This window comes from Methylopila jiangsuensis, from assembly GCF_027922305.1.
GTDB lineage: Bacteria > Pseudomonadota > Alphaproteobacteria > Rhizobiales > Methylopilaceae > Methylopila > Methylopila jiangsuensis.
The window spans coordinates 280,081-337,142 of the sequence record NZ_BSFK01000007.1; the positions used below are offsets into that span (position 1 = coordinate 280,081).

Annotated in this window: 48 protein-coding genes, 1 tRNA gene and 2 pseudogenes (1 of these 51 running past the window's edge); 27 read left to right on the plus strand and 24 right to left on the minus strand. The window is 68.4% G+C overall.

Going from position 1 to position 57,062, the window contains the following annotated elements:
• Nucleotides 1–30: 30 nt before the first annotated feature.
• The 9 genes from PKE85_RS08425 to PKE85_RS08465 all read right to left on the minus strand — a co-directional run bounded on the left by PKE85_RS08425 (nt 31) and on the right by PKE85_RS08465 (nt 13,012).
• Nucleotides 31–2,364, minus strand: coding sequence for a DEAD/DEAH box helicase family protein (locus PKE85_RS08425; RefSeq protein ID WP_003167767.1), 2,334 nt, complete (start codon nt 2,362–2,364; stop codon nt 31–33).
• Entirely contained in the window at nt 2,364–4,364 is a 2,001-nt protein-coding gene (locus tag PKE85_RS08430; protein ID WP_197413585.1) for a site-specific DNA-methyltransferase, read from the minus strand. The genes PKE85_RS08425 and PKE85_RS08430 overlap by 1 nt, the downstream gene beginning before the upstream one ends.
• A 111-nt stretch (nt 4,365–4,475) precedes the next feature.
• Entirely contained in the window at nt 4,476–4,871 is a 396-nt protein-coding gene (locus tag PKE85_RS08435) for an XRE family transcriptional regulator (RefSeq protein WP_003167770.1), read from the minus strand.
• A complete protein-coding gene (locus PKE85_RS08440; protein WP_003167771.1) occupies nt 4,861–5,241 on the minus strand; it encodes a type II toxin-antitoxin system RelE/ParE family toxin in 381 nt (126 codons plus the stop codon). The genes PKE85_RS08435 and PKE85_RS08440 overlap by 11 nt, the downstream gene beginning before the upstream one ends.
• Before the next feature lie 12 nt (nt 5,242–5,253).
• Nucleotides 5,254–5,556 carry a helix-turn-helix domain-containing protein gene (locus tag PKE85_RS08445; RefSeq protein WP_003167772.1) on the minus strand — a complete coding sequence of 101 codons (303 nt, stop codon included), beginning with the start codon at nt 5,554–5,556 and terminating at the stop codon, nt 5,254–5,256.
• A complete protein-coding gene (locus PKE85_RS08450; RefSeq protein ID WP_003167773.1) occupies nt 5,549–6,964 on the minus strand; it encodes a tyrosine-type recombinase/integrase in 1,416 nt (471 codons plus the stop codon). The genes PKE85_RS08445 and PKE85_RS08450 overlap by 8 nt, the downstream gene beginning before the upstream one ends.
• A 305-nt stretch (nt 6,965–7,269) precedes the next feature.
• Nucleotides 7,270–9,447 carry a PAS domain-containing sensor histidine kinase gene (locus tag PKE85_RS08455; RefSeq protein WP_271204297.1) on the minus strand — a complete coding sequence of 726 codons (2,178 nt, stop codon included), beginning with the start codon at nt 9,445–9,447 and terminating at the stop codon, nt 7,270–7,272.
• Between the two features lie 377 nt (nt 9,448–9,824).
• Complete coding sequence (gene pepN, locus PKE85_RS08460) at nt 9,825–12,458, minus strand: aminopeptidase N (RefSeq protein ID WP_271204298.1); 2,634 nt, start codon at nt 12,456–12,458, stop codon at nt 9,825–9,827.
• Between the two features lie 89 nt (nt 12,459–12,547).
• Nucleotides 12,548–13,012 carry a hypothetical protein gene (locus PKE85_RS08465; RefSeq protein WP_271204299.1) on the minus strand — a complete coding sequence of 155 codons (465 nt, stop codon included), beginning with the start codon at nt 13,010–13,012 and terminating at the stop codon, nt 12,548–12,550.
• Nucleotides 13,013–13,215: 203 nt separating this feature from the next.
• Between PKE85_RS08465 and PKE85_RS08470 the strand changes: the two genes are divergently transcribed.
• The 8 genes from PKE85_RS08470 to PKE85_RS08505 all read left to right on the plus strand — a co-directional run bounded on the left by PKE85_RS08470 (nt 13,216) and on the right by PKE85_RS08505 (nt 20,423).
• Nucleotides 13,216–14,418: a pyridoxal phosphate-dependent aminotransferase gene (locus PKE85_RS08470; protein ID WP_271204300.1), complete on the plus strand. Its 1,203-nt coding sequence runs from the start codon at nt 13,216–13,218 to the stop codon at nt 14,416–14,418.
• 173 nt (nt 14,419–14,591) lie between these two features.
• Nucleotides 14,592–15,110 carry a DUF992 domain-containing protein gene (locus PKE85_RS08475; protein ID WP_271204301.1) on the plus strand — a complete coding sequence of 173 codons (519 nt, stop codon included), beginning with the start codon at nt 14,592–14,594 and terminating at the stop codon, nt 15,108–15,110.
• A 247-nt stretch (nt 15,111–15,357) separates the two neighbouring features.
• Entirely contained in the window at nt 15,358–16,347 is a 990-nt protein-coding gene (msrP, locus tag PKE85_RS08480) for a protein-methionine-sulfoxide reductase catalytic subunit MsrP (RefSeq protein ID WP_271204302.1), read from the plus strand.
• Between the two features lie 93 nt (nt 16,348–16,440).
• Nucleotides 16,441–17,442 (plus strand): mitochondrial fission ELM1 family protein, encoded by a 1,002-nt coding sequence (locus PKE85_RS08485; protein ID WP_309299071.1) that lies wholly within the window; start codon nt 16,441–16,443, stop codon nt 17,440–17,442.
• Nucleotides 17,439–18,410: a thioredoxin-disulfide reductase gene (gene trxB, locus PKE85_RS08490; RefSeq protein WP_271204304.1), complete on the plus strand. Its 972-nt coding sequence runs from the start codon at nt 17,439–17,441 to the stop codon at nt 18,408–18,410. Before PKE85_RS08485 ends, trxB begins: the two co-directional genes overlap by 4 nt.
• A gap of 87 nt (nt 18,411–18,497) precedes the next feature.
• Nucleotides 18,498–19,388, plus strand: a complete 891-nt coding sequence (locus tag PKE85_RS08495) for a LysR family transcriptional regulator (protein ID WP_271204305.1) — start codon at nt 18,498–18,500, stop codon at nt 19,386–19,388.
• Nucleotides 19,389–19,677: 289 nt separating this feature from the next.
• A complete protein-coding gene (locus tag PKE85_RS08500; protein ID WP_271204306.1) occupies nt 19,678–20,154 on the plus strand; it encodes an Lrp/AsnC family transcriptional regulator in 477 nt (158 codons plus the stop codon).
• 92 nt (nt 20,155–20,246) lie between these two features.
• Entirely contained in the window at nt 20,247–20,423 is a 177-nt protein-coding gene (locus PKE85_RS08505; protein ID WP_271204307.1) for a hypothetical protein, read from the plus strand.
• A gap of 6 nt (nt 20,424–20,429) precedes the next feature.
• Here PKE85_RS08505 and ribD read toward each other — a convergent pair whose 3' ends face one another.
• From ribD to glyA, 3 genes are read right to left on the minus strand one after another with little or no spacing between them, the layout of a single operon-like run.
• Nucleotides 20,430–21,515 (minus strand): bifunctional diaminohydroxyphosphoribosylaminopyrimidine deaminase/5-amino-6-(5-phosphoribosylamino)uracil reductase RibD, encoded by a 1,086-nt coding sequence (gene ribD / locus PKE85_RS08510; protein ID WP_271204347.1) that lies wholly within the window; start codon nt 21,513–21,515, stop codon nt 20,430–20,432.
• A 37-nt stretch (nt 21,516–21,552) separates the two neighbouring features.
• Nucleotides 21,553–22,029, minus strand: a complete 477-nt coding sequence (nrdR, locus tag PKE85_RS08515) for a transcriptional regulator NrdR (RefSeq protein ID WP_271204308.1) — start codon at nt 22,027–22,029, stop codon at nt 21,553–21,555.
• A gap of 25 nt (nt 22,030–22,054) precedes the next feature.
• A complete protein-coding gene (gene glyA / locus PKE85_RS08520; protein WP_271204309.1) occupies nt 22,055–23,362 on the minus strand; it encodes a serine hydroxymethyltransferase in 1,308 nt (435 codons plus the stop codon).
• Between the two features lie 272 nt (nt 23,363–23,634).
• Between glyA and PKE85_RS08525 the strand changes: the two genes are divergently transcribed.
• Nucleotides 23,635–24,345 carry a sulfate transporter family protein gene (locus PKE85_RS08525; RefSeq protein WP_271204310.1) on the plus strand — a complete coding sequence of 237 codons (711 nt, stop codon included), beginning with the start codon at nt 23,635–23,637 and terminating at the stop codon, nt 24,343–24,345.
• 104 nt (nt 24,346–24,449) lie between these two features.
• Nucleotides 24,450–26,723, plus strand: a complete 2,274-nt coding sequence (locus PKE85_RS08530) for a transglycosylase domain-containing protein (RefSeq protein WP_271204311.1) — start codon at nt 24,450–24,452, stop codon at nt 26,721–26,723.
• Between the two features lie 460 nt (nt 26,724–27,183).
• Here the strand turns inward: PKE85_RS08530 and PKE85_RS08535 are convergent, their stop codons facing one another.
• Nucleotides 27,184–27,981, minus strand: a complete 798-nt coding sequence (locus PKE85_RS08535; RefSeq protein ID WP_271204312.1) for an SDR family NAD(P)-dependent oxidoreductase — start codon at nt 27,979–27,981, stop codon at nt 27,184–27,186.
• 187 nt (nt 27,982–28,168) lie between these two features.
• Between PKE85_RS08535 and carB the strand changes: the two genes are divergently transcribed.
• From carB to PKE85_RS08580, 9 genes are all read left to right on the plus strand, one after another.
• Entirely contained in the window at nt 28,169–31,495 is a 3,327-nt protein-coding gene (gene carB / locus PKE85_RS08540; RefSeq protein ID WP_271204313.1) for a carbamoyl-phosphate synthase large subunit, read from the plus strand.
• A 139-nt stretch (nt 31,496–31,634) separates the two neighbouring features.
• Nucleotides 31,635–32,108 (plus strand): transcription elongation factor GreA, encoded by a 474-nt coding sequence (greA, locus tag PKE85_RS08545; protein ID WP_271204314.1) that lies wholly within the window; start codon nt 31,635–31,637, stop codon nt 32,106–32,108.
• Between the two features lie 87 nt (nt 32,109–32,195).
• Nucleotides 32,196–33,089 (plus strand): hypothetical protein, encoded by an 894-nt coding sequence (locus PKE85_RS08550; RefSeq protein WP_271204315.1) that lies wholly within the window; start codon nt 32,196–32,198, stop codon nt 33,087–33,089.
• A 216-nt stretch (nt 33,090–33,305) separates the two neighbouring features.
• Complete coding sequence (mnmA, locus tag PKE85_RS08555; protein WP_271204316.1) at nt 33,306–34,478, plus strand: tRNA 2-thiouridine(34) synthase MnmA; 1,173 nt, start codon at nt 33,306–33,308, stop codon at nt 34,476–34,478.
• Entirely contained in the window at nt 34,475–35,116 is a 642-nt protein-coding gene (locus PKE85_RS08560; RefSeq protein ID WP_271204317.1) for a class I SAM-dependent methyltransferase, read from the plus strand. The genes mnmA and PKE85_RS08560 overlap by 4 nt, the downstream gene beginning before the upstream one ends.
• Nucleotides 35,117–35,426: 310 nt before the next feature.
• Nucleotides 35,427–35,855: a hypothetical protein gene (locus tag PKE85_RS08565; RefSeq protein WP_271204318.1), complete on the plus strand. Its 429-nt coding sequence runs from the start codon at nt 35,427–35,429 to the stop codon at nt 35,853–35,855.
• Nucleotides 35,852–36,535 (plus strand): ribonuclease T2 family protein, encoded by a 684-nt coding sequence (locus PKE85_RS08570; RefSeq protein ID WP_271204319.1) that lies wholly within the window; start codon nt 35,852–35,854, stop codon nt 36,533–36,535. Before PKE85_RS08565 ends, PKE85_RS08570 begins: the two co-directional genes overlap by 4 nt.
• 18 nt (nt 36,536–36,553) lie before the next feature.
• Nucleotides 36,554–36,970: a cupin domain-containing protein gene (locus PKE85_RS08575; RefSeq protein WP_271204320.1), complete on the plus strand. Its 417-nt coding sequence runs from the start codon at nt 36,554–36,556 to the stop codon at nt 36,968–36,970.
• Nucleotides 36,971–37,342: 372 nt separating this feature from the next.
• Nucleotides 37,343–38,008, plus strand: coding sequence for a DUF6456 domain-containing protein (locus PKE85_RS08580; RefSeq protein WP_271204321.1), 666 nt, complete (start codon nt 37,343–37,345; stop codon nt 38,006–38,008).
• A gap of 9 nt (nt 38,009–38,017) precedes the next feature.
• Here the strand turns inward: PKE85_RS08580 and PKE85_RS08585 are convergent, their stop codons facing one another.
• Together PKE85_RS08585 and PKE85_RS08590 are read right to left on the minus strand one after the other, a co-directional pair.
• Nucleotides 38,018–38,440, minus strand: a complete 423-nt coding sequence (locus PKE85_RS08585; protein ID WP_271204322.1) for a SufE family protein — start codon at nt 38,438–38,440, stop codon at nt 38,018–38,020.
• Between the two features lie 79 nt (nt 38,441–38,519).
• On the minus strand, nt 38,520–38,897 hold the full coding sequence (locus tag PKE85_RS08590) for a DUF5330 domain-containing protein (protein ID WP_271204323.1): 378 nt from the start codon (nt 38,895–38,897) through the stop codon (nt 38,520–38,522).
• Nucleotides 38,898–39,144: 247 nt separating this feature from the next.
• On the opposite strand from PKE85_RS08590, the gene PKE85_RS08595 reads away from it, so the two are divergent.
• The 3 genes from PKE85_RS08595 to PKE85_RS08605 are packed head-to-tail and all read left to right on the plus strand — an operon-like array spanning nt 39,145 to nt 42,059.
• Nucleotides 39,145–41,001 carry a sensor histidine kinase gene (locus PKE85_RS08595; protein WP_271204324.1) on the plus strand — a complete coding sequence of 619 codons (1,857 nt, stop codon included), beginning with the start codon at nt 39,145–39,147 and terminating at the stop codon, nt 40,999–41,001.
• A complete protein-coding gene (locus PKE85_RS08600) occupies nt 40,994–41,716 on the plus strand; it encodes a peptidoglycan-binding domain-containing protein (protein WP_271204325.1) in 723 nt (240 codons plus the stop codon). The genes PKE85_RS08595 and PKE85_RS08600 overlap by 8 nt, the downstream gene beginning before the upstream one ends.
• 13 nt (nt 41,717–41,729) lie before the next feature.
• Nucleotides 41,730–42,059 carry a DUF1491 family protein gene (locus PKE85_RS08605; RefSeq protein WP_271204326.1) on the plus strand — a complete coding sequence of 110 codons (330 nt, stop codon included), beginning with the start codon at nt 41,730–41,732 and terminating at the stop codon, nt 42,057–42,059.
• Between the two features lie 16 nt (nt 42,060–42,075).
• On the opposite strand, the gene PKE85_RS08610 is transcribed toward PKE85_RS08605, so the two are convergent.
• Entirely contained in the window at nt 42,076–43,209 is a 1,134-nt protein-coding gene (locus tag PKE85_RS08610) for a DUF2336 domain-containing protein (protein WP_271204327.1), read from the minus strand.
• A 334-nt stretch (nt 43,210–43,543) separates the two neighbouring features.
• Between PKE85_RS08610 and PKE85_RS08615 the strand changes: the two genes are divergently transcribed.
• The 3 genes and pseudogenes from PKE85_RS08615 to PKE85_RS08625 all read left to right on the plus strand — a co-directional run.
• Complete coding sequence (locus PKE85_RS08615) at nt 43,544–43,735, plus strand: hypothetical protein (RefSeq protein ID WP_271204328.1); 192 nt, start codon at nt 43,544–43,546, stop codon at nt 43,733–43,735.
• On the plus strand, nt 43,732–44,490 hold the full coding sequence (locus tag PKE85_RS08620; RefSeq protein WP_271204329.1) for a hypothetical protein: 759 nt from the start codon (nt 43,732–43,734) through the stop codon (nt 44,488–44,490). The genes PKE85_RS08615 and PKE85_RS08620 overlap by 4 nt, the downstream gene beginning before the upstream one ends.
• A 118-nt stretch (nt 44,491–44,608) precedes the next feature.
• Nucleotides 44,609–45,195: pseudogene (locus PKE85_RS08625) on the plus strand (integrase core domain-containing protein); the annotation flags it as partial.
• A gap of 38 nt (nt 45,196–45,233) precedes the next feature.
• On the opposite strand, the pseudogene PKE85_RS08630 reads toward PKE85_RS08625, so the two are convergent.
• Nucleotides 45,234–45,747: pseudogene (locus PKE85_RS08630) on the minus strand (IS5 family transposase); the annotation flags it as partial.
• Nucleotides 45,748–46,006: 259 nt separating this feature from the next.
• On the opposite strand from PKE85_RS08630, the gene PKE85_RS08635 reads away from it, so the two are divergent.
• Nucleotides 46,007–46,096 (plus strand) — tRNA-Ser (locus PKE85_RS08635).
• A gap of 272 nt (nt 46,097–46,368) precedes the next feature.
• Here the strand turns inward: PKE85_RS08635 and PKE85_RS08640 are convergent.
• The 5 genes from PKE85_RS08640 to PKE85_RS08660 are packed head-to-tail and all read right to left on the minus strand — an operon-like array spanning nt 46,369 to nt 49,223.
• A complete protein-coding gene (locus tag PKE85_RS08640) occupies nt 46,369–46,728 on the minus strand; it encodes a hypothetical protein (protein ID WP_271204330.1) in 360 nt (119 codons plus the stop codon).
• Nucleotides 46,729–46,784: 56 nt separating this feature from the next.
• Entirely contained in the window at nt 46,785–47,156 is a 372-nt protein-coding gene (locus PKE85_RS08645; protein ID WP_271204331.1) for a hypothetical protein, read from the minus strand.
• An 18-nt stretch (nt 47,157–47,174) separates the two neighbouring features.
• The gene (locus tag PKE85_RS08650) at nt 47,175–48,101 is read right to left on the minus strand and encodes a recombinase family protein (RefSeq protein ID WP_271204332.1); all 927 of its coding nucleotides are present in this window, start codon (nt 48,099–48,101) and stop codon (nt 47,175–47,177) included.
• Between the two features lies 1 nt (nt 48,102).
• Entirely contained in the window at nt 48,103–48,681 is a 579-nt protein-coding gene (locus tag PKE85_RS08655) for a DUF2924 domain-containing protein (RefSeq protein WP_271204333.1), read from the minus strand.
• A 2-nt stretch (nt 48,682–48,683) separates the two neighbouring features.
• The gene (locus PKE85_RS08660) at nt 48,684–49,223 is read right to left on the minus strand and encodes a DUF3489 domain-containing protein (RefSeq protein ID WP_271204334.1); all 540 of its coding nucleotides are present in this window, start codon (nt 49,221–49,223) and stop codon (nt 48,684–48,686) included.
• Between the two features lie 629 nt (nt 49,224–49,852).
• On the opposite strand from PKE85_RS08660, the gene PKE85_RS08665 reads away from it, so the two are divergent.
• Complete coding sequence (locus PKE85_RS08665) at nt 49,853–55,903, plus strand: tetratricopeptide repeat protein (protein ID WP_271204335.1); 6,051 nt, start codon at nt 49,853–49,855, stop codon at nt 55,901–55,903.
• 508 nt (nt 55,904–56,411) lie between these two features.
• On the opposite strand, the gene PKE85_RS08670 is transcribed toward PKE85_RS08665, so the two are convergent.
• Nucleotides 56,412–56,930, minus strand: coding sequence for an SEL1-like repeat protein (locus PKE85_RS08670; RefSeq protein WP_271204336.1), 519 nt, complete (start codon nt 56,928–56,930; stop codon nt 56,412–56,414).
• On the minus strand, nt 56,885–57,062 hold the 3' portion of the coding sequence (locus PKE85_RS08675; protein ID WP_271204337.1) for an RHS repeat domain-containing protein. The gene runs 671 nt beyond the window's last position; the window shows 178 of its 849 coding nt (coding positions 672–849); its start codon lies off the right edge, out of view; its stop codon occupies nt 56,885–56,887. Before PKE85_RS08675 ends, PKE85_RS08670 begins: the two co-directional genes overlap by 46 nt.

The following is a 57,062-nucleotide window of genomic DNA, read 5'->3' on the forward strand; positions in this document are numbered from 1 at the left end:
GGAAGCAAGAGACAATGTCCTGCTGCGGCTTCAAAAGGTGAGTGCCTTCTTGACCGCGGCACGCTCGTCTTCCGCATGTTGAGCGTGCAGCTTGCCAGCTTTCCAGCTCCACACCGTAAAGCCTATCCCGCTCAGCTTGGTGATTTGGCCGGAAGGAGACACTTGGGCTTCTCCTTCCGACACTAGGCGAAGTACGACTTTGGCTGGTTCGCCCAAAGTGTCTATTTCAAACAGCTTGCCTAGCGTCGCATCCGTGAGGAGGTGATCGCCCTTCGTGTCAATGGCGACCACGGTTTTGTCGACCCACACCAAGAAGTCGGGCCAGTACGTTGAGGCCGACGCGAGATCTAACAGTGGCAAATAAAAGCCGCTGTTACGCGGATTGCGTGCCCACACTCGCTGCGACTTATCAAGCGCGCGCGCGAAGCGAAGTTCGAGGGGATTTAAGCCAGAATAGCGGCGATGCAGGGATTTGGAGAATTCTACGGCATCTGCTTCGTCAACAAGGACTGGTCCCACCGAGTACGGGGCGTCAAAGTCATTCTGAAAAATGCGTGAGTTCGATATGTAGCAATCGACAACATCTCTCGCGATTGACCGAATATGGTCGGCTGCCGGGCTTGTGAGCTCGACAAGAGCGTCGAACTTTGGAAGCTCGATATCGACGAGATTGATCGGTCCACCGGCTCTCCTAAGGGCACCGGAATAAAGGCGCTGAAGCTCGCGCCGAAAAATCGCACGCGCCGTCACGCGATTGCTGTGTTCGACTTCGACCCAGTCATAGGTGGCTTCATTGCCGGTCCCGATCTCTTGCAGAACCAGCATGCGACTACCTTGGCCGATGGTGTTCTCACCACCAGATGAAAAGTTCATCATTTTCGAGATAATCGCCGCGATAGGATCCTTTGCATTTGCCGACAGAATGCCAACAGTCGGCACTGTGCGCGGCGGCTCCGGCATGAGCTTTTCAAGGATGCGACCTCGCCCATCCTTCTTTATGCTTAGGCTGATGGCGGGATGCTCATTGAGCAGTTGCGTTCGAACATCATCCAATATCTCGTCAAAAACGCCCCGCTCATCGGAGCGAATGTAGAAATGCGCGGTATTGAGAATGGGGTTCTGATAGTGCTCGGCTCCGGGTTGGCGCAGGACGCGACCGATCACCTGAGTGATCTGCCGTGCTGAGGCCATCTCCTTGTCAATATAAGCGAAGCCGCATGTGGGATCATCCCAACCTTCTTGCAGGCCGAGGTTGAAGATGACGTGCTCGAAGTTGCCTTCTAGGAAGGTGGTATAGTCGTTGTCTCCGCCAGAAAGCAGACGAAGTGACGGCGGCGGTGGAAAGCCTGGCCCAAACTTCAGTTGGCTGTAGATAACGATCTTAGACGGATCAATCCCGGCATTTTCTACGAGGTGGCGCCAAATAAGGATCGGTCGAGCCTGACGATCTGCGAAGGGGCGCTTGACGTCCTCGCTTATAGGGACGCCGTCGACCGTATTTGTGCTGCAGACGTAGATTGCCTTCGGCCTGAAGGGGACGGGAAGGGAGGCGGACGCCTCTTGAGCATCTCCCATGTCAGCCAGCATTGCGTCGATAGCCGTTTCCATCGGAGTGACGTAACCGCCAATCGCGATGCGCTCCTTAACCAACCCGGCATCAACAACGGCGCGGCTTGAAACGGCGGTAGTAAAGCGCTGCTCATTCCAGCCGCGATCATTGCGAAGGCGGGCAATCGTATTTTCAAGCTGGCCAGGTAGCGCCATAGTCGCGCTTGCTGAGATCAGCGCGTCCGGCGAAAGCTCGAGGAGCCGTCTAGTTTGGAGATCCGAGAGGTTGTGACCTTCGTCGTAGACTACAATTAGCGGACGGCGCAGCCCGCCGTGTGTCCGTCGCTTCGCTATGAGGGACCAGAGCGATTCAGAGGCCAAGTCGAGTTGTGCCTGGTAAACGCGCCGGTCTCCTCCCTGACTGTCTTCAACCGCAAATTTGCCGACCGTCGCCACCAACAGAAGCGGCACTGAGTCATCTTCGAGGTCGCTCGGAGCCACCTGTAGAAGCGGCTTCACGTTGAACCCCGGCAGATTGTCAGCGTACTTCCCCGAGGAAAGGTTTGCGTACGCCTGTGAAACGACGATCCGGCCTTTAGATATCCAGAGAACGACGGGCTGGATCGGAAGCCGATCGCGAATCTGCGCGATGGCCTCAGCCAAGATCAGGGTCTTTCCGCTACCGGTGATCGACACCAACGTCTGAAGGAATGGAACCGTCGTTTGACGATCTACCATCAAAGGATTTGCGGCGTACTCGGCAAACCGTTCGGCTATCTGGCTAGACGCCTCTTGCTGAAAACTGAAGGCGTCCATCACATTTCCTGCTCAGACGAGTTGTACTCATCATTCTCATCCAAACCGAGGTGCGCGAGGATGCGGTCCGGTATCTTCCAGAAGCGCACGTTAGGTGACTGAAATGTCTCGTACCTTGCATAAACGTGGTACGGAGGCTTCACACCCGCTCGCTTCCCCTCCGTCACGACGGTCTTGTAGGTATTGAGGTCGAGAGAGCCGACCGGACCCCCGTTGTCCCAAATCAAAAAATAGCCCTCACCCGCATCGTCGGTCCCGATGAGGTACTGGTAGCCCGCACCATCAAAGAAGCTCAAGCTCGGAGCGCTTCTGCGCTGCGTTTCCCAGTGGGACGTAAGCACAATGTCGATCAACTCGCTTCGCTGCATCGATAGAACCGTACGCGCGTCGATCGTCTTCGTTAGCAGCCTATATTCGAAGCCGCCGCCGAGCGGTTCTGCTCGGCTTCCATCTGGCCGTTCGCCGGTTATGGCATTGTGCAAGCGCTTCCATGTAAGAGTGCGAGCGTACTTATCGCCGTTTTCGGGGGCACCTTGCTCAATCAAGATGAACCGTCGGTCCGCTTCCTGCTCCTGGTTGAGCTCTAGCACTGCATGTGCCGTCGAACCGGAGCCGGCGTACGGGTCCATTACGAGACCGGCGGGCGGACACCAGATCTGAATGATCTTCTTTAGCAAGCGCAGTGGCTTGACTGTATCGAAGCCGTGATCCTTCCCAACCACAGCGTCGAGTTCACGTTTTGCCAGGTCTGTATGGCCGGACTCGCCGTGGGCCCAAGCCACTGACCCGATCTCGAAGGGGTCATCGTACTGCTCTTCGTCCCAGAAGGTCGTGGGGACTTTGCCCTCCTTGATCCGATGAAGATGATTCTTTAGCCGAGGCCGGCCGTATCCGGGCCGGCGAGCCTTATCGTCGCGGAAGTATAGCTGGGGCCAATTCCCCGCTTCTCGGCGCCGTTGGGCTTGAATCGCCGCCTTCTTAACGACTGGGTCCTTGGCGGGGTCATAGTTTTCAAGCCGCGTCCCCGCACCCTTCAGGACGAGTGCCTTTCCTCGGCCATCCCCGAGGTCTTTTTCGACGTATTCGCTACCCCACTCAGCAAGCAGCTTACGCGCCTCCGCCTTTGTGAAGTTGACCCAATGTGCGCGTGCCTCGGGCAATTGCCCATCGAATCTGTATTCGCCGTTGGGATAGTGAAGATATCCGGTGACCGGAGACTGAATTGCGTAGGCGGTCTTGTCACGATGCTGCCGCGCCGTCGGATCGCTGGGAATCCAATCGCCGTCAGGGTCATCGTCCAGATTGCGGACCACCCCACGATCCAAGTCGATGCGGCCAGTTTTTGCCCGTGTGCGATCTTTGGCATAAACGAGGACGTACTCGGTAGTCTTCGAGATCGTCTTAGCGTCGTTCTTGGGAGAGTACGCCTTCTGCCAATTAATAATTCCGAGCCTATTCTCCTCACCAAACACTTCATCCAGCATCATTCCGAGATGATATAGCTCGTTGTCGTCTATGCAGATCGCAAGAACGCCCGATGGCTTCAGCATCGCCTTCATCACCTGAAGGCGAGGCATCATTGCCTTGATCCACTTGGTATGGCGCGACCCATCTTCGCGGCCAACAAGCGTACCGAGTTCAGGATCGTTAGGATCACTATCCCAGCGATCATTGTACCGGAAATATTGTCCGGTATTATAGGGTGGGTCCGTGAGAATAAGGTCGACCTCGCCGCGATACTTATACAATGTCACCATTGCTTGAAGGTTTTCGCCTTCAATCAAAAGGTTTTTCGCTTGGTCGATCGCAGGCCCGACATGCAACCGCGGCTCGCGCCGCGTGACTCGAGGACGCACTCGGCGGTAAATTTCCAGAGCTGTGCGCTTTCCATGGAAGCTCAACGCGACGCCATGTGAAAGGAGTCCGCGCACGATTCTTTCAAGGTCATCTCTGTCCAGCTTGGCTAGTTCGCTGCCAAGAGCGTCATTCTCAATGTCCACCCATCACTCCAATCACGCATCGAGACACCACCCGACGCCAGCTGTGTTCTTATTTCGTTCTCGACTATCCGGCGACGTTTGATCCGGTTTAGCGCCTGGTCGGAGGCAGCGCTAACGCGATGTCATGCGGGCCCCAGGATGTCGTTTTCGAGGCCGGGATCGTGCCGATGGAGCCGAGCGCAGGGGCGATAGCCCGATGTCACCTAATGTTTGCAGGTTGATTATCGGGCGAGAAGGGAGCCTCACTGTCAGTTCAAGCTTGCCTCCGACAGCTTCCACGTAACTGCGAAGCGTCGAGAGGTACATGTCGGTTTGCTTTTCGAGCTGAGAGACGGACGGCTGCCTTATGTTCAGCGCCGACGCGATGTCCGCTTGAGCCTTGCCTGTAATACGACGGAGTTCGCGCAGGCCATCAACCTCCTGCTTCAACTCGTGATAACGAGCTTCAATCGCTTCCTGCTCGTCAGCCGGCAACGCTGCCACGATTTCAGTCAAGCTACGGCCCATTTCGTTTGCTTTCCTTAGCGGACTTCAGGCTTTCCAGATGCTCGGAAAACCGTAGATCCGCCTTTGCGATCAGCGTCCTGTAGAAGCGCTTCTGACTGACGCCAGATTTGTCGCCCGCTACAAGGACGATGGCCTTTCGCTTGGGATCGAAGGCGAAGGCCGCACGCCATTCGCCATCGCCGCCCTCGAACCGCAGCTCCTTCATATTGGGGTGTTTCGATCCCTTGAGCGTGTCGGCGTGAGGCCGGCCAAGCTGCGGACCGTAGTCGGCCAACAGCCTGGCGGCGGCGATCAACGCGACGCGGACGTCACGCTCAAGAGTCAGAACCTCCGCCTCGAAGGCTGGGTGGAATTCGACCTCCCATTCCATATAGGTTGGAACCTATATTCGGTCAATGGGGAGGATACGCGGGGCGGCAGGCGAAGCCGTCGTCGCGCGCCGGCAGCTCTCGGCCCACGCGTCGAGATCGTCGACCGCATAGCGCACCCATTTCCCGAACTTGTGAAAGACGGGACCGCCGCCCAGCGAACGATAGCATTCGAGGGTGTGAGCCTCGATCGCCAGGTAGCGCGCGGCGGCCTCCGTATCGACAAACCGAATCGGGCCGGCATCGTCGACGAACTTCGCGCGCCTGAGGATATCAGGCGTAGGCCACCGGCGTTGAGACTGTGACTTCTCAGCCATGGGTCGCCTCCTTCGCCTCGGCGCGCTTGGTGCCGGGAGGAACGCCGCGGTTCTCGCCGCTGCGGTGGCGATACGGTCGATAGTTTCCGACGCGTGTGCGCGAGGTATAGGCCCCATCGTCGAAGCCAAGCGGCTTGCCGTCCGGCCCGGTCGGCGCCAGCTCGATCTGAGTTGGTGGTGCGATGGTCGGCTGCTCGGGCGGCACGACAATTGGCGCTGGAGCCGGGGCAGGCTTGCCACCCACCACCGACAGGCGCCGCTGAGCCACCGCCTCGGCCGCTGCCCGTACCGGGTCATCCTCGGTATGGACGTACTTCATGAACATCGTGACGGTCTTGTGCGCCGTCAGCGCCATCCCGACCTTCACCGGGACGCCGGAATTGGCGATGTCCGTGGCCGAGCGGTGGCGAATGCCGTGGGTGCCGATATGCGGCAGCCCGGCGCGCTGCAGGATGCGACGCCAGCCCTGATAATAGGTGTGCTTCGACATCGGCAGGTTGGGGTCGAAGACCGACGGGCAGACAAACGCCGACTCTTCCAGCCGGGGCGCGGTTTCGAAGAGCCGGATCGCCTCGGCGCTCATCGGCTTGGACATGCCCCCGGTCTTGCTGTCGGGCCAGACGACGCGGTGATTGTCGAAATCGATCCACTCCCATTCGAGATTGAGGATCTCGGACATGCGCGCCGCGAATTCGAACTGGAGCCGGATCGCGAGAAGGATGAAGGGATGCTCAAGACCCTCCGCCTCAGCGCGCGCGAGGTAGGCGAAGAGCTTCTTCATCTCGCCGTCGGTGATCAGCCGGGTCTTTCCCCGTTCCGGGAACTTCGGCACGTGGCGGCATGGGTTCGACCCATCCGGGCGCATGCCCCAGACCTCGGCCATGTTGAACATCTTCCGCACGGCCGCGAGAACGCGGTTGGCGTTGGTCGGCTTCTTCGACATCTTCTTCATCAGGTTCGAGATGTCGGCGCGCGTGACGTCAGGCACCTTCAGTTGGCCGAGCACCGGGATGATGTAGCGCTTGCCGTAGCCGCGGTTCGAATGGACGGTGGACGGCTTGTTGCGGGTCTCCGAGTAGTCGGTGATGAAGCGGTCGAAGAGTTCCTTGACCGTGGGCGCCTGGCGGGCGGTCGCCCGTTCGGCGCTTGGATCGACACCGCGGCGGACTTCGGCCAGCCAGTCCTGGGCGATCCCCCGAGCCTGCTCGACGGTAATCTCACCGTAGCGGCCGATAGCGGGCTTTCGGCGCTGCCCATTGTGGGCAACATAGGCGACCATGAAAATCTTGCGGCCAGTCGGGGTGACCTTGACAAGGAACCCAGGTATCGTCGTATCGCGGAGTTCGTAATCGCGCTCCTTCGGGGTTGCGGCGTCGACAGCGGTCTTTGTGAGCTTGATTTTGGGCATTCCTAACCTCCGTTGAGGTCGGATTTCAGGTGCAGAATAGGTGCACCTAGAAAGCCAACCGTAGCGTACGTCCGGCTAGGTATGTGTGCTCTGAGAACCGAAAAAAGCTAGTGCTGACAATCGGTTATCGGGAAAACGGATACTGCCGGATACACAAAGGATAGGGCATATCCGGTCTCTCAAAATCCGCCATCCTCACAGATATGTCGGTTCGAGTCCGACCGCCCGCACCATCTCCTTATCCCTGATCCGACGTCGTCCGAAGCGGCCGTTCCCGTTCGGGGAGCCGTTCCGGCGAAGCGGCGTCAGAGCAGCTCGTCTTCCGGCATGGGCTGGTCGGCCCGCAGCGGCAGGCGCACCAGGACCACGGTGCCGGCGCCCACGGTGGAGCGGATGCGCATGGCGCCGCCGTGGAGTTCGGTCAGCGAGCGGGAGATGGCGAGGCCGAGGCCCGAGCCCTTGTGGCTCTTGGAGAACTGGCTCTCCACCTGCTCGAACGGGCGGCCGAGCTTGGGCAGCGCCTCCTTGGGGATGCCGATGCCGGTGTCCTCGATGTAGAGGTTCATGGCGCCGCCGACGGCGCGGGTGCGCACGGTGATGCGGCCGCCCGCGGGCGTGAACTTGACCGCGTTCGAGAGCAGGTTGAGCAGGATCTGCTTCAGCGCCCGGCGGTCCACCTCCACGGTCACGCCGGTGGCGGCCTCGGCGCGCAGCGCGATCGACTTCTCCTCGGCGCGGGGCGTGATGACGCGCATGGCGTCCAGCACCACCTTGTCGATGTCGATGGTCTGGCGGGTGATGCCGAAGCGCCCGGCCTCGATCTTCGACATGTCCAGCACGTCGTTGATGACGTCGAGCAGGTGCTGGCCGCTCTCGCGGATGTCGCGGCAGTATTCGTAGTATTTCTCGGAGCCGAGATCGCCGAACATGCCGGACTCCATGATCTCCGAGAAGCCGATGATGGCGTTGAGCGGCGTGCGCAGCTCGTGGGAGATGTTGGCCAGGAAGTCGGACTTGGCCTTGGAGGCGCTTTCGGCCTCGCTCTTCTGCTCGGCGTATTTCTCGGCGAGGTCGGCGAGCTGCTGGGCCTGCACCTCCAGCGTCTGGCGGGATTTGCGCAGGTCGGCGACGTTGGCGATCAGGGCGCGCTCGCTCTCCATCAGCCGCTCCTCCTGCCGCTTGAGCGAGGTGATGTCGGTGCCGACCGAGACGAAGCCGCCGTCCTTGGTGCGGCGCTCGTTGATGTGCAGCCAGCGCCCGTCCTCGATCTGGGCGTCGTAGGTGCGGGCGCCTTCCTCCACGCGGCCTTCGGGCTTCACTGGCGTCACGATCACCGGCTGGCGTCCGACCGCGATGATGTCGTCGCGCCGGGCGCCGGGGAACACGGAGCCCTCGTTCAGCTCGTAGAGGTGCTGGAACTTGGAGTTGCACATCACCAGGCGGTTGTCGCTGTCCCACAGCACGAACGCCTCGGAGATGGTCTCGATGGCGTCGCGCAGGCGCATGTCGGCGGTGGCGGTGCGCTCCGCCAGCGTGCGCTGCTCGGTGACGTCGACGCAGATGCCGATCAGCCGCGGGCCGTCGTCGCCGGCGTTGCGCACCAGTTCGCCGCGGGCGCGCAGCCACATCCATTCGCCGCGGGCGTCGCGGATGCGGAACATGCGGTCGATGGTGGTGGTGGCCCCGCGGGCGATCTCGTCGGCGAGGGCGTAGAAGTCGCTGTCCTCGGGATGGATCAGCGCGTTGAACTCGCCGAAGGAGATCAGCGCGTCGCGGGCCGGATAGCCCATCAGCTCGAACAGCGAGCGCGACCAGAAGATGCGGCCCCTGGCCACGTCCCAGTCGAACAGGCCGCAGCGGCCGCGGGCGAGCGCGGTGTCCACCCGCTGGCGCATGTCGTCATTGGCGCCGGCGGCGCTGCGGGCGCGGGCGGCCTGCCAGTGGAAGGCGAGGCCCAGCAGCGCCAGCGCAAAGCCGGAGGCGGCGAACAGGGTGATGCTGGAGCGGGCGCCGGCGCGCCAGCCTTCCAGCGCGGAATCGACGCTCTGCACCAGCGCCACCTGCGCGGCGCGGCCCGGCGCCAGGCCGCGCACCGTGGCGAGCGCGGTCTCGCCGCTGGGCAGCGTCAGCGTCATCACGCCGGCGCGCTCGCCGAAGGTGGTCAGCGGCTGGGTGGCGCCGAGCAGGGTCACCAGGTCGTCGGGCAGGGCGCCTTCCGGCGCGCCCAGCGCCGCGATCACCCGCCCGGCCTCGTCGGTGACGTAGACCCGCCGGCCGCGCTCGTTGATCTGGCGGGGCAGGGCGGCGGTCAGCGCCTCGGTCATGGCCGGTCCGGCGCGTCCCGAAAGACGAGGCATGTCGTGGGCGGCGACGGCGGCGAGAAGTTCCAGCTCGTCGGAGGCGGAGCGCAGCGCGGCGGAGCGCACCTCGATCGCCTGAAGCGCGGCGCCGGCCCCCACCAGCAGCAGAAACATGCCGATCATGGCCGGCACGATTCGCCGCAGAACAGGCTCTATCTGATCAGCCTGCGCGGCGTCGACCCTGAAGACTTGCAAAAATCTTGTAACGCCAAGACTACGCACAGGCGTTTCTGCCACGTCGGCGCGCGCCATCGCAGAGTCCTTCCGGTCGAATTGTAGTGAAGTCGACCGGAGATGAGCCGCACAGACCGAATCGACTTCGCTATTAGAATCAATGCGGAGCGTGTCTGTCCAGCGCGAATTAACCGACGATTAATTACTTTGCCTGGCGCGGCGGGAAACGTGAGTCCGCAGAGTCACTTGGGCCGGGATCACATCTGCACAAGCGGTGGAAGGCGCCGCCGCGACGGGGCGGCGGCGTCTCCGTACGGCGATCCGCGTCAGCCGAGCGCGCGGCGGGCGATGTCGCCCACGTCCGGCGACAGGCCGGGAGCCGCGGCGACGCCGCGCAGCGCGTCCTCGGCCCTGGCGCGGCGGCCGGGCTCCAGCGCCCGCCAGGTCTTGAACGCGCCGAGGATGCGTGCGGCGACCTGGGGGTTGATGCGGTCGAGGACCAGCGCCGTCTCGGCTACGAAGGCGTAGCCGGCGCCGTCCGCGCGGTTGAACTGGGTCGGGTTGCCGCCGAAGGCGCCGACCAGCGAGCGCACCCGGTTGGGGTTGCGGATGTCGAAGCGCGGCCCCGCCATCAGCGCCTTCACCCGGTCGAGCGTGGCGGGCAGGGGCGTCGCGGCCTGGATCAGCAGCCACTTGTCCATCAGCAGGGGATCGTCGCCGTAATCCGCCTCGAAGGCGGCGAGGGCTGCGGCGCGGGCGTCGCTTTCGTGCAGCGACAGGATCTGCAGCGCCATGATCCGGTCGGTCATGTTGGTGGCGCCGTCGTAGAGCGCCTTGGCGCGGGCGACGCCCTCGGCCGCGCCGTCGGCGGCCAGCAGGTCGAGCGCCGCGATCTTCAGCGCGCGCCGGCCGGCGGAGGCGGCGTCGGGGGAATAGGCGCCGGTCTCGGAGAGGCGCTCGTAGGCCGCGGCCGCCGCGTCGCCGAGGCGGGCGGCGAGATCGCGCTTCAGCGCCCGGCGGGCGGCGTGGATGGCGTCCGGGTCCACCTCGTCGCCGATCTCGCGGGCGACGTCGCCCTCGCTCGGCAGCCCCGCCACCTGGGCGGCGTAGGCGTGGTCGGTCTCGTCCGGGGCGAAGGCGCGGCCGATGGCGTCGGCGATGCGCGGCTCCTCCGGCTGGGGACGGCTGGCGCGCAGCGCTGCGACCCGCGCCACGAGGTTGCGCAGCGCCACCGTCTGGCCCGCCTGCCAGCGGTTGAACGGATCGGCGTCGTGGGCCGCGAGGAACAGATAGTCGTCGTCCGTGAGGTCGGCGGCGACCTTCACCGGCGCTGAGAAGTTGCGGAACAGCGAGGCCACCGGCCGCGCGGCCACGTTCTCGAACGTCACCCGGGTCACGGGCTCGGTCAGCTCGATCACGGGGCTCGCGGCCGCGCCGCCGACGGTGAGCGGCAGGTCGGCGCCGTCCGGCCCGACCAGGCCCACCACCATGGGAATGACGGCGGGCTGCTTCACCGGCTGGCCGGGGGTGGGCGGCACGGTCTGCGCCGCCTCGATGGCGAAGGTCTTCGCGGCCGCGTCATAGGCGGTGCGGATCTCCACCGTCGGCGTGCCCGCCTGCCGGTACCACAGCATGAACCGCCCGAGGTCGCGGCCCGAGACCTCGGCGAAGCAGGCCACGAACTGCTCGATGGTGCAGGCTTCGCCGTCGTGGCGGTCGAAATAGAGGTCCATGCCGGCCTTGAAGGCGTCCGGCCCGATCAGGACCTTCAGCATGCGGATGACCTCGGCGCCCTTCTCGTAGACGGTGGGCGTGTAGAAGTTGTTGATCTCGGCGTAGGCCTCCGGCCGCACCGGGTGGGCGAGCGGGCCGGAATCCTCCGCGAACTGGGAGGCGCGCAGGTTGCGCGCGTCCATGATGCGCTTCACGGGGCGCGAGCGGGTGTCGGAGGTGAACTCCTGATCCCGGAAGACGGTGAGGCCTTCCTTCAGGCAGAGCTGGAACCAGTCGCGGCAGGTGATCCGGTTGCCGGTCCAGTTGTGGAAGTATTCGTGGGCGATGATCGCTTCGATGTTGGCGTAGTCGCCGTCGGTGGCGGTTTCAGGCGACGCCAGCACGTATTTGTCGTTGAAGACGTTGAGGCCCTTGTTCTCCATCGCCCCCATGTTGAAGTGGGAGACGGCGACGACCATGAACACGTCAAGGTCGTATTCCCGGCCGAACGCCTCTTCGTCCCAGCGCATGGAGCGCTTGATGGCGTCCATGGCGTAGGCGGCGCGGTCCTCGCGGCCGTGCTCCACGAACACCTTCAGCGCCACGTCGCGGCCTGAAGCCGTGACGAAGCGGTCCTCCACCACGCCGAGATCGCCCGCCACCAGCGCGAACAGGTAGGACGGCTTCGGGTGCGGATCGCGCCACACCGCGAAGTGGCGGCCGTCGCCGGCGTCGCCGGTCTCCACGAGGTTGCCGTTCGACAGCAGGACCGGCGTCTCCGCCTTCGGACCCTCGACGCGGGTGGTGTAGACCGCGAGCACGTCCGGGCGGTCGAGGAAATAGGTGATGCGGCGGAAGCCCTCGGCCTCGCACTGGGTGGTGTAGGCGCCGTTGGAGCGGTAGAGCCCCATCAGCCGGGTGTTGGCGGTGGGGTCGATCTCGGTGACCACGGTGAGCTCGAACGGCCCGCGCGGCGGATTGGCGAGGGTCAGCCGCTCCGGCGCGGCCTCGATGGCGTCGTCGTCGAGCGGAACGCCGTCGATCGCGACCGAGACCAGCTTCAGCTCGTCGCCGTCGAGCACGAGCGCAGCCCCCTCGCGGCCGTCCGGGTTCGGCCGCACCTTCAGCGTCGCGGTGACGCGGGTGGCGACGGGATCGAGCCGCACGTCCAGATCGACCGTGTCGATCAGGAAGTCGGAGGGACGGTAATCGGCGAGGCGAACGAGCTGGGGATCCTCGGCGCGCATGGGCGTTCCTCCGTCAGGCCTTGAAAGCGAGCGGGTTGTTTAGGCCCGCCCGCAAGGCCCGCGCAAGGCCGCCCCGCCCGGAGGCGCGGTCACTTGAGCGTCGTGGTCTTCCCCGTGGCCTCGGGCGCGTTCGGGGCCGGCTCCAGCGCGTAGGAGACGATGCCCTGGTTCATGCCGCCATATGTGACGCGATAGGCGCCCATGATGCGGGGCGGGTTCGCCTGCACGCCTTCGCCCTTCATCACGAACAGCTCGAACCGGTCGCCGGGCGCCTTCGGGGCGGCGTTTGGATCGCGCGGCTCGGCCAGGAACACCGAGACGCCGCCGGGGCCGCCGTCCATCTTCAGCTCCGCCTTTTTCGAACGGGAGCCCGTCAGCACGGCCACGTCCACCCGCACCAGCCTGTCCATGTGGCGGTCGGCGAAGGCGCGCAGCTCGCTGAAGTTGGCCGCGCGGATCTGGCCGGCGAGGCGGGCCGCGTCTTCGGCGCGGGCCGCGCCGGGCGCCAGAAGGGCGGCGGCGAGCGCAAGCGCCGCGAAGGTTCGGGTCTGCATCTGCGATCTCCTGTGACGGTCCGGTCGCATGTGTCGGCGCCCATCCGGGCGGCGCCCCTCGTGTTCGATTGATAATCGCGCCGGTGGTGGGGCTGCAACCCGGCCATGCCATCGGCGCGGGCCTTGCGTTTTGGCGGTTGCGCCTAAAGGCTTACGCGCCTAGGGTCCGCGGCGTTTTGAACGCCTGCCGGAGCACCCTGAAAATGGCATTCCTCGCCGACGCGCTCTCGCGCGTGAAGCCGTCCGCCACGATCGCCGTCAGCCAGAAGGCCCGCGACCTGAAAGCCCAGGGGCGCGACGTGATCGGCCTCGGCGCCGGCGAGCCCGATTTCGACACTCCGCAGAACATCAAGGACGCGGCGATCGACGCCATCCGCCGCGGCGAGACCAAGTACACCCCCGTGGCCGGCATCCAGCCGCTGCGGGAGGCGATCGCGCAGAAGTTCAAGCGCGAGAACGGCCTCGACTACAAGGCCTCGCAGACGCTGGTGGGCACCGGCGGCAAGCAGATCCTCTACAACGCCTTCGTGGCCACGCTGAACCCCGGCGACGAGGTGATCATCCCGGCGCCGTACTGGGTGAGCTACCCGGAGATGGTGCTGCTCAACGGCGGCACGCCGGTGTTCGTGGAGACGAAGCTCGAGGAGAACTTCAAGGTCCGCCCCGAGGCGCTCGAGGCCGCCATCACCCCGAAGACCAAGTGGGTGCTGCTGAACTCGCCGTCGAACCCGTCCGGCGCGGCCTACAGCCACGACGAGATCAAGGGCCTGACCGACGTGCTGCTCCGCCACCCCCATGTGTGGGTGCTCACCGACGACATGTACGAGCATCTGGTGTTCGGCGGCTTCCAGTTCGCCACGCCCGCGCAGGTGGAGCCGGCGCTCTACGAGCGCACGCTCACCATGAACGGCGTCTCCAAGGCCTATTGCATGACCGGCTGGCGCATCGGCTACGCCGCAGGCCCCGACAAGCTGATCAAGGCCATGGAGATGGTGCAGGGCCAGCAGACCTCGGGCGCCTGCTCCATCGCCCAGTGGGCGGCGCTGGAGGCGCTGTCCGGTCCGCAGGACTTCCTGCCGGGCTTCCGCACCGCCTTCGAGCGTCGCCGCGACCTGGTGGTGTCGATGCTGAACCAGGCCAACGGCCTCAACTGCCCGACGCCGGAAGGCGCGTTCTACGTCTATCCATCCTGCAAGGACACGATCGGCAAGACCGCGCCCTCGGGCAAGGTGATCGAGACCGACGAGGACTTCGTGTCCGAGCTGCTGCAGGCGGAAGGCGTCGCCGTGGTTCACGGCTCGGCCTTCGGCCTCGGGCCGAACTTCCGCATCTCCTACGCCACGGCGGACGAGGTGCTGGAGCAGGCCTGCGTCCGCATCCAGCGCTTCTGCGGCGCTCTGCGCTGACGCCCGACGGGCCGACGGTCTGAAAATGTGAAGGCCCGCCGTTCCGACGGCGGGCCTTTTTCGTTCGGCGCCGCGCAGGCGGAAGGCCCAGCCGGCGCGCCAGCGCTGACGGTCCGGAACGCTTTCCGGCCGCCGCACGTTTCGCCTGCAGCGAAAGCCAACGGGAGTACGTCATGTCGATCGGTCTGAAGAGCCTTGCGGCGGTGGCCGCGCTGGCGACCGGATGCGGGGCGGCGCTCGCCGCCGATGCGGTCCATCCCTCCGTGGTCATCCAGAAGGAAGCCCGTTCCGGCGTTCAGGTCGGCGTGCTGAGCTGCAAGTCGCCGGGCTCCATCGGCTACATCCTCGGCTCGTCCAAGGAGCTGGCCTGCGAGTACCGGCCCGCCGGCGCCCGTTATCCGGTCGACGCCTATCTGGGCACGCTGGGCAAGATCGGCGTGGACGTGGGCGCCACGGGACCGAGCGTGCTGCAATGGGCCGTGGTCGCCCATTCGGACGCCATCGGGCCGGGCGATCTCGCCGGCAGCTACCGCGGCGCGTCGGCGAGCGCCGCGGCGCTGGTCGGCGGCGGCGCCAACGTGCTGGTGGGCGGCTCCCGCTCCACCATCTCGCTGCAGCCGCTGAGCCTCGAAGGCCAGACCGGCATCAGCGTCGCGGCGGGACTGTCCACGCTGCGTCTCGACCCGATCTGAGCGACGGCGGCCGCCGCTCACCGCGGGCTCTCTACGTATGCCCGCGCCTTCGCGCGGGCATCCATGACTTGCCCTTGGGGCGCAAACGTCGACGTCCAAGTCGTGGATGCCCGAGGCAAGCTCGGGCATGACGGTTGAGATGCCGGCTTTACGGCGGAACCGCCCCCATCGCGGCCCGACGTGTCATCCTTCCGCCGCTCTCGGCCGTAAACATCGGACCAGACCGCCGGCGGGAGGACCCCACCCTATGCACATCCTGCGCAAACCCTCCTGGGCGTTGCCCGACAGCGCGGCGACGCCCGAGGAGGTGGTTCTCAGCCGCCGGGCGCTGTTCGGCGCGGGCCTCGCCGGCGCCGCGGCGCTGGCGTCGTCGCCCGCGCGCGCCGGCTGGCTGTTCGGCGGAAGCGAGGCGCCCGTCGCCCCCGAGCCCGATCCGAGCGCCGGTCTCTACCCGCTCAAGCGCAATCCGGCCTATGCGCTCGACCGGGCGGTGACGCCGGAGGCGATCAATCTCGGCTACAACAACTTCTACGAGTTCGGGACCAGCAAATACATCGCCGACGAGGCGCAGAAGCTGCGGCTGCGGCCCTGGACGCTGAAGATCGGCGGGTTGGTGGAGCAGCCGCGCGAGGTGGGGATCGACGACCTGCTGAAAGCCCTGCCGCTGGAGGAGCGGCTCTACCGCCACCGCTGCGTGGAGGCCTGGGGCATGGCGCTGCCGTGGAGCGGGATTCCGTTGAAAAGCTTCGTGGACTGGGCGCGGCCGCTTGGCTCGGCGAAATATGTGCGCTTCACCACCTTTCTGGACCCGGAGGTGGCGAGCGGCCAGCGCAGCCCGCTGTATGACTGGCCCTATGTGGAGGGCCTGACCATGGCGGAGGCCGCCAGCGAGCTCGCGTTTCTGGCCACCGGCGCCTACGGCAAGCCGCTGGCGAAGCAGATGGGGGCGCCGCTTAGACTGGCGGTCCCGTGGAAGTACGGCTTCAAGTCGGTGAAGTCGATCGTGGCCATCGACTTCGTGGAGCAGCGGCCCAGCACGCTGTGGGCCGCGGCGGGGCCGCGGGAGTACGGATTCTGGGCCAATGTGAACCCGGAGGTCGCCCATCCCCGCTGGAGCCAGGCGCGGGAGCGGGTTCTGGGGACCGACGAGACCCGTCCGACGCTGCTCTACAACGGCTACGGCGAACAGGTGGCGGGGCTGTACGCCGGGGTGACGGGCGAAAAACTGTTCATGTGACGGCGGATTGAACACGCGCTGCGTCGTTTCGACGATTGTCGAGCGCTTGCATCGCACGCCCGCGCAGACCACAGTCCGCCCATGCGCGCATGGGTGTTGACCGATGGGAAAGCCGGCGACGAGCAACCCTGCCTCGGGGTCGCCGAAGCCGTCGCCGATCGCATCGAGCGCCGCCGCGTCCATCCCCGCGCGCCCTGGGTGTGGCTCGCGCCCTGGGGGCCGCTCGACCCCCGCGACGCGCCCGACCGCTACGGCAGCCCCATCGCGCCCGCGGCGGGGGAGGGCTGGCCCGATCTGGTGGTCGCGGCGGGCCGTCGGGTCGTGCCCCATCTCAGGCGGGTGAAGGCCGCGTCCGGAGGCAAGACCATCACCGTGTTCCTGCGCGACGCCCGCGCCGGCTGCGGGATCGCGGACATCGTCTGGGTTCCCGAGCACGACCGGCTGCGCGGTCCGAACGTCATCGTCACCCCCACCAGCCCCCACCGCATCCGGCCCGTGCGTCTGGCGGCCGCGCGCGGCGCGCCGCCGCTGGTGGACCCTTCGGTGGTCGGTCCCCGGGTCGGCGTGCTGCTCGGCGGCGACACGCGGCACAGCCGCTTCACGGACGAGGACATCGACCGGCTGGTGGCGGGACTGACCCGGCTCAAGGCCGACGGCGCGGTGCTGATGGCGACCGCCTCCCGCCGCACGCCTCCGCGTCTGGCGGCCGCGGTGGAGGGCATAGCCCATCATCTATGGAACGGAACCGGGGATAACCCCTATATCTCGTTGCTGGCGCAGTCGGAGGCCCTCGTCGTGACGGCGGATTCCACCAATATGGTGGGCGAAGCGGTCGCGACCGGCGCGCCCGTCATGGTGTTCGAGCCCTCGGGCGGGCGTCGCAAGACGCGCGTCTTCCTCGACCGCCTGACGGAGCTCGGCGTGATCCGGCCCTTCCGGGGGCGGATCGAGCGCTACGCCTACGATCCGATCGACTCCACGCCGGAGATCGCCCGGGCCATCGAGGCTCTGGCCGCGACGCGCCACATCCTGCGCAGCGACGCCGCCGCCGAATGGCCGGCGCCGTCGCGCGAAACGAACGGACGAACGAAATGACCAACGCCCCCGCTCCCCGCCATGAGCGCCTCATCATCCTCGGCTCCGGCCCGGCGGGCTGGACCGCCGCGGTCTACGCCGCCCGCGCCATGCTGCAGCCGCTGGTGATCTCCGGCCTGCAGCCGGGCGGCCAGCTCACCATCACCACCGACGTGGAGAATTACCCGGGCTTCGCCGAGCCGATCCAGGGGCCGTGGCTGATGGAGCAGATGCAGACTCAGGCCGAGCGCATGGGCGCCCGCACACTCTTCGACCATGTGGCGAAGGTGGATCTGTCGCGCCGGCCCTTCGCGCTGGAGACGGAGTCGAACGGCGTCATCACCTGCGACGCGCTGGTGGTGGCCACCGGCGCCCAGGCCAAGTGGCTCGGCCTCGACAGCGAGGAGCGCTTCAAGGGCTACGGCGTCTCCGCCTGCGCCACCTGCGACGGCTTCTTCTTCCGCAACAAGCAGGTGGTCGTGGTCGGCGGCGGCAACACCGCGGTGGAGGAGGCGCTGTTCCTCACCAACTTCGCCTCCAAGGTCACGGTGGTGCACCGGCGCGAGAGCTTCCGGGCGGAGCGCATCCTGCAGGATCGGCTGTTCGCCCATCCCAAGGTCGAGGTGATCTGGAACGCCACCATCGCCGAGGTGCAGGGCGGCGGGCAGCCGCTCAAGGTGGAGGGCGTGAAGCTGGTGGACGTGCGCACCGGCCAGCCGAGCGCGATCGCTTGCGACGGCGTGTTCGTGGCCATCGGCCACGCGCCGGCGACCGAGCTGTTCCGCGGCCAGCTCGACATGAAGCCGTCCGGCTATCTCGCCGTGCGGCCGGGGACGTCGCTCACCAACGTGCCGGGCGTGTTCGCGGCCGGCGACGTGGCGGACGAGACCTACCGGCAGGCGGTGACCGCCGCCGGCATGGGCTGCATGGCCGCGCTCGACGCCGAGCGGTTCCTTGCGGCCGACGAGGCGGCGCGGCACGCGGCCTGACGCGATCGATCCCGGCGAGGCGGCGCGTGGCCGCCCCGCCGCCCGCCCATCAACAGCGGCGCAGGGGCTGCGCCCGAAGGGGGACGAATGGACTGGGACAAGCTGCGCATCTTCCACGCAGCCGCGGACGCCGGCAGCTTCACCCGCGCGGGCGAAACGCTGGGCCTCAGTCAATCGGCGGTCAGCCGCCAGGTCTCGGCGCTGGAGCATGACCTCAAGGTGCCGCTGTTCCACCGCCACGCCCGCGGCCTGATCCTGACCGAGCAGGGCGACCTGCTGTTCCGCACCACGCAGGACGTGTTCTCGAAGCTCGAGGCCGCGCGCTCCACGCTGGCCGACAGCCGCGAGCGCCCGAACGGCGTGCTGAAGCTCACCACCACGGTCGGCTTCGGCGCCGGCTGGCTGACGCCCCGGCTCGGGGAGTTCATGGACCTTTACCCGGACATCCAGCTCCAGCTCATCCTCACCGACGACGAGCTCGACCTGTCCATGCGCGAGGCGGACGTGGCGATCCGCCTGCGGCAGCCGACCCAGCCGGACCTGATCCAGCGTCGGCTGTTCACGGTGCACTATCATGTCTTCGCGGCGCCCTCGTACATCGCCCGCCACGGCCGCCCCGCCACGATCGAGGACCTCGACCATCACCGCCTGATCGAGTTCGGCGGCCCGATCCCGTCCTTCCTGCAGAGCATCAACTGGCCTCTGACGGTGAACCGCCCGGCGCGCGAGCCGCGCTCCGCCTGCCTCACCATCAACAGCGTCGCGGCGATCAAGCTGGCGGTGGAGTCCGGCGTCGGCATCGCCGTGATCCCGGATTACTTCGTCGACGCTTCGGAAAGCCTCGTCCGCGTGCTGGAGGAGGCGGAGATGCCCACGCTCGAGGCCTATTTCGTCTATCCGGAAGAGCTCAAGAACGTGGCGCGCATCAACGTCTTCCGGGACTTCCTGATCGCCAAGGCCCAGCGCTGGGCCTATTAGCCCCATGGACGCTTGATCGAGCGCTCACTTGGGCGCAGGTTTAGCGAGGCCGATGTGAACGCCTTGCGCTATCCCCCCTTGCGCGCGTTTTCGGAGGCCATTTCCCGGAAGCGACGGGCGTGTGGCCCCCCGCACCACGTCGTTCCAACCTCGAAGCCGGACCTGCGTCACCGCAGGTCCGGCTTTTTTCGTGGACGCCGCCCGCGCGAAGGCTGCGCTTGAGTCGAAGCCGGTCGCCCGCTACACCCGAACGACGCTCTTTTGCGTCGCAACATCGGACATTCGTGACATGCGCGGCCGCTTCGACGCGATCGACCTCAAAATCCTCGCCGAACTGCAGGCGGACGGCCGCATGACCAATGTGGAGCTGGCGCGGCGGGTCGGCATTTCCGCGCCGCCCTGCCTGCGCCGGGTGCGCGCCCTGGAGGAGGCGGACGTGATCCGCGGCTACCGGGCGCTGCTGGACGAACGCCGGCTCGGCTTCGAGGTCACCGCCTTCGCCATGGTGCAGCTCGCCGGGAATTCCGAGGCCGATCTCGCCGCCTTCGAGGCGCGGGTGCGGGACTGGCCGCAGGTGCGGGAGTGCCACATGCTCTCCGGCGAGGTGGACTTCATGCTGAAATGCGTGGCGAAGGACCTCACCAGCTTCCAGAGCTTCGTGATCGAGCTCACAAGCGCGCGCAACGTGAAGACGGTCAAGACCGCGCTCGCCTTGGGCCAGACCAAGAACGAGGCCTCCGCGCCGTTCGACATCACGGAATCATGAGCGCCGCCTGACGAGGGATCGGATTTCATCCTCGGCCGTTGTCCTCCAGAACGCGCTGCGCATCCGGCCGGCGCCGCCCATCTGGAGGCCCCATGACCGACCACACCCACCAGTACGCTCCGCCCCCCGGCACCAAGACCGAGGTTCTTGAGCCGGTGGAGGCCAAGCAGGCCACCAACAAGCCGCGCAACATGCCGATGGTGCTGTCGCTGAGCCTCGCCGGCGCGGTGATCGCCCTCGGCGTGATCTGGATGCTGTTCCTGAAATGAGCGCGTTCAGGCGCGCGTGAAGCGGCGCCAGACGTCCGGACCGATCGTCCGCTCATCGACGGGCGCGAAGCGCTCGGACGCCGTGATCGCCGCCAGCGGCAGGGCGTCCAGCGCCGCGATGGCGTCCGGGCCAAGCGGCGCCGGAGCCTGGCCGAGGACGACCTCGTCCACGAGATCGGCGCGCAGAAGAGCGGCGGCGAGCGTCGGGCCGCCCTCCACGAACAGCCGCGTCACGCCCTGGGCGCCCAGAAGCGCCAGGGTCTCCGTGAGGTCGACGTGCCCATTCGCCCGCGCCACCCTCAGAACCATGACGCCGCGGGCGACAAGCTGGCGTTCCCGGTCCGTCGGGGCGTCGGCGGCCGAGATCACGGTCGTCGGCACGGCAGACGCGCTGGCGGCGAGCTTTGACGCCGGCGGCAGCTTCAGGTCCGAATCCAGCGCCACGCGCGACGGCGACCGGTCCGCCAGTCCCGGCAGACGGCAGGTCAGGTCGGGATCGTCCGCCAGAACCGTGCCGATCCCCACCATGATCGCGTCCGACTGCGCCCGCAGCATGTGGACATAAGCGCGGCTCAGTTCGCCCGTGATCGCCACCGGCCGCCGTCCGGCGAGCCCGGCCTTGCCGTCGGAGGAGACCGCAAGCTTGAGCGTCACATGAGGGCGGCCGCGCACCACCCGCGACACATGGCCGGCGTTCAGCTCCCGGGCGTCGTCGCCGCCGACGCCGAACGTCACCGGAACGCCGGCCTGCCGCAGCATCGCGAAGCCGCGGCCGTTCACGCGCGGGTCGGGGTCTGCGGCCGCGACCACGGCCCGCGCCACGCCCGCCGCGATCACCGCCTCGACGCACGGGGGCGTGCGGCCATGGTGGCTGCAGGGCTCCAGCGTCACGTAGAGCGTGGACCCGCGCGCGCGATCGCCCGCCTGCGCCAACGCCATGGCTTCGGCGTGGGGGCGTCCGCCGGGCTGGGTCCAGCCGCGTCCCACCACGGTCCCGTCGCCGGTTCCGGGCCGGACCAGCACCGCCCCGACGGACGGGTTCGGCGCGGTGCGGCCAAGACCCCGGCGGCCGAGCGCGACCGCCACGCTCATCCAGCGGGCGTCGGCGCGCACGCCCGCCTCGTCCGCGTCAGCGGGTGGGGGAGGGGTCGTCGACGTCGCCGGCGAGTTCGTCCAGGAGGGTTTCAAAGTCTTTGGCTTCGCGGAAGTTCTTGTAGACCGACGCGAAGCGCACATAGGCCACGTCGTCGGCGCCTTTCAGCGCCTCCATGACATACTGGCCAATCGTCTCGGAGGAAATCTCCGGTTCGCCGCCGCTTTCCAGCCGCCGGGCGATTCCGGACACCATCTGCTCGATGCGCTCCGGCTCCACCGGGCGCTTGCGCAGGGCGACCGCGAGCGAGCGGTGCAGCTTGTCGCGGTCGAAGGGCGCGCGGCGCCCGGAGCGCTTCACCACCGTGAGCTCGCGCAGCTGCACGCGCTCGAAGGTGGTGAAGCGCTGGCCGCAGACCCCGCACACCCGCCGGCGGCGGATGGCGGCGTCGTCCTCGGCGGGACGGGAGTCCTTGACCTGCGTGTCGGCCGCGCCGCAGTGCGGACACCGCATGTGTCGGACTCCCGCCCCGGCGCGATCAGTCGGCGTAGAGCGGGAAGCGGGCGACCAGATCGGCCACCTGAGCCCGGACCTTGCCCTCGACCTCGGAGTCCTCGTCCACGCCCTTCTGGGCCAGCACGTCCAGCACGGTGGCGATCATGTCGCCGATCTGCTGGAACTCCGCCACGCCGAAGCCGCGGGTGGTGCCCGCCGGGGTGCCCAGGCGCACGCCCGAGGTGACCATCGGCTTCTCGGGGTCGAACGGGATGCCGTTCTTGTTGCAGGTGATGTGCGCGCGGCCGAGCGCGATCTCGGACACCTTGCCCGTGAGCTTCTTCGGGCGCAGGTCCACCAGCATCAGATGGGTGTCGGTGCCGCCGGAGACGATGTCGAAGCCGTGGCCCTTCAGGTTCTCGGCCAGCGCCTTGGCGTTGGCGATCACGTTCTGGGCGTAGAGCTTGAACTCGGGCTTCAGCGCCTCGCCGAAGGCCACCGCCTTGGCGGCGATGACGTGCATCAGCGGGCCGCCCTGCAGGCCGGGGAACACGGCCGAGTTGAACTTCTTGGCCAGATCCTCGTCATTGGTGAGGATCATGCCGCCGCGCGGGCCGCGCAGCGTCTTGTGGGTGGTGGTGGTCACCACATGGGCGTGCTCGAGCGGGTTCGGGTGCTGGCCGCCGGCCACGAGGCCCGCGAAGTGGGCCATGTCGACCATGAACTTGGCGCCGACCGAGTCCGCGATCTTGCGGAAGGCCGCGAAGTCGATCTGGCGGGGATAGGCGGAGCCGCCCGCGATGATGACCTTCGGCTTGTGCTGCTCGGCGAGCTGCGCCACCTCTTCCATGTCGATGCGGTGGTCGTCCTTGCGGACGTGGTAGTTCACCGCGTTGAACCACTTGCCCGAGACGGCGGCCTTGGCGCCGTGGGTCAGGTGGCCGCCGGCGGCCAGGTCGAGGCCGAGGAAGGTGTCGCCCGGCTGCATCAGGGCGTAGAACACCGCCGTGTTGGCCTGCGCGCCCGAATGGGGCTGCACGTTGGCGAACTGGGCGTTGAACAGCTTCTTGGCGCGGTCGATGGCGAGCTGCTCGGCCACGTCCACGTACTGGCAGCCGCCGTAGTAGCGACGGCCCGGATAGCCTTCGGCGTACTTGTTGGTCAGCACCGAGCCCTGCGCCTCGAGCACCGCGCGCGAGACGATGTTCTCGGAGGCGATCAGCTCGATCTCCTCGCGCTGGCGGCCGAGCTCGGAGGTGATCGCGTTGGCGAGCTCCGGGTCGACCTCGGCGACGCTGGCCGAGAAGAACCGGCTTTCGGTCTCGCGGGTCTTGCCTTCGGTGATGGACATAAGACGGCTTCCTCCTGATGGGCGAGCGTTCGCCGGAGCGCGTTTCCCCGCGCCGTTGCGCCGGCGTACGCAGCCGCGGCCTTGTCCGCCCTTAAACGGGCGGTCCCGCCGCGACGCATGTTCGACTGGGATGCCTAACATACGTCGGAAAGTCAGGCCAAGCGGACCGGCGGGAGCGGCGCATCTTGGTCGCATAAGACTTTGGGCGGGTATAATACGCGCCGGCGCCAGCTTGACACTGGGCGGACACGCGGAAAACGGGAGCGCGATTGATGCTGGACTCGGCTCTGATGGCCGCGCGGCAGATGTTTACGCCGGAGTTCCGGGCGGTGCTGATCAAATCGCTCGGGCTGACGCTGCTGGCGCTCGCGCTCGGCTGGATCGGGCTGCAGGCGCTGATCGACCATCTGCTGACGCTTGAGCCGGGCTACCTGCGCTCCGGCGCTCAGGTTGTGGCGGGGCTCGGCCTCGCGTTCGGGCTGCTGTTCCTGATCACGCCGGTCACGGCGGCGGTGGCGGGCCTGTTCCTCGACGACGTGGCGGCGGTGGTGGAGCGCACGCATTATCCGCAGGATCCGCCCGGCGTCGCGCCGCCGGCGCTCCGGGGCGCGCTGATGTCCGCCCGCTTCGGCGCGCTGGTGCTCGCCATCAACGTCGCCATGCTGCCGCTGCTGTTCTTTCCCGGCGTCAATCTGGTCGCCTGGGGGCTGGTGAACGCCTATCTGCTCAGCCGGGAGTATTTCACGCTCGCCGCGCTGAGATTCCGGCCCGAGGCGGAGGCGGCGGCGTTGCGCCGCCGTCACAGGGGGCGGGTGTTCGTGGCCGGGCTGGCGGCGGCGGCGCTCGCCATCGTGCCGTTCGCGAACCTGCTGACGCCGCTGTTCGCCACCGCGTTCTTCGTTCATCTTCATAAGAAGATCGCGGCTCTGGACGCCCGGCGGCTTGGAGCTTCCGCCGCGCCGGAGCGGCTCGGCTCATCGTAAACGCCCCTTAAACCTGCCGCATTCAAAGTCCATCCGGATTCTCCATGAGGACGGCGGCCGGCGAACGGCCGCTGCGGCGTGATGCGTGGCGGGGTGCGGCGGGTATGGCGATCGGACGACGGTCCGCGGGGCAGGAACGGCGCGAGCCGCGATTCGACGCGCATCCCGAGGCGTCCTTCGACGTGAGGCTGTCGCCGGGCGACCGGCCGAGCCATGCCGGAGCCGGGCCCCGGCGCGAGCCGGGCTTCGGTCCGGACGCCCGTCCCGAGCCGGACATGCCGGACGGCCGGCGCGAGCCGTCGTTCGGATCGGCCGGCCCGGCGGAGCCCGAACCCCGCGAAAAACTGTCCTACTGGAGCTGGGTCATGGGTCGTAGCCGTCCCTCCCGCGCCCGCTCCGGCGGCCCGTCCGGCCGTCCGCCGCGCAAGCGGCGCAGCCTGATCGGCCGGCTGTTCTCGTTCCTGCTGGTCATGGGCGTGCTGGGCGCGCTCGCGGGCGGCGGCGTCATCGCCTATTACGCCTCGGGCCTGCCGCCCATCGACAAGCTCGAAGTGCCGAAGCGGCCGCCCAACGTCACCATCGTCAGCCTGGACGGCAGGCCGCTCGCCAACCGCGGCGAGACCGGCGGCGCCAACGTGCCGCTGTCCGAGATGCCGGCCTATGTGCCGCAGGCCTTCATCTCCATCGAGGACCGGCGCTTCCGCGACCACTGGGGCGTGGACTTCATCGGCCTCGCCCGCGCCATGGCCACCAACCTGCAGCACGGCACGCTGGTGCAGGGCGGCTCCACGCTGACCCAGCAGCTCGCCAAGAACCTGTTCCTCACGCCCGAACGCTCGCTGGAGCGCAAGGTGCAGGAGGCGGTGCTGGCGTTCTGGCTGGAGCGCAAGTTCGGCAAGGACCGCATCCTCGAGATGTATCTCAACCGCGTCTATTTCGGCGCGGGCGCCTATGGCGTGGAGGCGGCGGCCCAGCGCTATTTCGGCAAGTCCATCCGCAAGGTGAACATCTCCGAGGCCGCGACGCTGGCGGGCCTCGTGAAGGCGCCGTCGCGGCTCGCGCCGACGCGCGATCCCGAAGGCGCCCGCGCCCGCGCCGATCTGGTGCTCTCGGCCATGGCCGACGAGGGCTACATCTCCCGCGACGAGGCCAACCGCGCCTTCCGCGTCTCGCCGCCGTCCCCCGCGCCCAAGCCGCAAGGGGCGGTGGGCTATGTGGCCGACTGGATCATGGACCAGCTCGACGGGCTGGTGGGCGTCTATGACGAGGACCTCACCGTCGAGACCACGCTCGATCCGAAGCTCGAATCGGAGGCCGAGAAGGCGCTGTCGGAGGCGATCGCCAAGCGCGGGCCGGCGCTGAAGGTCAGCCAGGGCGCGCTGGTGGCGCTGGCGCCGGACGGGGCGGTGCGGGCGCTGGTGGGCGGCCGGTCCTACGCCGAGAGCCAGTTCAACCGCGCGGTGTCGTCCAAGCGGCAGCCGGGCTCGGCCTTCAAGCCCTTCGTCTATCTCGCCGCGCTGGAGCTCGGCATGACGCCGGACACGGTGCAGGTGGACGCGCCGCTGAAGCTGAAGGGCTGGAACCCCGAGAACTACAACCGCCGCTACGGCGGCCCCATGACGCTGACCAGCGCGCTGTCCCACTCCGTCAACACGGTGGCGGTGCGGCTCGGGGTCGAGGTCGGCCCGCTCAACGTCATCCGCACCGCGCGGCGCGTGGGCATCACCTCGGATCTGGCGCCGAACCCCTCGGTGGCGCTCGGCACGTCCGAGGTGACTCCGCTGGAGCTCGCCGGCGCCTATGCGCCCTTCGCCAACGGCGGCATGGCGGCGAAGCCCTATGTGGTCCGCCGGGTCGTCGCCTCAACCGGCGAGGTGCTCTACAACCGCCGCCCCGAGGCGCCGCAGGAGGTGGTGGACATCGAGCGCGTGGGCATGATGAACGCCATGCTGTCGGAGACGGTCCGCTCGGGCACGGCGCGGGGCGCCTCGCTGCCGGGCTGGCCGGCGGCGGGCAAGACCGGCACCAGCCAGGATTTCCGCGACGCCTGGTTCGTGGGCTACACCTCCCACCTCGTCACCGCGGTCTGGCTCGGCAACGACGACAATTCGCCCACCAAGAAGGCGTCCGGCGGCGGCCTGCCGGTGCAGATCTGGAGCCGCTTCATGACGGCGGCCCACGCGGGCGCCGCCGTGGCCTCCCTGCCGGGCGACTGGCGCCCGCAGGTGGCGGGCTATGGCGAGGGCCAGCCCGGCGGCGAGGTCTACGAGGACGGTCCGCCCCCCGGCGACGGCTGGGTGGAGGAGCGCGTGGCGCGCGAGCGCCCGCGCGCCAGCGAGCCGCTGGGATTCCTGAAGCGCCTGTTCGGCGGGTACTGAGCGCGGGCGGGACGCAGGCGGGGCGTGCCTGAAGCCCACCCCTCCGTCATGCCCGGCTCATGCCGGCCATCAAGGACTCGAACCCGCCCCCCCTGCCGTCATGCCCGAGCTCGCCTCGGGCATCCACGACTTGGGCTCGCAAGCCCTCGCCGAACGAAGTCGTGGATGCCCGCGCGAAGGCGCGGGCATGACGTGGAGGGGCGGCGCGCTTGGGCGATGTCCGGCCGGACCTGAGGCCGCCAGAGCGACCGAGCGCTCGCGCGGCGCGTGAGCCGTCCGTCGCAAACATGGTTTCCGTAAGGTTAATCCCGTCACATGGCCCGCGCGCCAGTCGGGCGCGCCTTTGCAGGACGCCTTCGGCGAGCGGACCCGGCGCCTCCCGCGGCTCGGCGCGCCGGGCGCCGGACCCGGCTGATCGGGGGCCGGATCCGCCGTGATCTAAGGCCACGCGGCGCGCGGTTCAGGCCGGGCCGCCCTTCTGGCCCTGCAGCTCGTGCGCGATCCGCCGCAGCAGGCCGCGGGACAGGAAGCGGGTGGCGAAGGCCGAGAGCTTGGGCAGCGCGCCGGGGATGACGATGGCCTTGCGGGCCTGAAAGCCGTCGAAGCCCGCTTTGGCGACGTCGGCGGCGGACACCACGCCGGTCTTGAACAGCTTCACATTGGAGGCGCCCGCCACCTGGCCGAACTCGGTGGGGGAGGGACCGGGGCAGAGCGCGGTGACGGTGACGCCGCTGCGGCGGGTCTCCTCGTAGAGCGCTTCGGAGAACGACAGCAGATAGGCCTTGCTGGCGTAATAGACCGCCATCTCCGGTCCGGCCTGGAAGGCGGCGAGCGAGGCCACGTTCAGGATTCCGCCGCGTCCCCGCGCCAGCATGCCCGGCAGGTAGAGGCCCGCGAGCGCGGTGGGGGCGTTCACGTTCACCGCCAGCATTTCGAGCTGCCGGTCGTAGGGCAGGCGGGCGAACGGCCCGAGCAGGCCGAAGCCCGCGTTGTTCACCAGCACGTCCACGATGTGGCCGCGGCGGCCCACCTCGATCGCCAGCTCCTTCACGCCGTCGGGTTTCGCGAGGTCGGCCGCGACCGCGCTCGCCGCGATCCCGTGGCGGGCGGACAGCTCGTCGGCCAGCGCCTTCAGCCGGTCCTCCCGCCGGGCGGCGAGCACCAGATCGTCGCCGTTGGCGGCGAACAGGCGCGCGAGCTCCAGGCCGATGCCGGAGGAGGCTCCGGTGATCAGGACGGTGCGTCGGGAGGCGGTCATGAGCGGCGTTTCTCCGGGGACGGAACTCGGCGGGCGCGCCTTTGGGCGAGATGACGCCTTTCCTGCGCCGCCGCGACTGTGTATTGCACGGCTTCAGCCACGATACCTGCTCCCAGAGAGCCGCGCGCGCCCTCGCGCGGGGACACATGTCCCGAGCGCCGAACGCACGGACCCGGAAAGCCGACCCATGCCCAAACGCACCGACATCGCCACCATCCTGATCATCGGCGCCGGGCCGATCGTCATCGGACAGGCGTGCGAGTTCGACTATTCCGGCACCCAGGCCTGCAAGGCCCTGCGTGAGGAAGGCTACCGGATCGTCCTCGTGAACTCGAATCCGGCGACCATCATGACCGACCCGGACATGGCGGACGCCACCTACATCGAGCCGATCACCCCGGAGATCGTCGAGAAGATCATCGCCAAGGAGCGCCACGCCGTTCCGGGCGGCTTCGCCCTGCTGCCCACCATGGGCGGCCAGACCGCGCTCAACTGCGCCCTGTCGCTGAAGAAGATGGGCGCGCTGGAGAAGTACGACGTCGAGATGATCGGCGCCACGGCGGAGGCCATCGACAAGGCCGAGGACCGCGAGCTGTTCCGCGAGGCCATGACCAGGATCGGCCTGGAGACCCCGCGCTCCATGCTGGCGCACAACCTCTCCGAGGCGCTGGTGGCGCTGGAGGAGATCGGCCTGCCGGCCATCATCCGCCCGAGCTTCACCATGGGCGGCACCGGCGGCGGCATCGCCTACAACCGCGAGGAGTTCCTCGAGATCGTGGAGCGGGGCGTCGACGCCTCGCCCACCGACGAGGTGCTGATCGAGGAGAGCGTGCTCGGCTGGAAGGAGTACGAGATGGAGGTCGTCCGCGACAGGGCGGACAACTGCATCATCGTGTGCTCGATCGAGAACATCGACCCGATGGGCATCCACACCGGCGATTCGATCACCGTGGCGCCGGCGCTGACGCTGACCGACAAGGAATACCAGCGCATGCGCGACGCCTCGCTCGCGACGCTGCGCGAGATCGGCGTGGAGACCGGCGGCTCCAACGTGCAGTTCGCGATCGACCCGGCCACCGGCCGCATGATCGTGATCGAGATGAACCCGCGCGTGTCGCGCTCCTCCGCGCTCGCCTCCAAGGCGACCGGCTTCCCCATCGCCAAGGTCGCGGCCAAGCTCGCGGTCGGCTACACGCTGGACGAGATCGACAACGACATCACCGGCGGCGCGACCCCGGCTTCGTTCGAGCCGACCATCGACTACGTGGTCACCAAGATCCCCCGCTTCGCCTTCGAGAAGTTCCCGGGCGCCGAGCCGACGCTCACCACCTCCATGAAGTCGGTGGGCGAGGCCATGGCCATCGGCCGCAGCTTCCAGGAGAGCCTGCAGAAGGCGCTGCGCTCGCTGGAGACGGGCCTCACCGGCCTCGACGAGATCGAGATCGACGGCCTCGGGCAGGGCGACGACCGCAACGCCATCCGCGCCGCGCTCGGCCGCCCGACGCCGGACCGCTTCGTGAAATGCGCGCAGGCGCTGCGGCTCGGCTTCACGATCGAGGAGATCCACGAGGCCTGCAAGATCGACCCGTGGTTCCTGGAGCAGCTCGCCGATCTGGTGGCGACCGAGGACAAGGTGCGCCGCTTCGGCCTGCCGACCACGGCCTCCGCCTTCCGCAAGCTGAAGTCCAAGGGCTTCTCCGACGCACGGCTCGCGACGCTGTCCCGGCTCGAGGCGCACGAGGTGGCCGCGAAGCGCCACGCGCTCGGCGTGCGCCCGGTCTACAAGCGCATCGACACCTGCGCGGCCGAGTTCGCCTCGCCCACGGCCTACATGTACTCCACCTACGCGCCCGCCTTCGCCGGCGGCGAGCCCCAGGACGAGGCCCGGCCGTCGGACGCGAAGAAGGTCATCATCCTCGGCGGCGGTCCGAACCGCATCGGCCAGGGCATCGAGTTCGACTACTGCTGCTGCCACGCCTGCTTCGCGCTGTCGGACGCCGGCTACGAGACCATCATGGTCAACTGCAACCCGGAGACCGTCTCCACCGACTACGACACCTCGGACCGGCTCTATTTCGAGCCGCTGACCGCCGAGGACGTGCTGGAGATCATCGAGACCGAGCGCTCGCGCGGGACGCTGCACGGCGTGATCGTGCAGTTCGGCGGCCAGACGCCGCTGAAGCTCGCCACGGCGCTGGAGGCCGCGGGCGTGCCGATCCTCGGCACCACGCCGGACGCCATCGATCTCGCCGAGGACCGCGACCGCTTCAAGCGCCTGCTGGACAAGCTGAAGCTGGTGCAGCCGAAGAACGGCATCGCCTATTCGGTGGAGCAGTCGCGCATCGTGGCGGAGGGCCTCGGCTTCCCGCTGGTGGTGCGTCCGTCCTACGTGCTGGGCGGCCGGGCCATGGCGATCCTGCACGACGAGAAGATGCTGTCCGACTACCTGCTCGGCACGCTGCCGGACCTGGTGCCGGAGGACGTGAAGCAGCGCTATCCCAACGACAAGACCGGGCAGATCAACACCGTCCTGTCGCGCAACCCGCTGCTGTTCGACCGCTACCTGTCGGACGCCATCGAGGTGGACGTGGACGCGCTCTGCGACCGCAAGGACGTGTTCATCTGCGGCATCATGGAGCACATCGAGGAGGCCGGCATCCACTCGGGCGACTCGGCCTGCTCGCTGCCGCCCCATTCGCTGTCGCCGGAGATCATCAAGCGGCTCGAGGACCAGACCCGCGCCATGGCGCTGGCGCTGGAGGTGGGCGGCCTGATGAACGTGCAGTACGCCATCAAGGACGGCGAGATCTACGTGCTGGAGGTCAATCCGCGCGCCTCCCGCACCGTGCCCTTCGTCGCCAAGGTGGTGGGCGAGCCCTTCGCCAAGATCGCCTCGCGGGTGATGGCGGGCGAGCCGCTGGCGTCCTTCGGCCTCACGTCCGAACCGCTCGGCCACATCGCGGTGAAGGAGGCGGTGTTCCCCTTCGCCCGATTCCCAGGCGTCGACACGGTGCTCGGGCCGGAGATGCGCTCCACCGGCGAGGTGATGGGCCTCGACGTGGACTACGGCGTCGCCTTCGCCAAGAGCCAGCTCGGCGGCGGCACCCGCGTGCCGCGCGAGGGCACCGTGTTCGTGTCGGTGAAGGAGGCGGACAAGGACCGCATCCTGGCGCCGGTGCGCATGCTGTCCGATCTCGGCTTCAAGATCATCGCCACCTCCGGCACCCAGCGGCATCTGGCGGCCCACGGCATCGACGCGCAGAAGATCAACAAGGTTCTGGAAGGCCGGCCGCACGTTGTGGACGCCATCAAGAACGGCGGCGTGCAGCTGGTGTTCAACACCACCGACGGGGCGCAGGCGCTCAGCGACAGCCGATCGCTGCGCCGAGCGGCCCTCTTGCACAAAGTGCCGTACTATACGACCCTTGCCGGCGCTGTAGCCGCGGCGCAGGGGATTAAAGCCTATCTGGGCGGCGATCTCGAAGTCCGCGCGCTGCAATCCTATTTCGCCTGAGGCGGCCGACCCCCGGCCGCCGCTCGTCAGCGTCCGGGACCGAAGCCGACTGAATGCGGCGCTCTCCCGGCCAACCGTCAGCCGCTCCCCGAGGCGAATCCGCCCCGGGGCCGCAAGCGGTTATGCAAGAGAGACTGAAATGGACAAGATCCCGATGACCGCCGCCGGCCTCGTCGCGCTGGAGGCGGAGCTCAAGCACCGCGCCTCCGGCGAGCGTCCGCGCATCATCGCCGCGATCGCCGAGGCCCGGTCGCACGGCGACCTGTCCGAGAACGCGGAATACCATGCGGCGAAAGAGCAGCAGAGCCTGAACGAGGGCCGCATCGCCGAGCTGGAGAGCACCATCGCGCGCGCCGAGATCATCGACGTGTCCAAGCTCAAGGGCGACACCATCACCTTCGGCGCCACCGTGACGCTGGTGGACGAGGACACCGACGAGGAGAAGGTTTACCAGATCGTCGGCGACGCCGAGGCGGACGTGAAGCAGGGCCGGGTGTCGATCAGCTCGCCCATCGCCCGCGCGCTGGTGGGCAAGAAGGTGGGCGACGCCGTCGAGGTGGTGACGCCCGGCGGCGGCAAGAGCTACGAAGTGCTCAAGGTCCGCTTCATCTGATCGGGACGGCGGCGCGTCCCAGCGCCGCCGGTCTCCCACCCCTGCGCGTCGCTGCGGGGGCGTCCAGGACTCTCAAGGTTTCGCGTCATGGCGGGCGTGCTCAAGCGACTGGTCATGGCGGTCTATCACGGCGTCGCGGAGCCGGCGCTCGCGCTGACGCGCCGCCGCCGGCGGCTCGCGGCCTTCGGCATGGCGCCGGACGCGATCCCGACCATCCCTGTCGACCTTCAGCTCGGCGTCGGACCTGCCGGCTTCGCGCGGGCGATCGCGGCGCGCTATGTGGCGCCGCGTGGCCTGTCGCCGCTCCGTCGCGCGCTGCGGGTGACGCCCATGGCCATCGACCTGATGCGCTGCCCGAACGCCGCCGCCTTCGAGGCGGCGGTGAAGGCGCGCTCCTCCCGCAGCCTGCCCAAGGTCCGGAAGGCCCAGCGGCTCGGCTACGCCGTGCATCGGTTCCCGCTCAGCCGCCACGTCTACGACGTCCACGCGGTCAAGACCTCGGCCAGGGTGCGGGCGGCGGGCCCGGTGCTGGACTACTGGCTGCTGAAGCCCGAACAGGTGGGCAAGCCGGCCACGCGGCGGATCGGGCTGAAGCCGCCTTCGCACCCCACGCACTGGACGCTGTGGTGGGGCGTGTTCCTGCACGAGCCCGGCCACATGCAGGGCCGGGTGCGGGTGGGCGAGCGGCTGGTGGCCTATCTCAAGCTCACCCGCGTCGGCGAGTTCGTCCACTACACCGACCTGATGGGCCATGCGGACCATCTCGAGGACGGCGTCATGATTCTCATGCACATGGAGATCATGCGCTGGCTGCTGGACAGCGGCGATCCGCTGGCGGACGGCGTGGGCGCGGTGGTCTACGGCGCGGCCGAGCATGGCGGCGAGGGGCTGCTGACCTGGAAGAAGCGGGCGGGCTTCACGCCGGCGCGGCTGCTCAGCGCCTCCGGCGACATGCTTTCGTCATCGGACGTTGCGAGGTAAGAGGCTGGCGACACAGCGCTGAAGCGCGTCCCGCAGTCTCGTCATGCCCGGCGAAGCCGGGTATCCACGACCTTGCGTAGCGAAGGCTTGACCGTTGACGTCGTGGATGCCCGAGACAGGCTCGGGCATGACGATCTCCCTGGCGTTCCGTAAAGGCTTTCAGAAGCCTGCCGCGCGGAACGACGTCCGCGGCCTGATAAGGAATGACGGCCCCTAATGACCCTCGACCTCGACCTGCCGGGACCGCCGGCCGCCAACCGCGTCGTCGTCGCCATGTCCGGCGGCGTGGACAGTTCGGTCGTGGCCGGGCTGCTGGCGCGGGCGGGCTATGACGTGGTGGGCGTCACGCTGCAGCTCTACGACCATGGCGCGGCGGTGGCGCGCAAGGGCGCCTGCTGCGCCGGACGCGACATCCACGACGCCCGCCGGGTGGCGGAGACGCTCAGCATTCCCCATTACGTGCTCGACTACGAGGCGCGCTTCCGCAAGGCGGTGATCGAGCCCTTCGCCGCGAGCTATCTCGCCGGCGAGACGCCGGTGCCCTGCGTGTCCTGCAACCAGACCGTCAAGTTCGTGGACCTGCTGGAGACCGCGAAGGACCTCGGCGCCGCGGCGCTGGCGACCGGGCACTACGTCGCCTCGCGCGCGCTCGCAGGCGGCGGCCGAGGCCTGTTCCGCCCCGCCGACGACGACCGGGACCAGAGCTACTTCCTTTACGGCGTCACGCGGGAGCAGCTCGGCCTGCTGCGCTTTCCGCTCGGCGACACGCCCAAGCCGCAGGTGCGGGAGCTGGCGCGCGAGCTGGGGCTCGGCGTGGCCGACAAGCCCGACAGCCAGGACATCTGCTTCGTGCCGAACGGCCGCTACGCCGACGTGATCGAGAAGCTGAAGCCCGGCGCCGCCGAGCCCGGGCCGATCGTGCATGTGGACGGCCGGGCGCTCGGAACCCATGACGGCGTGCTGCGCTACACCGTGGGCCAGCGGCGCGGGCTCAACCTGTCGGTTGGCGAGCCGCTGTTCGTGGTCCGCATCGAGGCGGACAGCCGCACGCTGGTGGTCGGCCCGCGCGAGGCGCTGGAGACCCGGACCATCCGCATCCGCGAGGTGAACTGGCTCGGCGACGGCGCGCTGGAGGACATCGGGCCCGAGGGCCTGACGCTGCGCGCCAAGGTGCGCTCCACGCGCCCCTCCGCCCCGGCGCGGCTGCGGCCGCTCGGGAACGGCGAGGCCGAGGTGGAGCTGCTGGACGGCGAGAGCGGCGTGGCGCCGGGGCAGGCCTGCGCGCTCTATGACGAGGAGACCGGCCGCCGGGTGCTGGGCGGCGGGATCATTTGCGCGCCCCGGCGCGTTGCGGCGACGGCGAGACCCATGAGCGAGGCGGTGCGGTGAGCGTTCGGTACGATCTCGAAGGCCAGAAGAAGGCCTACGCCAAATGGGCCCCGATCTACGACAAGGTCTACGTCAGGCTGCTCGCCGACGCCCAGAAGAAGGCGGCGGCCGCCGCCGCGGCCAACGGGCCGGACATCCTCGAGGTCGGCGTCGGCACCGGCCTCGTGCTGCGTTACTACCCCAGGACCGCGCGGGTGGTGGGGGTGGACCTGTCCCGCCACATGCTGGCGAAGGCGCGCGAGAAGGTGGAGGCGCAGAAGCTGAGCCAGGTGCGCGGGCTCGCCGCCATGGACGCCTGCCATCTGGGGTTCCCCGACGCCAGCTTCGACGCCGTCACCGTGCCCTTCGTGATCACGCTGGTGCCGGACCCGGAGAAGGCGCTCGACGAGATGCGCCGGGTGCTGAAGCCCGGCGGCGAGATCGTGGTGGCGTCCAAGATGGGCGCGGATCATGGCCTGATGGCCAAGGTCGAGACCGCGGTGGCGCCGCTGGTGAAGCAGGTGGGCTGGTCCAGCGACTTCAAGGTCAGCCGCCTGCGCGCCTGGGCGGCCCATGCGGGCGACATGCACATTTCGGACGTCTCGCCGGTGTTCCCGGCGGGTTTCTTCAAGATCGTCCGCATCCGCCGCGCGACGTAACAGCCCGTTTGGCCTTTGCGCGAAGCGCGCGATGGTGAACCCGCGTCATGCCCGCGCCTTCGCGCGGGCATCCATGACTTCTCCTCTGGCGAGGGCGCGCGCGGGTCAAGTCGTGGATGCCCGCGACAGGCTCGGGCATGACGGCGGTTTTGAAGTCCCAAACGGGCTCCAGGCCCGCACGGCCTAACCATGCTTGCGGCCTGCGCTTGATTTGCGGGTCGGCTGCGCTCAAATCTCCCGCAACGCGCGGTGTTCTCAGGCGGTGGCGGCGATGAAAGTCTTAGGTTGGCTTCTTGGTGTCGGCGCCGTCATGGCGGCGACGGCGGCGTCCGCCGCAGACCCTGTGATCTACGCCCCGCGGGAGAAGGCGCCTGCGCAGGCCTCCTCCACCTTCCGGGGATACACGGGTGATCTGCCGGCCTGCCATGACGGGCGGGTGCTGGGCCGGGTGTCGGGGCTGTTCGCGACCCGCGAGCGCGGCTACTGGGCCTCGGGCCTCGAGATCGCCGCGATCGAGCGCCCGCGCGAGATCGGCTACCGCAGCTGGGGACCGGAGTTCATCCCGCGCCGGTTCTGCGCCGCCCGCGCGGTGACCACCGACGGCCGGCGCCGGCAGGCCTATTACGAGATCGGCGAGGGCTTCGGCTTCGCCGGGATCGGCTGGGACGTGAACTGGTGCGTCACCGGGCTCGACCGGAGCCGCGCCTATGCGCCCGACTGCAAGATGACCCGTCCGTGACACGCCGGCGCTCCGGCTATCTGGCGGCGGCCGCGCTCGCGGCGCTGGCGCTGTGGGGCGCCGTCACGGGCATGGATTCCAGGCCGCTGCACGCGGAGAACGCGCCCGGCGCGTTCGATTTCTACGTGCTGTCGCTGTCATGGTCGCCCACCTATTGCGCTGGCGAGGGGCGCTCCCGCGGCGGCATGCAATGCGCCGGGCCGAAGCCCTATGGCTTCGTGGCGCATGGGCTGTGGCCGCAGAACGAGCGCGGTTTCCCCTCCGAATGCCGGGCGGGCGGCGATCCGTCCCGCGCGGTTGTGGACGGCGTGCTCGACATCATGCCGAGCCCTGGACTGGTGCGGCACCAGTGGCGCAAGCACGGGACCTGCTCCGGCCTCGGACCGGAGGCCTTCTTCAAGCTCACCCGCAAGGCCTATGAGCGCGTGCGCGTGCCGGACGCCTTCGTCGGGCTTGAACGGCCGCTGACGCTGTCGCCCGCCGAGGTGGAGCGCGCCTTCATCGCCGCCAATCCCGGCCTGAAGCCGTCCATGATCGCGGTGGACTGCGACGGCCGCCGCCTGCGCGAGGTGCGCGTCTGCATGGCGCGCGGCGACCTCGGCTTCCGCCCCTGCGCCGAGGTGGACCGCCGGTCGTGCCGGGCGGGCGAGGTGACGCTTCCGCCCATGAGAGGCCAGTGAGCCTGAAAGGCCCGTGAGATGGACGACATCGATCCCGTGATGCGGCTGCACCGTCTGGGGACCGTCAACGCCCCGGAGGAGGAGGGCGCCCCGCCGCCGGAGCTGGTGGTGGAGGGCGCGCCCACCTTCCGCACCCGCGTGACCTATCAGGCGCCGGACGGCCGCCTGTTCGCCGGCGTCTGGTCCGCGACCCCCGGCGCGTGGCGGGTGGCCTATGACGAATGGGAGTGGTGCCGCCTGAGCCGCGGGCGCTGCGTGCTGACGCCGGACGGCGGCGCGGCGCAGGCGTACGGCCCCGGCGACGCCATGGTGATCGAGCCCGGATTCCGCGGCGTCTGGACGGTGCTGGAGGCCTGCGAGAAGGACTTCGTGGTCATGCTGCCGCCGGGCGACGCCCCGGAGGATCCGGAGGATGAGGACCCGGACGCGGAGTGAGCTTTCAAAGGCCTTCCGAAGGGGCTCATGCTCGTCTTAAGGGGCGCCTGCTGGTCGTCTCATGCCCGAGCGTGTCTCGGGCATCCACGACTTGAAACGACGCAACCGGTTGACGCTCGAAGTCGTGGACGCCCGCGCGCCGCGGGGCATGACGGGGGCTCATGCGACGCCGCTTCAGCGGCTCCAGAACATGCTCCAGGATTGCGATTAAGATTTTTATCCTATATAGGATGATGATCGTGCAATCGGGGGGCGCATATGGCGGCATCATCTCGCTCGAAAGGCGTGGCTTCGGCAGGCGCCGCCGGTGGCCCGAGCGCCGCCGCCCGGCGCGCTCTGGCCCGGCTCGGCCGGTCGGAGGGGCGCGCATCGGTGCGGCCGCCCGCAGCCGCTGCGGCGGAGCTGGAACGGCTCGGCCTGATCGCGCCGGATGGCGAAGGCTGGCGCGTCACCGACCAGGGCCGGGCGCGGCTCGCCCGCGCGCAGGCGGGGGAGGGCGGGTTTCTGGCCCAGCACCGCGCGCTGGCGCGCCGTCCGGTCGAGGTGGACGGCGCCCCCGCGGAGCTGCTGGTCGATCTGGACGAGAGCCCGCTCGCCTGGCTGGCCCGTCGCAAGGGCAAGGACGGGCGGCCGCTGCTGGCGGCCCATGAGGTGCTGGCCGGCGAGCGGCTGAGGGCTGATTTCACCCGTGGTCAGATGACGCCGCGCGTCACCTCCAACTGGAGCGGCGCAGCGGGCGGACGGCGCGCCGGCGCGGGCGTGGGGGCCGATCTCTCCGACGCCGCGCTCGCCGCAAGGCTTCGCGTGTCGCGGGCGCTGGAGGCGGTGGGGCCGGAGCTGTCGGGCGCGCTGCTCGACGTCTGCTGCTGCCTCAAGGGGCTGGAGGAGGTGGAGCGGGAGCGCGGCTGGCCGGCGCGGGGCGGCAAGCTGGTGCTCGGCCTCGCGCTCGCGAGCCTCGCCCGGCACTACGGCTACGGCGAGGCGGCCGTCGGCCCGGACGCCCGCGGCGCGCTCAGGGTCTGGACCGCGCCGGAGTAAGCCGCGGCCCTACGCGCCGGACGCCGCGGCGGCTTCGCGCTTGATGCGCTCCACCATGGAGCGCAGGCCGTTGGAGCGCTGGGGCGTGAGGTGCTCGCGCAGGCCGATGCGCTCCATCAGCGCCCCGGCGTCGGTGGCGAGGATCTGGCTCGCCGGGCGCCCGGAGTAGAGCGCGATCATCACCGCCACCAGCCCGCGCACCAGATGGGCGTCGCTGTCGCCGCGGAAGGCGAGGACCGGATCGGCGCCGTCGCCCACTCTGGTCTCCAGCCAGACCTGGCTTGCGCAGCCCTGAACCTTGTTGGCGTCGGTGCGGGCGTCGTCCGGCAGCGGCTCCAGCTCGCGGCCGAGTTCGATCAGGTAGCGGATGCGCTCCTCCCAATCGTCGATGAACTCGAAGCCCTCGACCATGTCGTCGATTGTGGTCGCCATCACGCCCGCCGCGGTGTTGCTGAAGCCTTGCACCCGCGAGGTAGAGCCTTCCGCGTCCCGCCGCAATGCGGATGAGGGATCAGGCGGCGGGTTCGGCGGGGGCGCGCCAGGCCGGCTTGCGGTCGGCGGGGGTGAGCGTGTCGCGTCCGGCGGCGGCGCGGGCGCTCGGGGCGGCGGGGCCTTGCGGCGCGCTGTCGCCGGCCAGATAGCCGCCCACCAGCTCGGCGCTGGCGCGGGCGCGCTCGCCCACCAGCTTCAGCGCCTGCGAGCCCACGCTGCAGGCGTCCGGCTGGCGCTCGCAGAAGCTCGACAGGTCGGAGACGGTGGCGCCGGCGGCGGACAGCGCCGACAGCGGGTCGATCGACGCGCCGTCCTTGCCGTCCGGGGAGCCCACGCTGATCGGCAGCACGAGCATCAGAACCGAAATCCAGAACGCGGTGCGGATCAGGAACATCATGACGGGCTGGCCTCTCCCTGCGGCTTTGTGCGGGAAGAACCCTAGCATCGGAGCGCCTGCGATCCCGTCAACCGAAACGCGCGGGTTTGAGCGGTGGCGTTCAGGTTTCCGCAAGGTTCAGTCAAGTTTTCGTAAATGTTTCGGGCAGGGTCGTGACGCGCAGGCAAAGCAGCGATCGTCGGCATTTTAGCGTTCGCTTAAGCCGGCGCCGCCACACTGCGCCCAACGACAGGGAGTTCGCCGCGCGATGGATCGCGGCGCCCGCCGCGCCGTCGGCGGAGTGTGGAGTAGCAAGCGCGTGCGTCAGGTCGCCGCCATCAAAGCGTTGTCCGAGCACGTCGCGGCGTGGGTTCACCCCTCCGTCCAGGCCGACGCGTTCGCGGCCGAGCGCCACCGCAGCTTCCTGCTCGCCCACTTCGCGCTGGGCGTCGCGCCCTTCATGGCGCTGCCGGCGCTGCTCGCCGCCGGCTTCGCGCCCGCGGCGGCCGAAGCGATGGGCTTCGCCTGGCTGCTCGTGCCGATTCTCGCCGCCCTCCAGCTCAGCCGCAGCGGGCGGCTTGCGCGGGCGCATCTTCTGTCCTCGCTGGCGCTGACGCTGCTGGCGGCGGTCGTGGCGGTCGGCGCGGGCGGGCTGCTGACGCCGGTCGCGCCGCTGGCGTTCGCGATGGCCGCGTTCGAGGCTGGCCTGTCCGGCTCGCGCCGCGCCGCGCTCGCGGGAGCGGCGGCGGCGGCGGGAGCGGCGACCGCGGTCGCGCTCGCCGGCGCGTTCGGCGCGCTGCCGCCGGCGGCCGTCCTGGGCTCCGGCATCGAGGCGCTCGGCCTTGGCGCGCTGGCGCTGCACGCGGCGGGACAGGCTGTCCGCGCGGCGCGGCTGATCGGCGCCGCCGCCGCGGAGGCGCGGGCGGCCCGGGTCGAGCGCGACCTCGTCGCCGGCGCATCCAACGATCTCGTCACCCGTCACGCCCGCGACGGCTCCGTGCTCCACGTCTCCGGCGCGGCGCACCGGCTGCTGGGCGCCGCGCCGCGCGATCTGCTCGGCCGCGGCCTGTTCGAGCGCGTCCACATCGCCGACCGGCCGGCCTACCTGCACGCTCTCGCCTACGCCGGAACGGAGCCCGCGACGCTGGAGCTTCGGGTGCGGCGCGACGATCGTCCCGGCGCGCATGGCCCGGCGTTCGTCTGGCTGGAGCTGAAGGTTGCGGCGGACGCGAGCGCGCCGGACGGCGCCGCGCTCGGCGTGTTCCGCGACGTCAGCGAGCGTCGCCTGCGGGAGGAGGAGGCCGGCGCCGCCCGCGAGGCCGCGAACCTCGAGGCGGTCCAGCGCGCCCAGTTCCTCGCCGCCATGGGCCACGAGATCCGCACCCCGCTCAACGCCATCATCGGCTTCTCCGAGATGCTCGGCGACGAGCGCCTGATGCGCGCCGCGCCCGAGCGCCGCAGCGACTACGCCGCGCTGATCCGCCAGTCCGGCGAACACCTGCTGGAGATCGTCGACCATGTGCTCGACATCTCCCGGATCGAGACCGGCCGATTCGCCGTGGCGCCTGCGCCCTGCGCGGCCGGCGAGGTGCTGGCCCATTGCGTCGGGCTGCTGGCGCCCCGGGCCGAGGCCGCGGGCGTGCGTCTCGCCTTCGAGGTCGCCGCCGATCTGCCGCCGATCCTGGCCGACCGGCGCGCGCTGACGCAGGTGACGCTGAACCTGATCTCCAACGCCATCAAGTTCACGCCCCGCGGCGGCGACGTGGCGGTGTCGCTCTCGGCCACCCGCGGGCTGATGACGCTGTCCGTGCGCGACAGCGGCGTCGGCGTCGCCGCCGAACATCTGGAGCGTCTGGGCGACGCCTATTTCCAGGCGGAGGGCGCCGCCGGCGGCCGCGAAGGCATGGGGCTCGGCCTGTCGGTGGTGCGCGGCCTGGTGGAGCTGCACGGCGGCCGGCTCGCCTTCGACAGCGCTCCGGGGCGCGGCATGCGCGTGACCGTGGCGATGCCGCTCGACGGCGGGTCTCCCGCCGCCTCCGGCGCAGGCGTCGTGGCGCGGCCCGATTTCGGCCGCGGCCGCGCCGCCTCGCCGCTTCCTGCGACAAGGGTGAAGAAAAGTGCCTAAAGCCGCCGCGAGCCCCTACGACGATCCTGACGGCCGGTCTTCCGGCGCCATGGGCGCCGCGCTCGGCGTGGTCCGCCGCCGGCCGATCGACGCGCTGGCCGGGCTGGTGGCGGCGGCGGGCGTCGTCACCATCCTCGTGAACGCGCTGGCGCTGCAGCAGGGCCGCCACCCGGCGCCGCTGTTCCGGGATGCGGCGGCCCCCCGCCCGGCGACGACCAGCCAGGTCGCCACGCCGCTGCCGGCGCGGGACGCGCTGGTGGCCGACATCCAGGAGGCGCTGATCGCTCGCGGCTATCTGGACGGCCCCGCCGACGGCATGTTCGGCGCCAAGACCGCCACCGCCATCTCCGCCTTCGAGGAGGCGCATCAGCTGCCCTCTACCGGCGCGGTGTCGGAGCGGCTGCTGGCGGCGGTGCTCGCCGCGCCGTCGCGCCCGAAGGCGCAAGGTCCGGCCACGCCGGCGCCGACGCCGCCTTCGGCGAGGACCGCGCCGGCGACCACCGGCTCGGTGGCGTCCCCCTCCCGGCTGATGGCGGTGCAGCGCGCGCTGGCGAAGCTCGGCTACGGGCCGGTGGCGATCGACGGCAAGATGGGCTCCGCCACCCGCGCCGCCATCACCAATTTCGAGCTGAACCGGCGGTTGCCGGTGACCGGCGAGCCCAATCCCCAGACGCTGAAGGCGCTGCGGAGCCTCAGCGGCATGGAGATCGAGTGACGGGGCCTTCGACGTGAGTTCGCGGCTGACTTCGGAGTTCTGGGTCGCGGCCTATGTGCGCCGCTGCCATCTGGAGGGCGCTTTCGCGCTGGTGCGCAAGCGCGGCGCGCCGGAGGCCGGCGCCATCTTCATCGTGGTGGACCGCCTCGACGGCGACAACGACCTCTACGCCCCGGCGCCCCAGAGCGAGGCGGGCGACGACGGCGGCCGCGCCTTCGAGCGGGTGGGCGAGCGCATGACCGGCCTCGACGTGGAGGAGCGGCTCGCCCGCGAGCGGCGGTTCGATTCGGACCTCTGGATCGTCGCGGTGGAGGACCGGCGGGGCCGCGCGTTCCTGGACTGAAGTACGGCTTCCGCCGTCAGGCGCGGGAGCGTCCCGTGTCCACACGTCCCGACAGCAGACGCCGGCCGCGGCCGGAGGCCGGGCGGGCGGCGCCGGGGCGCTCCACGGCGCCGGACGGATCGAACAGCGGCTCGTGCCGCGCGGCGGGCGCGCCGGCGATCGGCTGGCCGGCGAGCGCCGCCGTAAGCTCCTGCGCCGCGCCGCGGCTGGTGGTCTCGGCGATCTCGACCAGCTGGAAGAAGCGCGGCACCGACTGCGCGATCTCCGGCTGCGTCACCAGCACCGCGCGGGCGATGGCGTCGCGGTCGAACCCCACGGCGCGCAGCATCATCACGAAGGCTTCGCCGCTGGGTTCCGCGACCAGGGTGGCGACGGCGGCGGGGCTGAGGCCCAGGGCGTCGGCCAGGGTCTCGGCCATCAGTTCGCGCGAGCCGCTGTCGGCGGCGGATTCCACCATCGCGAGATCGGCGGAATCGACCGCGCGGACTGTCCGGCCGGCGAGCGCGCGCGGCGGCCGGGCGCCCAGCGCTTCCCGGATGGCGGCGCGGCGGTCGGGACCGGCGAGAAGATAGAGCGGCGCCAGCGCGGCCGGGTCGAGGTCGTCGCGGGCGAGCAGGGCGGCGGCGAGCGGCGCGCGGTTCAGCGCCCGCTGCGCCAGCGCCGCGAGGGTGCGGTCGCTCGGCGTCACGGCGGGGTTGGCGATCAGCGCCTCCAGCACCCGGTCGTCGCGGTGATGGGCCAGCAGCCGCACCATGTCCGGGTCGATGTCCGGGCGGCCCGCCACCGCGCTCGCCTCCAGCCCGCCGCCCTCAAGCGCGATGGCGAGCAGCAGGTGGCGGGGCGCCTTGACCGAGCGGGACAGGATGGGGGCGGCGACCTCGAACTCGTCGTCCAGCAGGCGGCGGATCACCGCGTCGGGCGCCCGCTCGTCGTCGGCGAGCTTGCGCGCCACCACCGCGCGGGTGTCGGCGCCCACCACGCTGAGCAGCTGAAGCGCCAGCTCCTCGTAGCGGGCCAGCTCCTCGGGGGCGTGATGCGGCTTCTGCACGAACAGGTCGGTGAGCACCCGAAGCAGCGTCGGCCGGATGTCCACGCCGTCCTGGCGGGACAGGCGCTGAAGGGCCTCGACGGGCAGAAGATCGTCGCTCATGGGCCTTCCATGCGGGAAATCGCGTCGAGGGAGACCAGCCTCCCGCTCCGTCGCCGCGTCGTCAGACGCTACGGCGGTTATGCTTAGCGCCGGGTTAAAGCGGCGCGAGGATAGCTGCGTCGCGCCCCGCGCGCGACCGCGGTCCCGAAATGACACGGAAGCGTCACGCGGCTGTGTCCGGGGGGCAACGATGGTGACGGGGTAGGGATTGGAGCGGTTTCGGTAACCCCTCGTTAACCATTCGGGCGGCTCAATCGGCCTCAGACAAGCCCGACGGCGGGCGATCCCGCCCCGGGTCGCAATCGAACCATCCCTCCTGGCAGGGAGTGCCGCCATGGGTCTCGTGCTTGCCTTCCAGACCGCGCCGCGCCGGTCGTCGTCCTCCGCATCCTCAAGCCGTCGTCCGGCGTCCCGCGCCGCCGACATCCTGCTGTTCACCGGCGTGCGCTACGAGCGGCACGACGACGGACAGGGCCGTTCGTTCCCGCCGCCCGCGCCGGTTGAGGGGAGCGCGCCCGCGTCGTGATCGTCCGCACGCTCCGGGCGGCGACGCCCGGAGCCCGGGCCGCGCTCGTCCTTCTCGCCTGCGGCGCCCTGGCCGCCTGCGCCCCGCCCACCGGCGACTTCGGCCGCGCGGAGCCGAGCGTGGTCCATGACCGGCTGATGCCGGCGTTCGGCCGCGAGGCCGCGCGCCAGCGCGGCGAGCCGGTCTCCTATTACCGGATGACCGACGCCGAGCGGACGATGCGCAACATCGGCTGGGGCGTGGTCATGCCGCCGCTTCCCGAGCAGTGGCGCGAGCGGACGCTGGTGGAGCTGCGGCGCACCCGCGTGCTGCCGGCGGAGCGCGCCCGCGTCCACAAGGAATCCTACGTCCGGACCCTGCTTGCGATCGACTACCGCTCCAGCGGCGCCCGCTACGCCCGGCTGATCGACGACGTGCGCGCCGACACCGACCGGATCGAGCCGTTCTTCGCCGCGGCCGCCAAGGTGGCGGAGGACGACCGCGTGCGCGCCCGCACCGCGAACCGGGTTCCGGAGCTGACCCCCGACGAGGCCGCGAACGTGGACGGCCGCATCGCCGAGAACGGGCTGATGATCGCGTGGGTCCGCCAGTCGTTCGAGGAGCGGCTGATCGCCTACCGCTACGCGCTGGACCGGCTGGTGCTGGAGACGCCCGACCGCAAGGCGTTGGAGGCGGAGGAGGCGATCGCGACCTTCGCCAGCGTTCTGGCGAGCCTGCGCCCGCTCGGGCCCGCGAAGGGCGTGTTCAAGGGCTGAGCCTTCAGCCAGAACATCGAAGCGGGGCCGGCCTCTGCCCCAAGAGAGCGAAAGCTGGTCTTCCCCCCTGAGACTTGGTCCTCGCTGAGGTGTGGCTTTTGGCCATGTGCAGGGGTGTCTGACGCCGGGCAGGGGGCGCGCGCCTGAAGAGATCGTCGCGAAGCTGCGGCAGGTTGGAGCGCTGACGGCGCAGGGTCGGCCGGCTGCCGAGGCGATCCAGCCGATCGGGGTGACGGAAGCCACGTTCTATCGCTGGCGCAACCGAGTCTGGCGGGCTGAAGGGCGATCAGGTGAAGCGCCTGAACGAGCTTGAGGCGGAGAACGCCCGGCTTCGTCCAGCGGTGTCGGACCTGAGGCTGGACAGGATGATCCCGGCGGAGGCCGCGCGGGGGACCCGAAGGGCTGCGCAGCCAGTTCACGCGCGAAGGCCTGACGATCCGCATCGGGCGGAGGCTCCGGTCGACCGACGTCATCGACGTCCTGTCGGACCTGTTCATCCTGCGCGGCGCGCCGGGCCACGTCCGATCGGACAACGGTCCGGAGTTCGCGGCGAAGGCCGCCCGCGAGCGGATCGTCGCCGTCGGTTCGACCGCCGCCTTCATCGAACCCGGCCGTGCCTGGGACAACGGCTATCGCGAGAGCTTCAACGCCAGCCTGCGGGACGAGCTTCTCGACGGCGAGAGCTTCTACTCCCTCGCCGCAGCCGATCGGCGTCCCTCGGATCAGGTCCAAGGACAGGCTGCAGCCTTGTCGGCGATCAGCCGCCGCTTCGGCGCGAGCGCCTTCAAGCGGGGCTGGGGCCATGCTGACGTCGGCGATGTTTCCCGGCGTTAGCGCGACGGCGACGAGCCGGCCGCGAGCATCGGCCAGGCAATGGAGTTTCGTCGTTCCGCCGCCGCGCGAGACGCCGACCGCCTGGGCGAATTCCCCCCTTTCCGCTGGCGGCGGAAGGCTGGGCTTTGACATGCGTGCTGTGGAGACAAAGCTCGTCGGGCACGGCGCCCGCCGAGGCGACCCTGGCGAAAAGATCTTCCGCCAGACCCCGTGCCGCGCCCAACGCGCCTAGCGGTTGCAGATCGTCTTGGAGGGACCGTGCTGGGACGGGACGTCTCGCCAGCGGGCCCCGGCTTTCAGGATGTGCGGGATGCCCGAGATCGCCCGCCGGTCATCGACCCTCGGCTTGCTCGGCTGGTTCTTCGGCGGATGCGGTTCCAGCGCCGACCACGCCGCGTCCGGGAGCCGGAACGGATCGCGCAGGACACCCCCCAGTCGCGGCGAAACTCAACGCCGAACGGGATCGGACGAAAGCGCCAGACAGTGGATTGGGTCCCCCGAGGTAGGGCGCGCCGTGAAGGCCCTCCGACATGGCTTCGGGCCGAGGTCCAGCCCCTCCCGGCTCCGCCGACGCCATGGCAGGTCTCCTCCCGGCGCCGCGCGTCAAGATTTCCCCGTTGCGGCGCGAAATCCGCTTCGCCATGATCTGCCGCGGCGCGCGCCCAGGCGGATTCGCTGCGCCGGAGAGGTGGCCGAGTGGTTTAAGGCGACGGTCTTGAAAACCGTTGTGCGGGCAACCGTACCGTGGGTTCGAATCCCACCCTCTCCGCCACGACTTAAGTTATTGTTATAACTACGATTTTTTCCCTTAGAGTCGCGAATTCCCTCGATTTTCCGGACCGTTACGGTCGCCTCGGCTGAGCCTCGCTCATCAGAGACGAATTCATTGGAGAGCTTGGCGATTTCGTGCGCCAAAGTCTCGCATAGACCTTTCAGTGGTACGGCGGTCTCCCGCGTATCGCGCTTGGGCGGGCAGTCAGCGAACCTTGACACGGAACAAAACAAGCCGCCCGCGGGCGGCTTCTGTCGAGAAGATGTCGTCCGTCAGGCTGCGCGCAACGCCTCGCGCTGCTTTTGCCAGTCGAGAGGAAAGCGCGTGTCGGCCATCAGCCTGCTGGCGGTCAGGTCGGAATAACGCCCGTCGAGCAGTCCAGCGATGATGTCCGGAGCGAGGAAGCTTATGCGGACCAGGCGGGTTACGTAGGAGGCGGTGAGGTTCTCCTCCCTCGCGACGTCGTCGATGCTCGCCCGGTCGTCGATCAGGCGATTCCGGACGATCTGCGCGCGGGTGATGAGTCGGATCATGCTGGCGTCGGCGGGCGCCTCTTCGACCACGCCGTCGATTACGAAGCGAAGTTCGTTCCCGCGATGCTTCAACCGCGCCGGGACGGAGACGATGGTCAAACCTTCATCCGGGCGCTGCGGGGCGGGGTGTGTGGCGGGCGAGCCTTCCGGGTGGGTCAGCCAAGCCTGCACCCCGCCCGATCGACGCGCACGTCGACGCGGTCCGGATGCATGTCAATGCGCGGGACGAAAGCGAGCAGCGCGGCGCGGACGTCGGGCGTTTCCAGCGCTGGCCAGCGCGCCGCGGCCTCCTGGCCAAGTTGGGCCAGCCGATGCTGGTCTCTGGCGCCGCGATCCGTTGACGATCCTGCGTCCATAATCGTAGCGCGGTCGGCGAGCATCCGCCCAACGCGGTCCCGCACCAGTTGCTCCAACGCCGGCGCCTGGAGGCGCAGACTTTGGGTGTCTGTCTTCTTCCCGCTGACGAGGTGATGGGACACGTAGTACCGATAGCGCACGCCCTTCTTGACCGCATGGCTCGGCGTCAATCGTTGGCCTGCCGCGTCTTAGACGATGCCGGCGAGCAGGCTCGGTTCTGCGGCCGTGCTTCCGGTCGTTCGCTCGACCCGATTGTCGGCGAGAATGCTCTGCGCCTCCGCGAACAGCGCCTCGTCCACGATGGCCGCGTGCTCGCCGGGATAGACCTCGGTCTTGTGGACGATGTCGCCGCGGTAGATCCGGTTGGAGAGCATCAGATAGAGCGCGCCGCGCGAGAACGGCTTGCCGCCATAGCGTGAGCCGTCGGCTGCCATCCTGAGCTTGCTGATGACGCTGGAGGCGTCGAGCTCCGCCTTCAGCTCTCGGACCGACCCCAGCTCGATATAGCGACGGAAGATGCTTCGGACGTTCGCGGCTTCGGCCTCGTTGACCACGAGCTTGCGCTCGCGGACGTCGTAGCCGAGCGGCGGCTGGCCGCCCATCCACATGCCCTTCTTCTTGGACGCCGCGATCTTGTCGCGGATGCGTTCGCCAGTGATCTCGCGCTCGAACTGGGCGAAGGACAGCAGCACGTTCAGCGTCAGGCGGCCCATGCTGGTCGTCGTGTTGAACGCCTGGGTCACGGACACGAACGAGACCCGATGCCTGTCGAACAGCTCGACGATGCGGGCGAAGTCGCTGAGCGCGCGGGTCAGGCGATCGACCTTGTAGACCACCACCACGTCGATCTCGCCAGCCGCGATGTCCGCGAGCAGGCGCTGCAGCGCCGGCCGCTCCATCGAGCCGCCGGAGAAGCCGCCATCGTCATAGAGAACCGGCGACAGTATCCAGCCCTCATGACGTTGGGATGCGACGTACGCCTCACAGGCCTCGCGCTGCGCGTCGAGGGAGTTGAACTCCTGCTCAAGCCCTTGCTCGCTGGATTTGCGCGGATAGACCGCGCAGCGAAGCTTTGCGCGGCCTATGGTTCTGACCGCAGCCTTGCGGCTAGCCATGCTAGCGCTCCTCTCGCAACGGAGCTGGGGTCGCCGGGACGCTATCGAGCAAGGTGGAGGCGCCCTCGCGCTCGCGACCGGAAGGACGCCTTTGCACGAGGCCGAAGAAGCGCGGGCCGGACCAGTGCGCGCCTGTGATCGTTCTGGCGATGGGCGTCAGCGACGCGTAGGTCTTGCCGTCGTACTCAAAGCCCTCCGCGAGGACCGTCACGGTGTGAGTGCGGCCGCGCCATTCCCGAACAAGCCTTGCGCCGGGTCGAAGGCGTGCGCGAGGTTCAGGCCGGTCAGGATCCTCCGCCCGGAGCGCCTTCGTCTGGGCGGCGATCCGCCTGAGCGTCGCTTTGGACAACCCGCCATGCTCCCGCTCCTGCAGGCGATACGCCAGCGCCCGAAGAACAAGGTCGCGGCTGAGCTGCGGAGGATCCGTGCGGAACAGGCGCCGCCATTCTTGGCGAAGACCCGAGGCGTCCAGATGCTCAAGCTTAACAAGACGCCGCTGAAGAGCGGATCGAGATCCGTTCTCAGAATGCTCGCCGTCGTGGACGCACGCCACGACTTCAATCGCGTCAGAGGCGTTCATCGTCACGCGCCCGGCCGTTGCGTCGACATAGCGATGCAGTAGCGTCGGTCGCCGCCGTCTGGCTTATCGGACGACACCTCAAAGCCCCTCTTGCGAAGGCCGCTCAAGACCGCCCGGGTCGTGTGTGGCAGCCAGCCGGTGGCTTCGATCAAGTCGTTGAGACTGGCGCCGCTCGGACGGCCCAGGAGATCGATTACGGCCGCCTGCTTGGCGCCCGCCCTGACGGCGTCGGTCTGTGGGGTGACCCGCGCGGCCTCCTCTTCTTTCGCCTCCTCGTTGTCGGCGCCGATCGCCGCATAACCGCCCTCGGTGATCTTCAGCCCGACGGGCTTGCCGTTCTCATCCTGTCGCCAGTGCGGCTGACGGCGCTGGACGATCAGCTCCGCCAGCAGCTGCCTACGCAGCAACGCCGCGATCGTCCGTGCGACCGACGGGTGGGCGTCGGTCAGCACGACGAGGCCGTCGTCGCGCTGCGAGGCGGCGGACAGCAGGACAAGCTGAGCGTCAGTGAGCTTGGACGTGGGTGACGTGACGTTCGACATGAAGTGTTCTCCTTCGCGATCCGGCGACGATCAGCCGCCGCCACTGACGCGACCCCGCACGCGCGGGGCAGGAGAAGGACGCCGACCTCTTTCAGCGACGTCGACAGTGACGCTCCGTTCGGCAGGGAAGTGAAGTCATCTCTGACGATGCGGGGGTGGCGAGCGTCGTTCTCCACAATCCGGTGGCCGCGCGTGTTTCCCGGTGCATGGCAGGTCGGGCGCAAATCTTGATTGGAACGGCAGTAGAAACCGTCTGTCCAAGGGCCGGCGCAGGGCTGCGTGATCCGATTTTTGTCGTCATTCCGGCCGGGACAGAGGCTTCTGATTTTATGGCGTCGGCCCTTTTGGGTGCGTTGCAAAGGGTGAAGCGAGGAAAACTTGGATAACTGTGGGCGACCAAGCTGTAATTTCTTGTTGGAGGACAAGATTCCGTTCAGCTTGTAGCGCGGTCGGTGGAACAGGAGACGGGTTTAAGAGTGGCGAAGCGCGTGTCGAGGACCGGGGCGAAGTCGGCCTCTTCCGCCCCGCCGGGATCGGGCGCGCAGACGCCAGCCGGGCGACGCGCGCCATGGAAAGCGACCCCGCCCGCGCCGGGGCGCTCGATGCCGTCCCTTCACCGGGAGCGATTGTTGCCGCTCGTGGAGGTCGGCAGCGTCAAGTTCGAGGAGCTTTGCCGAGACGTCCTGCAACTCCACTTTCCCGATGTGACCCGGACGTCGCTCAAGCGCAGGCGAGGGCAGGAGCAGTTCGGCGTCGATGTGGAGGGGTTCGATGAGCTGGGGCGCACCACCGTCGTCATCTCCGCCAAATGCTACCGGAAGGTTGAGGGATGGCATTTCCGGCCTTGGATAGAAGAATTCTGTACGGAGCTTGATCGCCACTGGAAGGACAAGGGCGTCACCGACTTCGTCCTCGCCGTGACCGACGACTGCAATGACGACGACATCAACGACAGCGCGCGTCTGCTCATCGAGGAGCTCAAACAGCGCGGAATAACGTTTCATCTCTGGGGAGCGCAGCACCTCACAGATCTGGTGATCAAGGGCGGGCCGCAGCTTGTCGACCGCTATTTCTACAGGGGTTGGTATGATGTTCTGTCGGGCTCGCTCGCCGCAGGAGCCTCCGCCACCTCCGGGGCGCTCCCGGTGGCTCCGCAGGCGCCCTTGACGTTCCGGCAGGAGACGGAAGAGCTGCTGTCCATCCTCGACAAGATCGAGATCACCTCACAGAAAGCGCTTGAAGCCGCGCTCGAAGCGGATCGCGCCGGCCGCTCGAACGCGCTGCGCCAATGGCTTGCGGACACGCGCGCGGATTCCCGTCGATGGCAGGCGCTGACGGCCGAGACGCAGGCGAAAGCGCTGCGGGCGCAGGCGGTGCTCCATCTTCGCGACTCTGATGTGTCGAGCGCCGAAGCGCTTCTCGACGAAGCCGATCTGTTGAGCCCGCCACCCGACAGGTCCGCCCGCGCCATGGCGCTAAACGTCAAGGGCGAGACGCGCGAGGCGCTTGAGCTTCTGTCGGGGGCGCTGACACCCCGCGAGCGCGAGATCCGGGCCGGTCTGCTGATCGAAATCGGAGATCTCGACGCGGCGGCCCAGGCGCTCGAAAACCGGTTCGGGAGCGAGGTGTCGCCGGAAATGTTACGCCTGCGTGCGATCCTGGCGATGATCCGTGGAGACCGGGAGACGGCGCTTCAGTTCGCGTCATCGGCGGTTGATCGCGACAAGGGCGCGTTCGCGCCGCTGATGACGCGCGGCGCCATTCACGTTTTCTGCGCGCTGGCGCCCGGCGCCACAGCGCAGTTCGGGGGCCCGCTGACGCCGATCCATCCGGGCCTGGTCCGTAATGTTGCATCCGCTCGGCGCCATCTCGGCGAGGCTTTGAAGGATTTCGATCGTCTGCTCGAAGGCGATCGTCCTTCGAAAACCCATGTGGAAACATGGCGGCTTGGGTGTCTGCTGCTGCATCCGGATCGGCAAACGGAAGCGGCGTCCGAATGCCGCCAGCTTCTGCGGCGCGATCCGGTCGATCCGGTCGTGGTGCTGTGGAGCTGGACCTTTGGCCGGCTGCATCGGCTTGGAAAGATCAAGAAGTCGCTTGTCGACGCGGTCCGGTTTGGCTCGGGGACCGAGACCCATCTTCTCGCCTTGGCCACGCTCTGCGCCGGCGTGTCGAGGCCCGATCTCGGTCTCCGCGTCATCACACAGCACCAGCATCGCTTTCCGGCGTCCGGCGCCCTGCTGGACAGCTGGCGCATCCGTTTCGGCGACGCCTCGCTTGAACCGTCGTCGCCCTATGAACGGGCGACGCGCGACGCCCTGGCCGGCGACTGCGGCGCCTTGGTCGCCTGTTTGCAAGATGAGGCGGCCACGGCGGAGGACGTGGTCGCCGGGGTTGGCTTTCTGGCGTCACGGTCGGCATGGGCCGACATCGTTCGTGTGCGCGGGGCGATGCTTCGGATCGCGACGCCCCGTCTTCTTCGTCTGGCGGCGGTGGCGGCTTTGCGCGTCGAGGACGCCGCAGGCTGCCTGGACGTCATCGACGCCGCTGAAGCCGCGTCTCCGGATTTGCCCGACGAGTTGATTGGCCTGCGTATGCGCGCGAATGAGATGCTCGGCCGGTATCAGCCCGTGATCGAGGACCTGCGCGCGCTCCAGCGTCAGACGGGCGAGGCCTCCAAAGTCGGCGGCCTCCTGCTCGACGCCTATCACAAGATTGGAGCCTTGCCGCAACTCGCGAAAGAAGCGCGGCGGGCGATGGCGGCGGGCGAGCTCGGCCCGAACCAGATGTTTAACGTCGCTGTCGCCATGCGTCGCTACGATGACGATTTGGCCCGAGAAGCTCTGCGGCACGCCGTGGCGGCGGGCCTCGACGGCGAGGCGACGCCACATGCCTTCCTTCTGGCGCTCGAGCTTGGGCTGGAGGAGGTCCAACGGAAGATCGTCGAGGCGACCGGCAATCCGCTGGAGCGTCTCGCGGTGCGCTCGTTCCAGAACATCGAAGACATTCTCGCCTACATGGAGGAGCGCAACGAGGACTATCGAGGTCGGTTCGACGCGTGGCTTCGCGGCGAGGTTCCCGCCGCCGTCGCCATGATAGGGGATCTCAAAGGCTATGCGAGGCTGTTTCTGGCGGAGCCTGCGGAGCGCCGGAATCTCCTCAACGAGACGTTTCCGATGCTGCTCTTGTCCGGCGCGCGACGGCGGCCGCCGTGCACGCTGGCCGAGACGCGGCCGACCTTGCGGCTTGACCTGTCGGCTCTGATGCTCGCCGCGCGGCTGGATATGCTCGACGCCGTCGAGGCGGCCTTCTCGGTGGAGACGCCTGCGTCGCTGCCTGACGCGCTTTCCGATCTGGACGCCGCCTTTTCCGACCATGATCCGAAGCTGGCGGCCGCTGTCCGCAAAGCCGTTTCGCCCGATGGGCCAGTGCGCGTGGTCGAGGATCTGGAGCCGGGCTGCGTCGAGCTGGAGGCGGCGGACGCCGGGCGCGATCTGAACCCAGAGGCGTTGCGCCGGATGTCTGAGGCCGCCTTCGCCGAAGGACATCTCGACCGTGATCAGTTGGCCAAACTGCAGAGCCTCGCGGATCCCGAACTTGCGCAAACGCCCTGGGGAGCGGAAACACCGTCCAGTGAGACGTCGCCGGTCCATGCTGGTCGTTTCGGCGTCTGGCGGCTCGTCCTCAGTGGCGCGCTTGATCCGCTGGCGCGCTCGACCCCGATCCACATCTTGCGCCCGGAAGCCGACGCCCTCATCCGCGAGCTGACGACGTTGGAGTCGGACGCCCACATCAAAGCGAAGATCATGGCGCTTCGCGACCGTATGAGCCGCCGCCTCCTCAACGGCGAATGGACGGTCGCCCGCCTTCTTCCGTCAGAGACACATGCGCCCGCGCCCGCACATATGCGATGCTTGATCGAGGTGCTCGGAAAACAGGAACGCGCCCCGGCGCTGATGTGGGTCGAGGATCGGGCGTTTTCTCACAACCCACCCGAACAGGCCTTGTGCGTGGCCGGGGTGCTGGACTCGCTGCGCCAGAAAGGCATGGTGGACGACGCCTATGTCCGGCAGCGCGTGAACAGGCTGATGGCGGCGGGCTACGCCTATCTGCCAGTGGAGGCGCTGGAGGTTTCCCGCAAGCTTTTCGATGCGCCGATCCATGAGAACGGCCTCGTGGAGACGCAGGAGCTTGCAGCTCTTCGTATCTGGTGCGCGCAGGAGAGCGAGCGGTTGCGCTGGCTCGACATGACGCAGCGTCATGACGCGGACGGGCGGATCGCAGGCGAGCTTCGGCGCGCGCTCGACATCGATCTCGCGCATCGCGCGCTGGTCGAAATCTGGAGCCGCGCGGAATCCGACCATGACGCCGCCAGGGCGCGCTCGGCGTGGGTCTGGACGCACTTGCGTCAGCCGGCGCCGTTCTCGCCGCCCGAACCCGGTGACGCTCATGTTCGGGCTTACGTCGCCGTTCATCTGGCGCATGCGCTGACCATCCCGCTCTTCAGCGAATTCTCGTCGAAACCGATCCCGCGCGACGCCCAGGTCGCCTTTGCGGACTGGTTCGTCCAGTCCGCGGTGTCATCGCTGAAACGGGCGGATCCGGAGACGTTCCGGCTCTTCGTCGAGGCGGTCACCGGGACGGTTGCTCGGATCGTCGACCGCGAGGGCATCGACGAGACCGGCATGGACGAAGGGCTTCGCGCGAGCCTGGATCGGCGGATGGTCGCCGTTGCGAGCCGGTTCCTCGACCTGCTGCCGGAGCGGCTCGTCGACCAGATCGTCGAACATGGCGACCTCGGACGGAGGCTGCCTCGGCGCAGCGTCATTGCCCTGACGCTGACCGACGACGCCAGCCTGCCGCTGGACGCGTTCGCGGACGCCGCGGGCGCCCTGCTCCAGGGCGGCGAGCCGGCGAAGCTCCCCATAGCGCTGACCAACAAGCAACCGGCGTGGGTCGAAGCCCGGCGGGTCGATGGCGAACTCGAGCTGTCGATCCTCTTTGAGGAGGCGCGGTTCCGCATCGCGGAGGAGACCCAGGCCATGGTCCACCCGGACCTGGACGTGCGCCTTGCGGCGATCAATCGGCACTATCTGGACAGGAGGTCTGCGATCACAGCTGAAGAGTTTGGCGCCGCGTTGCGCCTGACGACGGCGGCTGAGCGTTTCGAGGCGGTGCGGCGATTGAGGGAGAACGATGTTTTCAGCCGCCTGAGCCTGATCAGGTCAAAGGTCTTTCAGCGTGAGCCGCTGGCGATCGACGATCTTTCCGTTCCCTCCATCGCGGCCATGGACCGCTTTCTGTTGCGGACCGAAACTGCGAGCGTCGAGCTTGTCTCGCGGCGGGAGGTTCAGGATCTCGCGGCGGTTGTCGGCGCGCGGGCGGCGATCGAGCGACTTGCGTCCAGTCCCGTCGATTTCAGCGGTGAGGCGCTCGCCGCGGTCTTTGCGCTGATGGCCAAGGAAGAGCCGCAAACGGATCCCGATGCGGTCGTCACCCCGCTCGAGGCTTTGCTCCGTCTGAGGGCTGGCCTTCAGGCGTGTGAGGCCCTCAACCGGTTGAAGGACCGTGTCTCGGCCCTTGCGGCCAGTTGCGCGCGTCATGGAACGCTGTTCGTCGCTTTGGCGCGGTATGGGGCTCTGGACCTGTGTCGCCGGACGGATCGGAGCGCCTTACCTTCCGAAACCCTGGCGACCTACCTTTGGTGCTACGCGGATCAGATGTTGCGCGCGCTGGCTCCTGATTTCGTGGACGCTCACGCCGGAGCCGGCATCATCGCCGGTCGGACCCAGCGGACGTTTCGCGATGTCGCGGCCTTCGACGCTATGCCGCGTTGGGCGCGCGACATGACCGCAGATCTGACCACGGATCGCCTGCTCCTCGGCGTGACTGCCGTGCTGATCGATGACGGGGCGGCGGATCGGGACGCTACGCTTCTTGATCCGCTGCAGGCGCTCGTGGGCGGCGTGCGGGACGACGCCTGGTGGCCGCCGGCCGATGAACTCACGCCGCCGCCGCAAGCGCCGGATGTCATCTGGCCGGCCCGGGACGTCGTTCCACGCCTGATCGCCGGTGGTTGGCTGCCTGGGGACCATCCCTTCGCGATCAGGGGCCATGACGTGATCGCCCGGCGAATCCTGGACGAGGCTCTGGAGGACGAGGCGGGGTTTTTGCGCTCCTGCCTGCTGTCCCATGTGGACGCCGGCCGGGTCGAGCCGTCGACGCTGGCGCGGATGAAGGCGACGCTTGTGGCCGATCCCGGCGCGGCGGGCCTCGAACCCCATATGGCGGGCTCGCAGATGATCCTGTCGGCGTGGGCGCACGTTCTGGCGACGCTCGATGAGGACGCCGCCATGGCGGAGACGCTCGCAACCTTCGCGCGGCGCTGCGCGCGCCGGTGGTCGGATCATCCTTCCCGCGCCCGTGAAGGGCGTGCTGACGCCTTCGGGACGCTGCAGATGCTGGAGGATGTGGCGCTCACGCATTCGATCGCGCTTCCCCGCCCGCGCGTCGATCAGTTGAAGGTCTTCGCCGCCACGATGACTGCGGTGGCGAACGCCTGGCCGAACGTGAGCCGCCACATCGCGGAGAGCCTGCATCGGCTGGCGGACGCCGCGGAGGCGCCCGATGCGGTTCCGTTGTGGCGCGCCGCGACCCGCCTTCGGGCGCAAAGCGCGTAGCTGCGAAAGGCGCGGACGTCGCGCCACACCACCGCCCTGACCGCGTCGGTCATCAGCGCCGGGCGGTCGAGATGGTCCACATGGACGTAATAGAGCCCGGATGCGCCGGCCGACGCGTCGACGACCGCCAGCGGCGTGTCGCCGAGCCAGACATACTCCCGCGCCATTTCGGCGCCCACCACATGCTCCGCCACGATGTGGCCGAAGATGTCCCAGACATAGTGTGTCGTCCCCGGCGTCGCCGTGGCCGAGGTCAGGGTGCGGACGCGCAGCCGGTTGAAGGCGTCATAAGCTTGGGACGACTGCGCCACGCCGGCGACCGTTACGATGCCGATGCGGCCCGCCCGGTTCGAGGAGTAGTCGTAGGCTACGCCCGAGCGCGTGTCGCGCTTGATCGCGCCGTCGTTGTGGTAAGTGAAGCTGCAAAGCGTCAAATGCTGCAAGAAATTCTGGATCAAAAAAGTCGAAATTGCCGCATCAGTCGCAAATAATAATTAATCTCATAACCTTAATGAGAGAAGTTTTTCAATACCTCTACGGCAGGCTGAAATCCTTTGGAGGCGGAATCCCTTAGCATCATAATCGCGGACTCTCGATCTGTATCGATAATTTCAATGGCCTTGAGGTATATTGCCTCTGCTGATCCTGCATTTATGGCAAGCTCCCGGCGACGCTCAGATTCTCGAATATCTAACTCGTAGCCATATTGTTCACTGGCCATATACCAAGAAAGATGAAGATTTGCTTCGGGCCATCCACCCTCAGCAGATTTTTCTAGCCAATAATTTGCGCTATTTACCGAGGCATTGACGTAATTTCCAAATCTGTAGCATTGGCTTAGCTCCCATTGGGCTTCGGCAACCCCACTGTGAGCAATATCTTCAAGTTTTTTCATCCAATTCACATCAGGATTTGGATTGATCGATGCGATCCACTCCTGAGCGAGAAGACAGGCTATAGGGTCTCCCGCCTGTGCACATTTTACCATAAGGGCATACGCATCTTGGATTTCTCCTGCTCGATACATTGCGCATGCCTGTTCGAAAAGTTCGGTTCGCATAGATAATCCAAAGGCTGCCGTACTCCACCTCTTCCACCCCCGAGCCTTAGGAGTTGGTTTACTGAGGGAGAGCCTCGATGGAATATCTGTCTGTTAATT

What these genes read in the sequence shown, in the direction of transcription:
- PKE85_RS08450 (WP_003167773.1), bottom strand. Translation starts at nt 6,964, where the DNA reads ATGCCCAAAATCAAGCTCACAAAGACCGCTGTCGACGCCGCAACCCCG.
- msrP (WP_271204302.1), top strand. Translation starts at nt 15,358, where the DNA reads ATGCACATCCTGCGCAAACCCTCCTGGGCGTTGCCCGACAGCGCGGCG.
- PKE85_RS08435 (WP_003167770.1), bottom strand. Translation starts at nt 4,871, where the DNA reads ATGGGCCGTAGCTTGACTGAAATCGTGGCAGCGTTGCCGGCTGACGAG.
- PKE85_RS08590 (WP_271204323.1), bottom strand. Translation starts at nt 38,897, where the DNA reads ATGATGTTCCTGATCCGCACCGCGTTCTGGATTTCGGTTCTGATGCTC.
- PKE85_RS08500 (WP_271204306.1), top strand. Translation starts at nt 19,678, where the DNA reads ATGCGCGGCCGCTTCGACGCGATCGACCTCAAAATCCTCGCCGAACTG.
- PKE85_RS08670 (WP_271204336.1), bottom strand. Translation starts at nt 56,930, where the DNA reads ATGTATCGAGCAGGAGAAATCCAAGATGCGTATGCCCTTATGGTAAAA.
- PKE85_RS08495 (WP_271204305.1), top strand. Translation starts at nt 18,498, where the DNA reads ATGGACTGGGACAAGCTGCGCATCTTCCACGCAGCCGCGGACGCCGGC.
- mnmA (WP_271204316.1), top strand. Translation starts at nt 33,306, where the DNA reads ATGACCCTCGACCTCGACCTGCCGGGACCGCCGGCCGCCAACCGCGTC.
- PKE85_RS08585 (WP_271204322.1), bottom strand. Translation starts at nt 38,440, where the DNA reads ATGGCGACCACAATCGACGACATGGTCGAGGGCTTCGAGTTCATCGAC.
- PKE85_RS08565 (WP_271204318.1), top strand. Translation starts at nt 35,427, where the DNA reads ATGGCGGCGACGGCGGCGTCCGCCGCAGACCCTGTGATCTACGCCCCG.
- PKE85_RS08530 (WP_271204311.1), top strand. Translation starts at nt 24,450, where the DNA reads ATGGCGATCGGACGACGGTCCGCGGGGCAGGAACGGCGCGAGCCGCGA.
- PKE85_RS08575 (WP_271204320.1), top strand. Translation starts at nt 36,554, where the DNA reads ATGGACGACATCGATCCCGTGATGCGGCTGCACCGTCTGGGGACCGTC.
- PKE85_RS08660 (WP_271204334.1), bottom strand. Translation starts at nt 49,223, where the DNA reads ATGTCGAACGTCACGTCACCCACGTCCAAGCTCACTGACGCTCAGCTT.
- PKE85_RS08455 (WP_271204297.1), bottom strand. Translation starts at nt 9,447, where the DNA reads ATGATCGGCATGTTTCTGCTGCTGGTGGGGGCCGGCGCCGCGCTTCAG.
- PKE85_RS08425 (WP_003167767.1), bottom strand. Translation starts at nt 2,364, where the DNA reads ATGGACGCCTTCAGTTTTCAGCAAGAGGCGTCTAGCCAGATAGCCGAA.
- PKE85_RS08475 (WP_271204301.1), top strand. Translation starts at nt 14,592, where the DNA reads ATGTCGATCGGTCTGAAGAGCCTTGCGGCGGTGGCCGCGCTGGCGACC.
- pepN (WP_271204298.1), bottom strand. Translation starts at nt 12,458, where the DNA reads ATGCGCGCCGAGGATCCCCAGCTCGTTCGCCTCGCCGATTACCGTCCC.
- glyA (WP_271204309.1), bottom strand. Translation starts at nt 23,362, where the DNA reads ATGTCCATCACCGAAGGCAAGACCCGCGAGACCGAAAGCCGGTTCTTC.
- PKE85_RS08465 (WP_271204299.1), bottom strand. Translation starts at nt 13,012, where the DNA reads ATGCAGACCCGAACCTTCGCGGCGCTTGCGCTCGCCGCCGCCCTTCTG.
- PKE85_RS08440 (WP_003167771.1), bottom strand. Translation starts at nt 5,241, where the DNA reads ATGGAATGGGAGGTCGAATTCCACCCAGCCTTCGAGGCGGAGGTTCTG.
- PKE85_RS08550 (WP_271204315.1), top strand. Translation starts at nt 32,196, where the DNA reads ATGGCGGGCGTGCTCAAGCGACTGGTCATGGCGGTCTATCACGGCGTC.
- PKE85_RS08655 (WP_271204333.1), bottom strand. Translation starts at nt 48,681, where the DNA reads ATGAACGCCTCTGACGCGATTGAAGTCGTGGCGTGCGTCCACGACGGC.
- carB (WP_271204313.1), top strand. Translation starts at nt 28,169, where the DNA reads ATGCCCAAACGCACCGACATCGCCACCATCCTGATCATCGGCGCCGGG.
- ribD (WP_271204347.1), bottom strand. Translation starts at nt 21,515, where the DNA reads ATGAGCGTGGCGGTCGCGCTCGGCCGCCGGGGTCTTGGCCGCACCGCG.
- PKE85_RS08595 (WP_271204324.1), top strand. Translation starts at nt 39,145, where the DNA reads ATGGATCGCGGCGCCCGCCGCGCCGTCGGCGGAGTGTGGAGTAGCAAG.
- trxB (WP_271204304.1), top strand. Translation starts at nt 17,439, where the DNA reads ATGACCAACGCCCCCGCTCCCCGCCATGAGCGCCTCATCATCCTCGGC.
- PKE85_RS08615 (WP_271204328.1), top strand. Translation starts at nt 43,544, where the DNA reads ATGGGTCTCGTGCTTGCCTTCCAGACCGCGCCGCGCCGGTCGTCGTCC.
- greA (WP_271204314.1), top strand. Translation starts at nt 31,635, where the DNA reads ATGGACAAGATCCCGATGACCGCCGCCGGCCTCGTCGCGCTGGAGGCG.
- PKE85_RS08470 (WP_271204300.1), top strand. Translation starts at nt 13,216, where the DNA reads ATGGCATTCCTCGCCGACGCGCTCTCGCGCGTGAAGCCGTCCGCCACG.
- nrdR (WP_271204308.1), bottom strand. Translation starts at nt 22,029, where the DNA reads ATGCGGTGTCCGCACTGCGGCGCGGCCGACACGCAGGTCAAGGACTCC.
- PKE85_RS08535 (WP_271204312.1), bottom strand. Translation starts at nt 27,981, where the DNA reads ATGACCGCCTCCCGACGCACCGTCCTGATCACCGGAGCCTCCTCCGGC.
- PKE85_RS08650 (WP_271204332.1), bottom strand. Translation starts at nt 48,101, where the DNA reads ATGGCTAGCCGCAAGGCTGCGGTCAGAACCATAGGCCGCGCAAAGCTT.
- PKE85_RS08505 (WP_271204307.1), top strand. Translation starts at nt 20,247, where the DNA reads ATGACCGACCACACCCACCAGTACGCTCCGCCCCCCGGCACCAAGACC.
- PKE85_RS08445 (WP_003167772.1), bottom strand. Translation starts at nt 5,556, where the DNA reads ATGGCTGAGAAGTCACAGTCTCAACGCCGGTGGCCTACGCCTGATATC.
- PKE85_RS08610 (WP_271204327.1), bottom strand. Translation starts at nt 43,209, where the DNA reads ATGAGCGACGATCTTCTGCCCGTCGAGGCCCTTCAGCGCCTGTCCCGC.
- PKE85_RS08525 (WP_271204310.1), top strand. Translation starts at nt 23,635, where the DNA reads ATGCTGGACTCGGCTCTGATGGCCGCGCGGCAGATGTTTACGCCGGAG.